The 57,671-nt window shown below is 49.0% G+C and carries 43 protein-coding genes, 2 pseudogenes and 1 riboswitch (2 of these 46 cut by a window edge); of the genes and pseudogenes, 18 read left to right on the forward strand and 27 right to left on the reverse strand.

Translation table 11 applies throughout. The features are described from left to right. The 9 genes from AC5YB1_RS04495 to sfsA all read right to left on the reverse strand — a co-directional run. A protein-coding gene (locus tag AC5YB1_RS04495) for an FAD-binding and (Fe-S)-binding domain-containing protein (protein ID WP_494520882.1) crosses the window boundary here: on the reverse strand, window positions 1-2,748 show its 5' portion. The gene continues 57 nt to the left of window position 1, outside the view; only the first 2,748 of its 2,805 coding nucleotides appear in the window; the start codon lies at window positions 2,746-2,748; its stop codon lies off the left edge, out of view. Between the two features lie 69 nt (window positions 2,749-2,817). Beyond that, on the reverse strand, window positions 2,818-4,461 hold the full coding sequence (locus AC5YB1_RS04500) for an L-lactate permease (protein ID WP_475514887.1): 1,644 nt from the start codon (window positions 4,459-4,461) through the stop codon (window positions 2,818-2,820). A gap of 801 nt (window positions 4,462-5,262) precedes the next feature. Next, complete coding sequence (gene panC, locus AC5YB1_RS04505) at window positions 5,263-6,111, reverse strand: pantoate--beta-alanine ligase (RefSeq protein ID WP_494520883.1); 849 nt, start codon at window positions 6,109-6,111, stop codon at window positions 5,263-5,265. Window positions 6,112-6,142: 31 nt separating this feature from the next. Beyond that, on the reverse strand, window positions 6,143-6,937 hold the full coding sequence (panB, locus tag AC5YB1_RS04510) for a 3-methyl-2-oxobutanoate hydroxymethyltransferase (protein WP_475514885.1): 795 nt from the start codon (window positions 6,935-6,937) through the stop codon (window positions 6,143-6,145). A 79-nt stretch (window positions 6,938-7,016) separates the two neighbouring features. After that, the gene (folK, locus tag AC5YB1_RS04515; RefSeq protein ID WP_475514884.1) at window positions 7,017-7,505 is read right to left on the reverse strand and encodes a 2-amino-4-hydroxy-6-hydroxymethyldihydropteridine diphosphokinase; all 489 of its coding nucleotides are present in this window, start codon (window positions 7,503-7,505) and stop codon (window positions 7,017-7,019) included. Next, window positions 7,505-8,908 (reverse strand): polynucleotide adenylyltransferase PcnB, encoded by a 1,404-nt coding sequence (gene pcnB / locus AC5YB1_RS04520; protein WP_475514883.1) that lies wholly within the window; start codon window positions 8,906-8,908, stop codon window positions 7,505-7,507. Before pcnB ends, folK begins: the two co-directional genes overlap by 1 nt. A gap of 111 nt (window positions 8,909-9,019) precedes the next feature. After that, window positions 9,020-9,907 carry a tRNA glutamyl-Q(34) synthetase GluQRS gene (gluQRS, locus tag AC5YB1_RS04525; protein ID WP_494521579.1) on the reverse strand — a complete coding sequence of 296 codons (888 nt, stop codon included), beginning with the start codon at window positions 9,905-9,907 and terminating at the stop codon, window positions 9,020-9,022. Window positions 9,908-9,985: 78 nt separating this feature from the next. Beyond that, window positions 9,986-10,429 carry an RNA polymerase-binding protein DksA gene (gene dksA, locus AC5YB1_RS04530; RefSeq protein WP_110455887.1) on the reverse strand — a complete coding sequence of 148 codons (444 nt, stop codon included), beginning with the start codon at window positions 10,427-10,429 and terminating at the stop codon, window positions 9,986-9,988. Window positions 10,430-10,590: 161 nt separating this feature from the next. Then, window positions 10,591-11,295: a DNA/RNA nuclease SfsA gene (sfsA, locus tag AC5YB1_RS04535; protein WP_494520884.1), complete on the reverse strand. Its 705-nt coding sequence runs from the start codon at window positions 11,293-11,295 to the stop codon at window positions 10,591-10,593. 239 nt (window positions 11,296-11,534) lie between these two features. Here sfsA and pepB point away from each other — a divergent pair, with 239 nt between their 5' ends. Then, window positions 11,535-12,812 (forward strand): aminopeptidase PepB, encoded by a 1,278-nt coding sequence (gene pepB, locus AC5YB1_RS04540; protein WP_494520885.1) that lies wholly within the window; start codon window positions 11,535-11,537, stop codon window positions 12,810-12,812. A gap of 68 nt (window positions 12,813-12,880) precedes the next feature. Here the strand turns inward: pepB and thpR are convergent, their stop codons facing one another. Next, complete coding sequence (gene thpR / locus AC5YB1_RS04545) at window positions 12,881-13,414, reverse strand: RNA 2',3'-cyclic phosphodiesterase (RefSeq protein WP_494520886.1); 534 nt, start codon at window positions 13,412-13,414, stop codon at window positions 12,881-12,883. A 360-nt stretch (window positions 13,415-13,774) separates the two neighbouring features. Between thpR and AC5YB1_RS04550 the strand changes: the two genes are divergently transcribed. Beyond that, on the forward strand, window positions 13,775-15,991 hold the full coding sequence (locus tag AC5YB1_RS04550) for a putative bifunctional diguanylate cyclase/phosphodiesterase (protein WP_494520887.1): 2,217 nt from the start codon (window positions 13,775-13,777) through the stop codon (window positions 15,989-15,991). A gap of 76 nt (window positions 15,992-16,067) precedes the next feature. Beyond that, window positions 16,068-18,572 (forward strand): ATP-dependent helicase HrpB, encoded by a 2,505-nt coding sequence (gene hrpB, locus AC5YB1_RS04555; protein WP_494520888.1) that lies wholly within the window; start codon window positions 16,068-16,070, stop codon window positions 18,570-18,572. Between the two features lie 21 nt (window positions 18,573-18,593). On the opposite strand, the gene AC5YB1_RS04560 is transcribed toward hrpB, so the two are convergent. Next, window positions 18,594-18,752 carry a hypothetical protein gene (locus AC5YB1_RS04560; protein ID WP_494520889.1) on the reverse strand — a complete coding sequence of 53 codons (159 nt, stop codon included), beginning with the start codon at window positions 18,750-18,752 and terminating at the stop codon, window positions 18,594-18,596. A gap of 1 nt (window position 18,753) precedes the next feature. Here AC5YB1_RS04560 and mrcB point away from each other — a divergent pair, with 1 nt between their 5' ends. Continuing rightward, window positions 18,754-20,976, forward strand: coding sequence for a penicillin-binding protein 1B (mrcB, locus tag AC5YB1_RS04565; RefSeq protein ID WP_494520890.1), 2,223 nt, complete (start codon window positions 18,754-18,756; stop codon window positions 20,974-20,976). A gap of 102 nt (window positions 20,977-21,078) precedes the next feature. Here the strand turns inward: mrcB and AC5YB1_RS04570 are convergent, their stop codons facing one another. From AC5YB1_RS04570 to AC5YB1_RS04585, 4 genes are all read right to left on the reverse strand, one after another. After that, window positions 21,079-22,260, reverse strand: a complete 1,182-nt coding sequence (locus tag AC5YB1_RS04570) for a flavohemoglobin expression-modulating QEGLA motif protein (protein WP_494520891.1) — start codon at window positions 22,258-22,260, stop codon at window positions 21,079-21,081. A 128-nt stretch (window positions 22,261-22,388) separates the two neighbouring features. Further along, complete coding sequence (locus tag AC5YB1_RS04575; protein ID WP_494520892.1) at window positions 22,389-23,201, reverse strand: PepSY-associated TM helix domain-containing protein; 813 nt, start codon at window positions 23,199-23,201, stop codon at window positions 22,389-22,391. 135 nt (window positions 23,202-23,336) lie between these two features. After that, window positions 23,337-23,864: an FMN-binding protein gene (locus AC5YB1_RS04580; protein WP_494520893.1), complete on the reverse strand. Its 528-nt coding sequence runs from the start codon at window positions 23,862-23,864 to the stop codon at window positions 23,337-23,339. Between the two features lie 124 nt (window positions 23,865-23,988). Beyond that, window positions 23,989-25,164, reverse strand: a complete 1,176-nt coding sequence (locus AC5YB1_RS04585) for a porin (RefSeq protein WP_494520894.1) — start codon at window positions 25,162-25,164, stop codon at window positions 23,989-23,991. A 305-nt stretch (window positions 25,165-25,469) separates the two neighbouring features. On the opposite strand from AC5YB1_RS04585, the gene AC5YB1_RS04590 reads away from it, so the two are divergent. The 5 genes from AC5YB1_RS04590 (at window position 25,470) to AC5YB1_RS04610 (ending at window position 33,873) form a co-directional block, all read left to right on the forward strand. Next, window positions 25,470-26,180, forward strand: coding sequence for a DUF3581 domain-containing protein (locus AC5YB1_RS04590; protein ID WP_475514874.1), 711 nt, complete (start codon window positions 25,470-25,472; stop codon window positions 26,178-26,180). A 295-nt stretch (window positions 26,181-26,475) separates the two neighbouring features. Continuing rightward, the gene (locus tag AC5YB1_RS04595; protein ID WP_475517046.1) at window positions 26,476-30,147 is read left to right on the forward strand and encodes an ATP-binding protein; all 3,672 of its coding nucleotides are present in this window, start codon (window positions 26,476-26,478) and stop codon (window positions 30,145-30,147) included. Next, window positions 30,148-30,801: a hypothetical protein gene (locus tag AC5YB1_RS04600; protein WP_475514873.1), complete on the forward strand. Its 654-nt coding sequence runs from the start codon at window positions 30,148-30,150 to the stop codon at window positions 30,799-30,801. It begins immediately after the preceding gene. Window position 30,802: 1 nt separating this feature from the next. Beyond that, on the forward strand, window positions 30,803-32,023 hold the full coding sequence (locus AC5YB1_RS04605) for a phosphoenolpyruvate carboxylase (protein ID WP_475514872.1): 1,221 nt from the start codon (window positions 30,803-30,805) through the stop codon (window positions 32,021-32,023). A gap of 581 nt (window positions 32,024-32,604) precedes the next feature. After that, a complete protein-coding gene (locus AC5YB1_RS04610) occupies window positions 32,605-33,873 on the forward strand; it encodes a dicarboxylate/amino acid:cation symporter (RefSeq protein WP_494520895.1) in 1,269 nt (422 codons plus the stop codon). Between the two features lie 65 nt (window positions 33,874-33,938). On the opposite strand, the gene AC5YB1_RS04615 is transcribed toward AC5YB1_RS04610, so the two are convergent. Both AC5YB1_RS04615 and AC5YB1_RS04620 read right to left on the reverse strand, forming a co-directional pair. Continuing rightward, window positions 33,939-35,318, reverse strand: coding sequence for a sigma-54-dependent transcriptional regulator (locus AC5YB1_RS04615; RefSeq protein ID WP_494520896.1), 1,380 nt, complete (start codon window positions 35,316-35,318; stop codon window positions 33,939-33,941). A 4-nt stretch (window positions 35,319-35,322) separates the two neighbouring features. After that, complete coding sequence (locus tag AC5YB1_RS04620; protein ID WP_494520897.1) at window positions 35,323-37,290, reverse strand: ATP-binding protein; 1,968 nt, start codon at window positions 37,288-37,290, stop codon at window positions 35,323-35,325. Window positions 37,291-37,677: 387 nt separating this feature from the next. Between AC5YB1_RS04620 and AC5YB1_RS04625 the strand changes: the two genes are divergently transcribed. Then, window positions 37,678-39,474, forward strand: coding sequence for a flavocytochrome c (locus AC5YB1_RS04625; protein WP_494520898.1), 1,797 nt, complete (start codon window positions 37,678-37,680; stop codon window positions 39,472-39,474). Window positions 39,475-40,365: 891 nt separating this feature from the next. Further along, window positions 40,366-40,656: a hypothetical protein gene (locus AC5YB1_RS04630; protein WP_494520899.1), complete on the forward strand. Its 291-nt coding sequence runs from the start codon at window positions 40,366-40,368 to the stop codon at window positions 40,654-40,656. 459 nt (window positions 40,657-41,115) lie between these two features. On the opposite strand, the gene AC5YB1_RS04635 is transcribed toward AC5YB1_RS04630, so the two are convergent. Then, window positions 41,116-41,928 (reverse strand): hypothetical protein, encoded by an 813-nt coding sequence (locus AC5YB1_RS04635; protein WP_494520900.1) that lies wholly within the window; start codon window positions 41,926-41,928, stop codon window positions 41,116-41,118. A gap of 647 nt (window positions 41,929-42,575) precedes the next feature. Beyond that, window positions 42,576-43,618: pseudogene (locus AC5YB1_RS04640) on the reverse strand (IS110 family RNA-guided transposase). A 151-nt stretch (window positions 43,619-43,769) separates the two neighbouring features. Here AC5YB1_RS04640 and AC5YB1_RS04645 point away from each other — a divergent pair. Next, window positions 43,770-44,014: pseudogene (locus AC5YB1_RS04645) on the forward strand (transposase); the annotation flags it as partial. A gap of 121 nt (window positions 44,015-44,135) precedes the next feature. On the opposite strand, the gene AC5YB1_RS04650 reads toward AC5YB1_RS04645, so the two are convergent. Next, window positions 44,136-45,125 (reverse strand): class 1 fructose-bisphosphatase, encoded by a 990-nt coding sequence (locus tag AC5YB1_RS04650; RefSeq protein WP_494520901.1) that lies wholly within the window; start codon window positions 45,123-45,125, stop codon window positions 44,136-44,138. A 215-nt stretch (window positions 45,126-45,340) separates the two neighbouring features. On the opposite strand from AC5YB1_RS04650, the gene AC5YB1_RS04655 reads away from it, so the two are divergent. After that, window positions 45,341-47,599, forward strand: a complete 2,259-nt coding sequence (locus tag AC5YB1_RS04655) for a S9 family peptidase (RefSeq protein ID WP_494520902.1) — start codon at window positions 45,341-45,343, stop codon at window positions 47,597-47,599. A gap of 108 nt (window positions 47,600-47,707) precedes the next feature. Here AC5YB1_RS04655 and AC5YB1_RS04660 read toward each other — a convergent pair whose 3' ends face one another. After that, complete coding sequence (locus AC5YB1_RS04660; RefSeq protein ID WP_494520903.1) at window positions 47,708-47,851, reverse strand: hypothetical protein; 144 nt, start codon at window positions 47,849-47,851, stop codon at window positions 47,708-47,710. A 77-nt stretch (window positions 47,852-47,928) separates the two neighbouring features. Here AC5YB1_RS04660 and AC5YB1_RS04665 point away from each other — a divergent pair, with 77 nt between their 5' ends. Beyond that, window positions 47,929-48,942 carry an alpha/beta hydrolase gene (locus AC5YB1_RS04665; RefSeq protein ID WP_494520904.1) on the forward strand — a complete coding sequence of 338 codons (1,014 nt, stop codon included), beginning with the start codon at window positions 47,929-47,931 and terminating at the stop codon, window positions 48,940-48,942. 312 nt (window positions 48,943-49,254) lie between these two features. Here AC5YB1_RS04665 and arcA read toward each other — a convergent pair whose 3' ends face one another. Continuing rightward, a complete protein-coding gene (gene arcA, locus AC5YB1_RS04670) occupies window positions 49,255-49,974 on the reverse strand; it encodes a two-component system response regulator ArcA (protein WP_110457217.1) in 720 nt (239 codons plus the stop codon). 782 nt (window positions 49,975-50,756) lie between these two features. Here arcA and AC5YB1_RS04675 point away from each other — a divergent pair. From AC5YB1_RS04675 to AC5YB1_RS04685, 3 genes are all read left to right on the forward strand, one after another. Next, a complete protein-coding gene (locus tag AC5YB1_RS04675; protein WP_494521580.1) occupies window positions 50,757-50,984 on the forward strand; it encodes a DUF3293 domain-containing protein in 228 nt (75 codons plus the stop codon). A 121-nt stretch (window positions 50,985-51,105) separates the two neighbouring features. Next, a riboswitch (Lysine riboswitch) is annotated at window positions 51,106-51,282 on the forward strand. Window positions 51,283-51,413: 131 nt separating this feature from the next. Next, on the forward strand, window positions 51,414-52,772 hold the full coding sequence (gene lysC / locus AC5YB1_RS04680) for a lysine-sensitive aspartokinase 3 (protein ID WP_494520905.1): 1,359 nt from the start codon (window positions 51,414-51,416) through the stop codon (window positions 52,770-52,772). After that, window positions 52,769-53,875 carry a succinylglutamate desuccinylase/aspartoacylase family protein gene (locus AC5YB1_RS04685; protein WP_494520906.1) on the forward strand — a complete coding sequence of 369 codons (1,107 nt, stop codon included), beginning with the start codon at window positions 52,769-52,771 and terminating at the stop codon, window positions 53,873-53,875. The genes lysC and AC5YB1_RS04685 overlap by 4 nt, the downstream gene beginning before the upstream one ends. 126 nt (window positions 53,876-54,001) lie before the next feature. On the opposite strand, the gene asnC is transcribed toward AC5YB1_RS04685, so the two are convergent. The 5 genes from asnC to AC5YB1_RS04710 all read right to left on the reverse strand — a co-directional run bounded on the left by asnC (window position 54,002) and on the right by AC5YB1_RS04710 (window position 56,598). Continuing rightward, window positions 54,002-54,463, reverse strand: a complete 462-nt coding sequence (gene asnC, locus AC5YB1_RS04690; protein ID WP_110457221.1) for a transcriptional regulator AsnC — start codon at window positions 54,461-54,463, stop codon at window positions 54,002-54,004. Window positions 54,464-54,593: 130 nt separating this feature from the next. Continuing rightward, on the reverse strand, window positions 54,594-55,271 hold the full coding sequence (rluA, locus tag AC5YB1_RS04695) for a bifunctional tRNA pseudouridine(32) synthase/23S rRNA pseudouridine(746) synthase RluA (RefSeq protein WP_494520907.1): 678 nt from the start codon (window positions 55,269-55,271) through the stop codon (window positions 54,594-54,596). A 95-nt stretch (window positions 55,272-55,366) separates the two neighbouring features. After that, window positions 55,367-55,654: a hypothetical protein gene (locus AC5YB1_RS04700; protein WP_494520908.1), complete on the reverse strand. Its 288-nt coding sequence runs from the start codon at window positions 55,652-55,654 to the stop codon at window positions 55,367-55,369. A 28-nt stretch (window positions 55,655-55,682) separates the two neighbouring features. Then, window positions 55,683-56,213, reverse strand: coding sequence for a class I SAM-dependent methyltransferase (locus AC5YB1_RS04705; RefSeq protein WP_494520909.1), 531 nt, complete (start codon window positions 56,211-56,213; stop codon window positions 55,683-55,685). Continuing rightward, a complete protein-coding gene (locus AC5YB1_RS04710; RefSeq protein ID WP_494520910.1) occupies window positions 56,188-56,598 on the reverse strand; it encodes a hypothetical protein in 411 nt (136 codons plus the stop codon). The genes AC5YB1_RS04705 and AC5YB1_RS04710 overlap by 26 nt, the downstream gene beginning before the upstream one ends. 360 nt (window positions 56,599-56,958) lie before the next feature. Between AC5YB1_RS04710 and AC5YB1_RS04715 the strand changes: the two genes are divergently transcribed. Beyond that, on the forward strand, window positions 56,959-57,671 hold the 5' portion of the coding sequence (locus AC5YB1_RS04715) for a 2-hydroxyacid dehydrogenase (RefSeq protein ID WP_494520911.1). The gene runs 277 nt beyond the window's last position; 713 of the gene's 990 nt are visible here — the first part of the coding sequence; it begins with the start codon at window positions 56,959-56,961; the stop codon falls past the right edge of the window.

The raw sequence follows: 57,671 nt of genomic DNA on the forward strand, positions 1-57,671 counted from the left end.
ATGTGACAGACCCACTTCACACATACGGTTGGCGTAGTAGCCCTCTTTAATATCGACAGGGATCAGCTTTTTGATGTTGCGCAGCGCACTGGCGTTCATCTCTGGCTTGTATAAGCCTTTCTCACCGGCATAACCACAACACTCGATACCTTCGGGCAACTTAACTCCCATGCTACAGGCGTCGGCCAAGGCTTGCATCTTAGGCTCAAGCTTCATCTTACGTGCGCTACAGCCAAAGTGCAGGGCGATGTTAACCTTCTTGGTGAAGGTGAGCTTAGGCAAGATCTTGTCGTGCATAAATTCGACGAGATCGGTGATCTCCACTTTTGGGTTACCCGTTAAGGTGCGGTAAGTACAAGAGAGTGCATCAACCACCACGGGCACTTTACCGTTATCACTCAATGCGCTCAGGGCATCGATCAGCTCATCGCGTTTGGCATCGGCATTTTTAAAGTCACCTTTTGACTCCCACATCTGGCCGCAGCACAGGTGACGGGTATTGTCTGGAGTGACCACGTTATAGCCGGCGCGCTCAAGCAGAGTGACGACGACATCCGGTAGGGTGCGATTGTCAGGATCGAGCGGCGTTGGGCCAAAGGTGCGACCGCCACAAGCGGGGAAGTAGACAATAGTTTCTTTATCTGGCGATGCCGGCGATGGCGTAGGCAGATTGGCGCCCTTAGCAAAGTCTGGGTTCCAGTAAGGTACCTCTTTAGACACCATACGACCCATCTTCATCAGGCCGTTGGTCACGTTGTCACCCGCCACTTTGTGGATGATGTTGAGTACATTGAAGCCGGTGCTGATCGCTTGGTTAACCACGCCAAAATGTTTGGCTTGGAAGTCCAGTACCTTCTGCTCGGTAGTGGTGATATAAGGCGTACGCAGCTTACGCACTAGGTTGCCCATACTGTTATCAACGGGGCAGGCAATGGTACACAGCTGACAAGCGGCGCAGGTATCAACTACGTCATACTTGGCCGCAGCACGCATCTCCTCGGCCGCTTGTTTATCGCCAGATTGTTCAAGGCGAGCAATTTCACGCAAGGTGGCGATACGCTGACGCGGCGTAAAGTTAAGTGCCGAGGTGGGGCAGGTTTTTTCACAGAAACCACACTCGATACACTTATCGACAAAATCATCGACCACAGGGCAAGGCTTGATGTTTTTAACGTGCACATTGGCATCATCATTGAGGATCACACCTGGGTTAAGTAGCCCTTGTGGATCGAAAATGTGCTTGATGCGCTTCATCAAGGTGTAAGCGTCGGCGCCCCATTCCATCTCAACAAAGGGGGCGACCGCACGACCTGTACCGTGCTCGGCTTTCATCGAACCGTCGTATTTGTCGATAACCATCTCGGCCACATCTTGCATAAAGGCGTGGAAGCGATTGATATCCTCTTGTGAAGCAAAGGTAGGCGTAATGATGAAGTGGAAGTTACCCGCTAGCGCGTGACCATAGATCACCCCTTCAGGGTAATTATGCTTGTGAAACAGCTCGGTCAGATCTTTAGCAACATTCGCGAGGTGCTCTACCTCAACAGCGATATCTTCGATGATAACCGACGTGCCTTTAGGACGTTCACCGCCAATAATGGGGAACAGTCCTGAACGCATCGCCCAGTATTGACCAAACACGGCAGGATCGTCGGTGAAGGTGATTGGGCGTTCAGTTTCAATGTGCGCCAGTTTGCCGATCACATCTTTGGTATAGTGCTCAAGGGTCTGTTTATCATTCGAGCGACACTCGATAAGCAAAATCGCCGCATTTTCTGGCAGATCGCTGAGCCATTCGGGCATACCGGTTTTTCCGGTGACCGCTTTAATCGATGCCCAGTCTAACAGTTCAGCCGCGGCAACGCTTTCGCCATTGATCGGTGGGATCGCACTGGCTGCATCTTCCATATTGAAGAAGACCGCCATGGCTGAGGCTTTAAACTTCGCTTCATCAACCGTGTTATAGGTGACCTCTTCAACGAACGCGAGTGTACCTTCAGAACCAACAATCAAGTGATTGATCAGATCGAATGGATCGCTAAAGTCGACTAAGGCATTGATGCTGTAACCGGTAGTGTTTTTAATTGAGAATTTTTTACGAATACGATTAGCGAGCACTTCGTTGCTGCGGGTCATGGTGCCCAGCTCAACGAGCGCATCAAGCAGCGCTTTATTGTTTTCACTAAAGGCGGCCTTGGACTTTTCACAACCGGTATCGAGCTCTGAGCCGTCGGCAAACAGCAGCTTGGCCGATGCAATCGTTTGGTAACTGTTCTGCGCAGTGCCGCAACACATACCAGAGGCATTATTTGCCACGATACCGCCAATTTTACATGAGGTCAGTGTCGCAGGATCTGGGCCAATCTTCTTGCTAAATGGCTTGAGCGCCAAGTTGGCATCGGCGCCGACAACGGCCACCCCAAGTGAAACCTGTTTACTGTCGGCACTGACTTCAATTTTGCGAAAACCATCGTGGCCCAAGATCAATAAAATACCTTCGCCGATAGCTTGGCCCGATAGGCTGGTGCCCGCGGCGCGAAAGGTGACTGGGGCTTGATGCTGGCGAGCAACTTCTAAAGTGAGTTTGGCATCTGCTAATGTTTCGGCATGAACAACCACTTCAGGCACAATACGGAAGTAACTCGCGTCTGTTGACCAAGCAAAACGACGCACTGCATCGTCGGTAACGGCATCTTGGCCAAGCTTGGCTCTTAAGTCTGCGACAACAGCTGAATAGTTAATCGACATAACATTACTCTTTATTTATAACGGGTAAAAGGCGAGCAATCACTTGCTCGCCCACCTGATAATTGATGTTTAGAAACCACCCCAAAGGGTCGCAATCGTACCAGCGACTAAGGCATAACCCAGTGCGATAGGCATGGTTTTACGAATGATTTCCGACTCTCTACCAGCCATACCAACAACGGTTGCTGCCGCGACCACGTTCATCACACACATCATGTTGCCTGCGTTAGCCCCTATGCCTTGTAGGGCCAGTACCATCGCATGGTTCATGCCAATGTTATCGGCGACGCTGTACTGCAAGCCAGAGAACATCATGTTAGAGAAGGTGGCAGAACCAGACAGGAAGGCACCAAAAATACCCACGATAGGTGACATCCAAGCCCATACCGCACCCATTGAGCCTGCTAGCATATCGGCCAGTGCTACTGGCATAGATTCTAGACCTGAGTCGTTGGCGCCAGAGTTAAGGAAGATTTTCACCATAGGCACAGAGGCGCCGAGTGAAATGATCGTCGGTAACATAGAGCTGCACGACACAGTGATCGATTGCTTAATGGCAGAGGACTTCATCTTAAACAGCACGAAGCCTAATAGGCACACCAAGATAAAAAACGCGCCAGGGGCGTATAAAGTGGCGAAGCCAGCTTTAAGCTCGGTGCCCATGAGACCCGTCCAGCTGATGTTATAGCTGACCAGCCAAGCTTTAACTGGTGCGACAGTACGCGATACAACCAGCAGAGCCGCCATAATGATGTACGGCGTCCAAGCTGCAACTTGTGAGAACTGCACCTTAGTTTCAACTTTGTTGGTGTCTTGACTGTCATTTTCAGCAAAGTCGTTCCATGGCGTTTTTGGCAGTAAGTAGCCTTTACGCGCCACCGGAATAACCAGTGCCATACCCACAAGCGCACCGATAACCGATGGGAACTCAGGACCAGCGAAGAAGTTAATTAACCAAGCTGGAATGGTAAACGCGAAGCCAGCAAATAGGGCAAACTTCCAAATCTGCAGCCCTTCTTTAAATGACTTGTTACGACCAAAGAAGCCAGTGAGTACCGAAACCAACACTAATGGGATGAGGGTACCAGTGATCAAATCGATAGTGATCATGTGCATGGCGATGAACTGGGCATAGTCTGCGAAGTGACCGCCATGTTCGGCAATCTGTTCAGCTGCCATACTGACGCCGCCTGACATTAAGCCTTGTTCCATACCAAACAGTACAGGTAAGCCGATAGCACCAAACGACACACTGGTGGAGTCGGCAATTAGCGCAACTACCGCCGAAGCAATCGGTGGCACGCCCAGTAATACTAGCAAGGGAGCACCGATAGCCGCAGGTGTACCGAAACCCGCTGAACCTTCAATAAACGAGCCAAATAGCCAGCAGATGATGATCACCTGTACTCGCGCATCGCCGCTGATATTAGTAAAACCGGCACGAATGGTATCCATCGCGCCGGAATATTTTAAGGTGTTAAGCAGGAACACCGCACCGAAAATAATACTCAGTGGGGTCAGCGCCGATAACAAGCCTTCGACGACTGATGCACCTAGAATGGTGGTATCCATTTGCCAAATAAAGACGGCGGCTAAACCTGTCATGACCATGGAGATGGGCATGGCGCGTGAAGCTGGCATCCGTAGAAGTACCAAAAATAGCATAACGCTGATCACAGGCGTTAAACTGGCGAGTAGCTGAAGTAGGGTCATGATTGCCTCTTACTGTCGTAACTGTGTTATTGCTAACTTTTATATTAGATATATTAGAGCTGACTTCTAAAGGTGCAGCGCTGCCTTGTGGATCATCAGTGATTTTAGCTCACTCGATTAATCTTAGGTGCGTACTAAACGCTAATTCAATAAAAGCCAATATGATCTAGATCATATTGTGTCGATTACTTTAGTCTAGGTTAGATGGCTGTGAGGTACATCCGACGCGCCTAAATTAGGCTGTGATTAATATCACATTTAGTGGGGGCTTGTTTATAACAAATTAGCGGTTAATGGCATTTTATTAGCGGTAAATAGTGTTTGAGCTGGTTTTTTAAGCGAAATGTGTCGTATAAATGCAAATATCTGATCCAATAATTTCATTTTTGGATGATTCGAGGAATAAAGCAACATCGGCGTGTGGTGATCTGGGTCACACTGTGGTTTTTTTGTTGTCAATTGTTTTTAGATTGTTGTATTTAATTTTATTTTAATTCAACACATTAGCCTATAAATCATCTGTAACTAGTGATGATGACATTATCAAAGCAGGCTCTACTGAAGACTGGCGTTAGCGATGAAAAGTGAGCAATCAGGTGATTTAATTTCTCAGCTTAGCCTGCAAGTGTCATCCGGTTATTTATGATGAGATGGTATTTTTTATCATATCAATCGGTAATAAAGCGATGTTCTATCGCTCTGTTTTGATGGTTTATTAGACGGTTGGACGTCAGGGTGACGTTAGGGTGAGGCGTTATCGCCGCACCCTAAGCTTTTGTTACCGGCGCAGGAGGCTGTGAATTAATTGCGCGTGAAACAGAGGTTGTCGATAAGGCGAGTGCTGCCCATATACGCCGCGGCTAAGATCACCAACTGCTTATCATCAGCGCCAATGGGATGTAGATTGGTTGCATTACGTACGCTTAAGTAATCGATCTTAAAGCCAGCTTGAGTCAGTTGCAGAGTCGCCTCATTCGCTGCCTGTTCCACAGCTTGTCCTTGGGATATGGCCTCAGCCATGGCGTCCATTGTCCGTTTTAATGCAGCGGCTTGCTGTTTTTGTTCAGCGCTTAAATAGCCATTGCGTGAGCTCATGGCCAATCCCGATGGCTCGCGTATGGTGTCGATACCGACGATCTCAATGGGCAGTGACAGATCTTCAACCATGGTTTTTATCACCATCAACTGTTGAAAGTCTTTATTGCCAAAGACGGCGATATCGGGCTGAACGATATTAAACAGCTTGCACACTATGGTGGCGACGCCGCGAAAATGGCCGGGACGACTGGCACCACACAGTTCATCAGAGATCTTGGGGACTTCGACAAAGGTCTGCAACTCCATTCCCTTGGGATAGATGATGGCAGGTGTGGGGGTAAACAACAGTTCGGCGCCAGCCTCTACTAAGGCAGCCTGATCGGCGGCTAAGGTGCGAGGATAGGCATCGAGATCTTCGTTTTGGCCAAATTGCAGCGGGTTAACAAAGATAGAGACCACAACATGGTCGGCGCGCTGAGCCGCTTCCTTTACTAAGGTCATATGACCTAAGTGCAAATTGCCCATGGTAGGCACAAAGGCCACGGTTTCGCCTTGGCGTTTCCAAAGACGAATTTGCTCTCTGACTTGAGCGATATCTTGGGTGGTAAACATCTAACGACTACCTGTATTAATGCCTTTAGAGTTAGCTAAAGGTATGTTCGCTGCTAGGGAAAGTGCCGTTAGCCACTTCGTCGATATAGGCGCGAATAGCGCTACGAATTTCGCCCGTTTGTGCCAAATAGTTCTTCGAAAAGCGTGGAATATAGCCGCTGGAGATCCCCAGTACATCGTGCATCACCAATATTTGTCCATCGGTGTCAGCACCTGCGCCAATACCAATAACGGGAATGGTCAGTGCTTCGGTAATCGTTTTCGCCAATGCAACAGGAATGCATTCTAATACCAGTAGCTGGGCACCAGCAGCTTGTAGTGCTTTGGCTTCATCTAAGATGCGCTGGGCGTTACTGGCATCGCGTCCTTGTACCTTAAAGCCGCCAAAGACGTGCACCGACTGTGGTGTAAGGCCTAAGTGAGCACAAACAGGAATACCGCGCTCGGTCAGCTTAGTCACGGTTTCTAGCAGCCAATGGCCACCCTCAACCTTGACCATGTTGGCACCTGCCTGCATCAGCGTCGTGGCGTTAGTCATGGCTTGTTCTGGAGTGGCATAGCTCATAAAAGGCATGTCGGCGATCAATAACGCGCGCTTAATACCGCGGCGCACACAGCGTGTGTGGTAGGCAATATCTTCAACACTCACGGGCAGGGTATCATCATGACCTTGCAACACCATTCCCATGGAGTCGCCGACCAGTAATACATCGATCCCTTCACTGTCGAAAGCCGCCGCAAAGCTGGCATCGTAGGCGGTTAATGCGGTGAATTTTTTTCCTTCTTGCTTAAATTTCAGCAAGGTAGCGCTCGTTATTTTGGACATAATGATGGTCTTAAATCTAATGAATAAAAGGATTCAATATCCACAGTAGTGTGCTTTATATGCTAACTGTGGCTTAAGTTCAATGATCTGGGCCGAGTTGTTGCACTTCAGCTAAGAGGGTGTCATCAATTAAGCTGGCCACGGCGGTACCACAAGGCAGCACCAACTCAGGCGCAAGATCGTGTAACGGGACTAACACAAAGCTGCGTTGTTTCATGCCGTAGTGGGGTACCGTCAGTCGTGGTAGGTCAATCTGTTGCTCGCCATAGAGCAGCAGATCTAAGTCTAAGGTGCGTGCGCCCCAGCGGATATGACGGACTCGCCCCTGCTGTTGTTCGATAGCCTGTAAGGCATCAAGAAGCGCGATAGGGCTCAAAGCGGTGTTGAAGCACGCTACGGCGTTAAGGTAATCGGGCTGGGGGATATCCCCCATGGCGGCGCTAGCGTAATAGGGCGAAACCGCCACTTGACCGTCACTTGCTAGGGCTTTAAGGGCGATGCAAGCTTGGTCAAGTTGAGCTTTAGGGGACGCTAAGTTGGCCCCCAAGGCGATATAGACGCGAGTCATTATTCTGCTGGTTTAACCGGTTTCTTTGGGCTACGGCGACGACGATTAGTGTTGCGATGCTTGCCACCTTTATGGGTGCTGCGCGCAATCACACTACGTTGTTCTTCGCTGCCTTCAACAAAGCTTTTCCACCAGGCTGCCGATTTAGCGATGCTGCCACCTTCGGCTTCAGCACGCAGCAGCAGTAAGTCATAAGCGGCGCGGAACTTAGGATGTTCGATAAACTTAAAGGCACGAGTGCCTTGATTACGATCGAAACGCAGTTGCAGCTGCCAAATGTCTTTCGCTGGGGTGCTAAAGCGGCGCGGAATACTAATGGTGCGGCATTGCTGCTCCATCACATCGCCCATGGCGGCATAAAAGGCATCATAGGTGGTGAGACCGCTTTCTAAAGCGATATCATCGGCGCGCTGACTCAGCGGATACCAGAGCATGGCCGCGTAGAAGAAGGCTGGGGTCACCGACTTGTCGGCGTTGACCCTATCATCTGTGTTTCGCATGATGGCTTCTATCATCTTAGTGGCAGGCCCTTGTGGATCTTCCACCAGAATCTGTTCAACTAAGGGGAATAACGGCTTAAATAAACCAAATTCGCGCATCATGTGATAGTTATCTTGGGCGTGACCGTGGAAGAAGAGTTTCAGTACTTCTTCATACATGCGCGCCGCGGGAATATCTTTCAGTAGCGGGGCCAATTCATAGATAGGGTCGGCTGCGGCGCTGTCGATCGTCATGCCCAGCTTGGTGGCAAAACGCACTGCGCGCAGCATGCGCACCGGATCTTCACGGTAGCGTTTTTGCGGGTCGCCAATCAGGCGTAGGGTGCGCGATTGCAAGTCTTGCAAGCCGCCGCCATAACTGTGAATAGAGAAGTCACTGATATCGTAATAGAGGGCGTTGACGGTAAAATCACGGCGCTCGGCATCTTCATCTATGCTGCCATAGACGTTATCACGCAGCAGACGACCTTCAGCATTGGTTTTGGAGATCTGTTCGGTACTGTCGACATGGTGGCCACGTAAGGTGGCGACTTCAATGACATCGCGGCCAAACACGATATGGGCTAGACGGAATCTGCGGCCGACTAAGCGGCAGTTACGAAACAGCTTTTTAATCTCTTCAGGGGTGGCATTGGTGACGACATCAAAGTCTTTCGGCTCTAAGCCTAATAAAATGTCGCGCACGCCGCCGCCCACCAAGTAGGCCTTAAAGCCTGCCTTGTGCAATCGGTAGAGTACCTTTATAGCGTTTTCGCTAATCTGCTTGCGTGAAATAGCGTGGTGCTTTCTCGCAACGATCTCCAAGCTTAGTCCCGCTTGTGTGGTTTCTGTGGTGTTTTGATTGTCGTCAAAAAGCTGTTTACAGAATTGACTAATACGGCGAAAAATAGGACACCTCAACATGCATCTGGATATCAGGGTTAAAATAAGGCCGCTATCATAACTTAATTATGGCTTAAAGAGTATACCCGCGGCGTTTGCGGCGTATTGCCGGTGTGATGTCGCGCGTCAGGTTTACCCACCTTGAGCGCCCGGCAGTAAAATCTCAGTTTGTTTGGGGATCCGTGTCATATCGAATTGGCTCACCGCTTGGGCGAGCATCTTATCCACATCGTCCACTTCACATTGCGCTTGGCCTAAAAACACCAGCGCCGCATTGATACTGGCCTGAGGCGCGCGGGTGTCGATGGCGGGGGCATGATTTTGCTTTGACAGTTTTCGCCCCGGTTCGGCGCAGGCCAGTGGCAGATGCAGCCAGTCGGGTGTGGGGTGATCTAATAAGCTGTACAGGGTACTTTGGCGCGCACTAGAGGTTAATAGATCGCTGCCGCGAACCACCTCGGTAATGCCTTGTAAGGCATCGTCCATCACTACGGCTAACTGATAGGCCATCAGGCCATCGCGGCGTTTAATAATAAAGTCTTCGCCAGCAAAGTCAGCGTCGACATGGATATCGCCAAGTAACTGATCATAAAACTGCGTCACGGGGTGAGTATTACAAATGCGGATAGCGCCTTGGTCATGACGCGGTGTGCGCCGCGCGCAGCGGCCATCATAGGCTGCACCCATGGCTTGAATTTGCTTGCGAGTACATTGACAGTAATAGGCTTTGTTGTGGCTCAACAGTTGCTGTAACTGCGCCTCGTAGGCGTCCAGTCGTGAACTTTGATACAGCACGCTGCCATCCCAGTGTAAGCCGTAAGCTTCAAGGGTATGTAAGATCTGTTGGCTCGCGCCGGGCACTTCTCGTGGGGGATCGATATCTTCAATGCGCACCAACCATTGACCCTGCTGAGTACGAGCGCGCAAATAACTGCCAAGTGCGGCAATCAGCGAGCCAAAATGAAGTGGACCAGAGGGGGAGGGGGCGAATCGACCTATGTAGGTGTTAAGATGCACTATGCAGCCTTTGCACTGAGTCAATTTAACTTAAGAAAGAGACAAAAAAGCGGGGATAATCCCCGCTCATCTTAAGTCAGATTAACCTGCCATCTGCTTTTCTTTGATCTCGGCGAGCGTCTTACAGTCGATGCACTGATCGGCTGTTGGACGCGCTTCGAGTCGGCGGATACCAATTTCGATACCGCAAGAGTCACAGAAACCGAAATCATCTTCTTCGATTTTTTGTAACGTCTTTTCAATCTTCTTAATCAGCTTGCGCTCTCTATCACGTGCACGAAGCTCTAAGCTGAACTCTTCTTCCTGAGCTGCACGATCGACAGGATCTGGGAAGTTCGCGGCTTCGTCTTGCATATGAGTCAGGGTGCGATCCACTTCTTCACGAAGTTGGCCACGCCACGCATCGAGAATTTTTTTGAAGTGATTCAGTTGAGCGTCATTCATGTACTCCTCACCGGGTTTCTCCTGGTAAGGATCGACTCCTGCGATAGCGAGTACGCCAAGTTTTTTAGTGCCTTCAGGCATAACGCATCTCCTGTTAATCATTTGCGTTGTAGGGCGGCTGTCATTTAAAGGCCGATATCTATATCAGAAACCTATTTGCCACGCAAATTTTTTGTGCCGTAAAGTTCGATATTTTTCGACTATGTCCTCTATTTGCTTTTTATTCAACTTTTAACGGTGATTTATACGCTAACAGGGCAGGATTTAGCCAAGTGCAGTCCTTCGGTGGACATCTCGGTGCAATAGGCCAAGATTTCAACCCCTGCCTGATGAGCCTGACTCAGCAGCTGGGCGTAATCGGGGTCGATATGCTGGGCCGCGCTGACCCTATCAATGCCGCTGTGTTGCACCACAAATAGCAGTACGGCGCGATGACCTAAACGAACCATCTCGATTAACTCGCGCAGGTGTTTTTGGCCACGAATACTGACGGCATCAGGAAAATAACCTTGTTGCTGCTCTAGTAATGTACAACTTTTGACTTCTATATAGCAGCGGCCTAAGTTGGTGTCCTCAAGCAGCAGATCGATGCGGCTGTTTTCACTGCCATATTTGACTTCACGGCGTAACTCGCCATAGCCTTGCAGCTCAGTGATAACCCCGTCATTTATCGCCTCGGCGGCCAGTGCGTTGGCACGGCCGGTGTTAATGCCAATAAGGTGGCCGGCATCGGTTTGCGCCAATTCCCAAGTATTAGGGTATTTACGTTTAGGGTTATCTGAGGTGGAAAACCACACCTTTTCGCCAGGAAACAGACAGTTGCGCATCGAGCCCGTGTTAGGACAATGGATGGTGATCTGTGAGCCATCGCACAGCTCAATGTCGGCCAAGAAGCGTTTATAACGTTTGATTAAGGTGCCCTGTTGAAGCGGGGGGCTAAAAAGCATTATCTGACCTTATCCATTAAGCATCGGGGCGCAAAGTCTATCAAAGCAGGTCGATGGCGACTATGGCTTTTATTTTTATCGTGGCTTGGCATTAACGTCAGAAATGTCACATATTGCATAATCGATGAAGGCCGATATCGGTATTAGAAACCCGATGCCATTTGTGGTTATACTGGGCGAAAATGACGGCGGTGAACATAACATCTCGTCGATAAACCCAGTCGTAACAAGGAATAATAATGAGCGATACGATGAAGATCTACCTGACCAACGATGCCCCAGCAGCCCATTGGGGCAGCGCCGATGTCACCTTTAGCCAAGGGCAAGCCCATATCCATCTGCAGGCGGGCGATCAGCTGCGCCAAGTACAGCAAGCGGCCCGAAAACTACGTGGCCAAGGGGTAGCGGCGGTGCAGTTGTGTGGCGACGACTGGGATCTCAATAGTCAGTGGGCGTTCGCGCAAGGGTTTGCCACCGCCAAAGGGGCGGGTGAGATCCTCTGGAGTGGCGATGCAACCATGCAAGCGGCGCTACATGATCGCCGTGATAGCGCTAGTTTTGCCCGCTATTTAATTAATGAAACCCCAGAAAACTTAGCACCAGTGACGCTAGCAACTGAAGCGGCTCAATGGTTAACCCAGGTAGGCGGCGATAAGGTGAGTTACCGCATCATCGAAGGTGAAGCACTTTTGCAACACAAGTGGATAGGTATTCATGCCGTGGGCCGGGGCAGTGAGCGCCCGCCCGCCTTACTTGAGCTGGACTTTAATCCCTTGGATGCCGATGCCCCAGTGTCGGCAGCATTAGTGGGTAAAGGGATCACCTTCGATTCAGGGGGCTACAGTATTAAAGCCTCAGAAGGGATGCTGGGCATGAAGTGCGATATGGGCGGCGCGGCCACGGTTACGGCAGCATTGGGGCTGGCGATTAAATCTGGGCTGAATAAGCGGGTAAAATTGTTTCTCTGCTGCGCCGAGAATTTGATCAGCGGTCACGCCTACAAGTTAGGCGATATTTTGACGTACAAAAATGGCGTCTCGGTAGAAGTGGTCAACACCGATGCCGAGGGGCGTTTGGTGCTGGCTGACGGCCTGCAAGCGGCCAGTGAAACCGGCGCGCCTCTAATTATCGATGCCGCCACGCTTACGGGCGCAGCGGTCATGGCGGTCGGCAGCAACTACAATGCGATTTTCTCCCCTAATAGTGATCTGTTGGCACAGACGCAAACTAAGGCATCGACAGTGGCGGAGCGAGTGTGGCCGCTACCGTTAGATCCCTGGCATAAAGAGATGTGTCCATCTGCCTATGCCGATACTGCTAACAGCCGTCCTATGAAAGGGGGGGGCGCTGGCGGTGCATCCAATGCGGCGGGTTTCTTGTGGCGATTTGTATCGCCAGAGGCCAAATGGTTGCATGTGGATTTGGCTGCGGCCTTTGCCGATAGCGCCAATGAGCTATGGGCGGCGGGCGCGACGACCCACGGCATGCTCACCATTGCAGCGTTATTAGAAGATTAATGTTCTGACTTGCTGATGAAATAACAACGCGCCCTATGGGCGCGTTTTTTTGTGCGCGTTTGTAGTCGTTAGGGTTGAGGCTCCACTAACGGCCATGATTGTATTATAGGGTAGTGCACGCCGGCGTTATCGCTCACCGACTGGTACAGATGCAGGGTATTGGCATTAAGTGTGATGGGCTCGACGGCCAGCGGGGTAAATTGTTTGGCTTTGCGAAACAAGGTGATGTGCGGCGTAAAGGGATGCTGTTGGTGATGCAGACCAAGGCTTGTGGCGACCTGTTGACACTCTTGTTGCAGCGCGGCTAAATGAGGGTCATCAAGCGGACCCACTAAGCACAGGGCTTTAGCTTTTTGCCATAAGGTGAGCGCATTCAGGCAGACGCTAAATGAGTGAAGTTTTTGCTGCGCACTTAACTGGTCGAGCTTATCAATTAATTGAGTGGTGGCCGCTGGGGGGACTTGGCCGAGAAAGGCCAAGGTCATATGCAGGTTGGCGCGAGGCACAGCTTGCCCATCGGTTAGCAGCTGTTGCTGCAGTGATGTTAATCGCTGAATGTCCTTAGGGGCCGGGCTTACGCCGATAAACAGTCTGCTGAGCATGATTTAGCTCCTTATGTATCAAAGAATCTTAATTCATCATCTTACCCAATACTGCTAGCCAATACATGGCACTGGTTTGAGCTGTGGTTTAACCATTGACGACCTGTCAATGCCAATGAAATACTCCAAGTTCAGCTGTCTTAAATTCTCTTTAAAATGCGGCTGTTCTTTTTTAAGCTCATGAATTTAAATTGTAATAGTTAATTTTGTTTTCTGTGATGCAGATATGCAAAACAATGAAGTCGAGTCAGTTGTAACATATCGGTTTGTGCTACGGTAAGCCTATTGTTTATGGCTCGGAGTATATTGATGTTCAAACTATGTGTGCTTACTAAACGGTCATAAGGAAGCGACCTTACTATGTTACAAAGTCAATCTCAGTTGAGTCTCACATCGTCAGACCGACTGCTGCAGCTGGTTGCTACAGCCCTGTCGGATTATGATCTACTCGATGAATTAGATGCGGCGCTGTTGGAGCTTGCCCATATCACTGGCTGCAACGGCTTATTGCTGCTGCGACTCACTCCGGCCCGTTTGAGCGTGCAGATTGAGGCGATGCATCAAGATGATGACACCTTATTTAGCCAACGTGATGCGCAAAAACTGCTAAACCGAGTCGCGAATCGCCGCCGCTTGCACTCCTGTGCATCCCTTTCTCAGCCGACCATTATCCAAGATGTATCCAGTGAAATTGAACAGCGCGATAGCCTGCAGTTTATCGCATCGCGCCTGGGGAGTGTGTTGCTGATCCCCGTGCTGGGTAATCACTATATTTTTGTGGCTTATCGCTACCATAGTGATGGTCACTGGTGTGAATCGAGTCTCGATGCGCTCACTATGGCGGGCAATATGCTGGGTTATGCCAAAGAGGCGTGCCGCTTACACCAAGCGGTAAAGAGCAGTGAGCTCCAATGCCTTGAGCACTTGTACCGTATGCCGATCTGTTGCGTGCATGTTGGTATTGATAACCGGGTGATCCGCTTTAATCGTTGCGCCGCCAATGAGCTCAAGGTTGAGATGCTGCAAGATATCACCAGCCTAATATTGCCCCAAGAAGTTAGCCAATGTTATGCCACCCTAGCCTTGGTGCGCGATGGCTTATTAGCCCAGGCTAGTTGTGAACTGCAGATGAAAAATAGTCACTGTCAGGGCAAAGCGCAGGTGACCTTTCTCTCCTTATCGGCAGAAGATGGCACCTTGTTGATGATGGTCGAACCCATTGACGTGTCGCAGACGTTAGCCCCGCAACAGGAGGCAGTATTCAATTTTGATGGCCTGACGGGGTTACCCAATCGCGCCTATTTTGAAACCCTCTATATCGAGTCTGAGCCATGTGCGCCCAAGCGCAGTACTTTTGTTGCATTCATCAATCTCGACCGTTTTCAAGTGGTCAATAATGTCAGTGGCTACCAGGCTGGCGACAGACTGCTGTGCGAGGTGTCGTCCAGACTGACCCGCCTCGTGCGCAAAGGCGATGTGGTTGCGCGGCTCAGTGGAGATGAGTTTGGCATCTTTATGCCTAATATCGATCGCAACATTGCCGAGCAAGTGGCCGAGCGGATCTGTCAGGCGTTAAACCAACATGAGTTTAGCTGGGAAGGGCGCAAACACAGCATCAGTGTCAGTATTGGTTTGGCACAAAGCCAAGATGCTCAAGCGAACATTTCAGACTTACTTCGCAGTGCCAATGCGGCGTGCCGGGTCGTGAAAGAGAGTGGCCGTAACGGGTGGTATGTGTATGCCAGCGATGATCCTATGGTGGAACGTCTCAATACCGACATGAGCGCCTCGGTCGATATTATTGGCGCACTGGCCAACGACAGATTTGAGCTATATTACCAACCCATTGAGATGCTACAGGCAAACAATAGCGGTTTACATTTTGAAATATTGCTGCGCATGCGCTGTGAAAACGGTGAGCTGATGTCACCGGCTATCTTTTTACCCGCCGCCGAACGATTTAGCCTCGCCGCCAAAGTTGACCGCTGGGTGATCGACAATGTGCTGCGTTGGGGGGCGAACCATCTAGCCTTATGGCATGAATTATCTATGGTATCGGTTAACCTGTCGGCCCTCTCCATTGGCGATCGCGAGTTTATGCATTGGCTAGAGATGCGCTTGTTAGCCGAGCCTGAATTAGCCCGTAAACTCTGTTTTGAAATTACCGAAACCGCCGCGGTAAAGCAGCTCGATTTGGCTACCGAATTAATTAACCTACTCAAACCCATGGGCTGTAAATTGGCACTGGATGATTTCGGCTCAGGCTTTTCCAGTTTCGCCTACCTCAAATTACTCGATGTTGATTACGTTAAAATTGATGGCCAGTTTGTCCGTCATCTGTGTCAGGATAAAGCCGACCAAGCCATTGTGGCGGCCATATGCCAGTTGGGGCGCGACATGCAGTTTGAGGTGATCGCCGAATTTGTCGAGTCCATCGAGATAGGCAAGCATTTAGCCAAGCTGGGGGTCGATTATGGCCAAGGGTATGCCATTGGTAAGCCAACGCCCTTAATGAAGCTGACCTCAGGTGAAGCTCTGGGCTGGCACCGAGCGTTGCACTATGGTGACCTAGCCTGATCTTGGGCTAGTACATTTTGTTTTTTTGCCCATAACGGGTACACTTGCCGCAGTTTTTGCCGACAGATAGCCCCTTGTGAACTCACTACCCATTCAACATCTTTTTCCTGCCTTGCAAAGCGCATTGGCCAGCTCATCGCAGCTGATTTTACAAGCGCCCACGGGCGCGGGTAAGTCGACGGCCTTGCCGTTGGCACTGCTCGATTGGCCGCAAATTAGCGGTAAGATATTGATGTTAGAGCCAAGACGAATGGCGGCGCGTAATGTGGCCCATTTTATTGCCCAGCAGCGCGGTGAAACCATAGGCAATACCGTCGGCTTTCGGGTGCGCGGCGAATCTAAGTTGAGCACCAATACTCGGCTTGAGGTGGTGACCGAAGGGGTGCTCACTCGCATGATCCAGCAGGATCCTGAGCTGAGTGGCTATGAACTGATTATTTTTGATGAGATCCATGAGCGGCACCTCACCACAGATTTAGGCTTAGCCTTGGCGTTAGAGTTACAATCCTCGTTTCGTGACGATCTTAAGATCATGGCAATGTCGGCCACCTTAGCGGGTTTGCCATTGCATGAGTTGATGCCCAATGCGGTGACCCTCGAAAGTGAAGGGCGCAGCTACCCTGTGAGCATCGAATACCGCGCGGTGGGGGCTCAGCAAGAGTGGTTGGTGCATATAGCACAAGTGATAGTGACCGCCTTGCAGCAACACCCACAAGGATCGCTGCTGGCATTTTTACCCGGCCAAGGTGAAATTAATCGCTTAGCCCAGCAGCTGGCGACCCGCCTCGACTCTAAGGCGTATCATATCGCGCCGCTCTACGGCAGTTTGCCTGCAGCGCAGCAAGATAGCGCCATCGCTCCGGCTACGGATGGGCGGCGTAAAGTGGTGCTGTCGACCAATGTGGCCGAATCGAGTTTAACTATCGAGGGCATCACCGTGGTGGTGGATAGCGGTTATAAACGCCAAGCCAGTTTTAATCCTAAGACTGGCGTGACTCGGCTGTCATTAAAGCGGATCAGCCAGTCGTCATCGGCCCAGCGCGCCGGTCGTGCTGGGCGATTGTGCCCCGGTCATTGTATTCGGCTATGGGGCCAAGAGGAGCAAGGGCGCTTGCTGCAAGCCGATGAACCTGAAATCGTACTCGGCGATTTGACCTCCATGGTGCTCGACGGTGCTTATTGGGGAGTGAGTGCGTTAACGCAATTGCCATTACTCAGCCCGCCATCGGCTGCCAATGAAGCGGTCGCTTGGTCGCTATTAACACAACTGCAGCTGGTGGATGAAAAACGTAAAATCACCGCTCATGGCCGCGCCGCGTATCAGTTAGGTTGCCATCCGCGTTTGGCGCATATGTTGTTAACAGCGCAGCAGTGGCAGCAGGCCAATAGCGGTACACCTTTGCTGGCCTTAGCGGCAGTGCTGGCGGGCGTGATTGAGTCACGCAGCCGCGCTCGTCGCGGCGCCGATATCAGTGGCTATCTGGGCGATGCGCGTCATGGTGAGAGTGCGCAGTTAGCCCGCAGTTATTTGGCGCGTATTGATGGGCAAGGGCGGGGGAAAGTGGATCTTGCTCAGGCCATCAGCCAGGCTCATCCCGATGATATTAGCGTGTTGCTGGCCTTGGCGTTTCCAGACCGAATCGCCAAAGCCAGAGGCGTTAGCGGCTATCAATTAGCCGCAGGCGTTGGGGTGACGCTCAATACTGATGACAGCCTCAGTGGTGCGCCTTGGCTGGTGGTGGCCGATTTTCAAGAGTCACAAGGCCAAAGTAGTGGCCGGGTATATCTGGCCAGCCGGCTCGATCCTGCCAGCTTTAACGACAGCCTAAAGTCGCTCGTCACAGAGCATATTGATTGTGGCTGGGATGATAACCAAGCGCGCTTTTATGCACTTCGCCAGCGCCGAGTTGGGGCGATTGTGGTTGAGCAGCAGCCGATAGCGCAGTTGGACGCGGCGCAGATTAAACAGGCCATTTATGGTTTAATCCGCGCCAAAGGGCTAGCAGTGCTTAACTTGGATGCCAAAGTCACTCAGCTGCGTCAGCGGGTGGCCTTGGCACGCCAGTATCAGCTTGCTGGCGACTGGCCCGCGATGGATGATGAGGCATTGTTAGCCGACTTACCCACTTGGCTAGGGCCTTATCTGGATAATGTGCGCCGCTTGACGCAGCTGCAAGCGCTCGACTTTTATAGCCTGTTGCATAACCTCTTACCTTGGGAGCTGCAGCAAACCTTGGCGCAGCACTTACCGACACACTGGCCCATGGCTACGGGCACCCGTGCCAATATAGAATATGAGCCGTCGGGGCGCGCGCTACTGAGCGTACGTCTACAAGAGGCGCTAGGCATGGCGCAAAGCCCGACCTTGGCGCAAGGTAAATTGGTGGTGACCATGGCGTTGTTATCACCTGCTCAGCGGCCGTTGGCGCTGACTGCCGATTTAGCCAATTTTTGGGCTGGCCCCTATCTTGAGGTGAAAAAAGAGATGAAGGGGCGTTACCCTAAGCACCTGTGGCCTGACGATCCGGCCAATACGGTGCCGACCAAATTCACCAAGAAAAAAACATTAAGTAACGGTTAATGACCCACCGTTAGCTATTTTTTATGGGATTAAGATGACAAGCAAAGAGACACCCAAGAAACCGCGCGCCGCCAAGCCTGCTCGATCTTCGACCAAGGCGAGCCCCAAAACTAAGGCGCGCAATACGTCAAAGTCAGCCCCGCGCACCACGTCCGGTTGGGGACGAAAAATCTGGTCCATCGTGTGGAAGCTATCCTTGGCACTGCTGGCGGCGTTGATTATTTACAGTATCTATTTAGATCAAATTATCGCGCGTAAATTTGAAGGGCAAAAATGGCATCTGCCAGCGCAGGTGTTTAGTCGCTCTATGGCGATCTACCCTGGGGCGGCGGTGAGCCATAGCCAATTGATCGCCGAGCTCAAGTTACTCGGTTACCGCAAGGTGGCTAATCCGCGCCAGGTGGGGGAGTTTTCCGCCTCTAGCACGCGGGTCGATCTGTGGCGCCGGCCTTTCCTGCACCCACAAGGCTCGCAGGCCGAGCAGCGAGTGATGATAACGTTTGATAGCCTAGGGGTCGAATCGGTCGCGCGTCAAAGCGATAATCGTCAACTGGCGGTGTTCCACCTTGAACCTGTGTTACTGGACAGAATGATCGCCGGAGACGGCGAAGATCGCCTCTTTGTTGATGCAGAGCAGATGCCTAAGGCGATTGTCGATGCGTTAATTTTGGTGGAAGATCGCAGTTTTTATGAGCACCACGGCGTCAATCCCTTTGCGATTGTACGTGCCGCATTAGTTAACCTGAGCGCGGGACGCACGGTACAAGGCGGCTCGACCTTAACCCAGCAGCTGGCGAAAAATTTCTTTCTGTCAAGCGAGCGCTCAATTGTGCGTAAGCTGCGCGAGGCGTTAATGGCGATCATTATCGACTTTCGGTATGACAAGGATGAGATCTTAGAAGCCTACCTTAACGAAGTGTATATGGGGCAAGATAAGGCCCGAGCCGTGCATGGCATGGGGCTGGCGTCGCAGTTCTATTTTGGTCGGCCCATCGCCGAGCTGACTCTGCCGCAGCAAGCCTTTTTAGTGGCGGTGATCAAAGGGCCATCTTATTACAATCCGTGGCGCTATCCTGAGCGGGCGCAAGCTCGGCGCGATCTGGTGCTGCGGCTGTTGATGGAGGCGCAGCAGTTGTCTGTGGCGCAATATAAGGTCGCGGTCGACTCGCCGCTGGGATTACGCCAGTTTGATAAATCGGTGCAACAAAAGTTACCGGCATTTTTTGCCGTGGTGCGCCATGAGTTGAGCGAGCGTTATGGCGATGCTCTGTTGCAGCAATCGGGCATTAAGGTGTACACCACGTTAGATCCTATGGCGCAAGAAGCCGCCGAAACGGCGGTGGAGTCGACCATGAAGCAGCTGGCTAAACGCGACAAAGCCTTGCAAGTGGGCATGGTGGTCACCGATAAGTATTCGGCAGGTATTGCTGCCATGGTAGGTGATAAAGTGCCAAGTTATTATGGCTTTAACCGTGCGGTCGAGATACGTCGCCCCATAGGCTCATTGATTAAGCCTTTCGTATACGCCAGCGCCTTGACTCAAGCTGATAAGTACACCTTGGCGACGCCGTTAAAAGATGAGCCGATCACCCTAACAAACCAGCATGGCCAAACCTGGTCACCGCAAAACGTCGATAAACAGTTTTCGGGTCAGGTGCCTTTGTTAACGGCTTTTAAAAAGTCGATGAATGTGCCCACGGTTAACTTGGGTATGGCTATCGGTACCGATGCGGTGGCCACCACCTTAGATAAGGCGGGCTGGCCAGATAAAATATCTGAGTATCCCTCAATGTTATTGGGCGCGGTTAATGGCTCGCCCTTGATGGTGGCGCAGGTGTATCAAACCTTGGCCGATAATGGGCGTTACCGTCAGCTCAGTGCGGTGACCCATGTGCTCGATATGGACAATCAGGCCTTAGCGGGCAGCCCCATTAAGACCCATCAAGCTATCCCGGTGGCCAGCGATTTCTTGGTGCAACACGCCATGACACAAGTGGTGCAGTCGGGGACGGCCAGCCGCTTAGGGCGTGCATTTCCTGGGGTGACACTGGCGGGTAAAACCGGTACCAGTAATGATTCTCGTGACTCTTGGTTTGCCGGTTTCGATGAGCGAAATGTCGCCTCTGTTTGGGTTGGGCGTGACGATAATGGTAAAACTGGACTCTATGGCAGCAGCGGTGCTATGGCGGTGTATCAGGAGTTTTTACGCCAGCGTGCGCCCATCAGTTTAAGGCGCACCCCCGTTGAGGGCGTGGTACAAGGCTATTTCGATCGTGATACCGGGGTGGCACAAGAGGCCGATTGCGCCAATGTGGTTGGCTTACCTGCGCTGCGTGAGAGTTATCGCCCCATACGTAACTGTGGTCAGCCCTTGTCTTGGTGGCAAAAATTGACTGGCAGATAAGGGTTACAGCGTGTATCGATGATAAAAAAGGAGGACTCGCGTCCTCCTTTTTTATGGGCCTTACTCTTGTATGGGCATGAGCTGCATGGCACGCGGCAAATATTAGCGAATGGCGTGGGTGATAAAGGTGTTCACGGCGCTGTTTGCCACCGGATTTTTATAGGCGGGGGTAATGTACTTTGGCGCCGATAAAATGCCTTTTGCAATTAAACGCGACAACATGGGCAGATAAGCCAATGAGGTTTTGCCCATCAATAGGTGATTAAACTGCGGCTCATTTTCATAGGCGTTTAAGATCATGCTAAAGCCTTTGAGATAGAGGTGATCTTTGGTATAGCCGCCGCCTCGATACACTCGCGCGGTAATGGTGTAAGCCAAGTTGGGCTCGACACCGTAATCTTCTTTAAGCATTAAGAAGGTGGTGCGAAAGTTTTTATCTTCGATCATCGACCGCACCGCAATCACTCTGAGCGCCAAGGTTTTTAAGCGCTTAACGCTAAGATTGCCTGACAGGTATTCGCTTAAAATCGCCAAGCCTTCCTGAGTCATGGTATTGAGTGGACAGCCCAGCGACAAAATTTTCAGTGGCTGATGTTTACCATTGAGGGAGGTGACTAAATGCACCCCTAACTCATGATGCGCTAAGGCTCGTGCATCGGTTTTACTCAAGCGGGCATGGCTGTTAATGCGCACTGTGGTGCCAGACACTAAGGCGTTGGCTACCATGGTCTCGTCAAACTGCAGCTGCCATTGGTAGTCTTCTTGCTGCGCCATCTGTTGCAACAACTCGCCGATTGCCTGCGCGTCGAGCTGCGGCTCATCGCCATCTTGTTGAAGATCGGGCAGATGCAAAATGAACTGGGCATTGCGCAAGTCTTTTTCGCTGGGCTCGCCATAGTAACGCAGCGAGTCATACAAAAACTCACTGCTGCCGATAGATTTAAACTGATCGATTTTATCCACATACGAGTCAACAATGTCCAGATATAAGGTGTAGATATCGGGATCATCGAGTGACTCTAATGGCAGGTTAAACAGATCGCGTTTGAGTTTAAACGGATCGATTGAGGTGTCGGCGTAGATAAAGCGAGGCTCAATGGAGAAGTGGTTATCAAAGAAGGCCTGTTTTTGTTGCAGGTAGTTAAGCGGCTTAACGGCTTCTAAAATATCAATATCTTTAACAAGCTGATGCAACTGAGTGTCGATAGCCGACAGGGTAGGCGCCACATTAGACATAGAATGTTCAATCTCATAAAGAGGGTGATAGATGCCGATAATCGGCATCGCCTAGACCTAGAGTGCAGGCCAAGAGGATCCTATTGCCGTGCAGAATTTGTCTGCCGCTAAAGCTAACTCAGCTTAGGGATTTTAGCTACCAAATCATGAGCGAAAAATGAAAGATTATTGGTGCATTAGTGCGAGCGATGTGACTGACGTTTTTTGGGTTTGGCTTGTTGCCAGAGGTAAAGGCCCGAGAGGGTCATAAAAATTAAGCTAAGTGCCACCAAATCCATTAACCATGGCCCAGATATACCAATAATGCGACCACTGTGGATATCGAGCAGTACCCTCTCCCAAGAGAGGTGGCTGGCGCGGGCGCGCAGTGTGAGGGTCTCAATGAGCTTGTGGCTCTGTGCTGTATTAAGGGTGTTTGACCAAGCCAGGGGCTGCGTTGGCGTCGCCGATTGCCATGAGATAAGCTCGGCATCAGCCACAAATTGACCGTGACTGCTGTTAAGCCATAGTTGGCTATGTTCTGTACCTGGGGAGATAGCCAAGGCAGATAGATTGGCAGGCAAGCCCGTTGCGCTGCCTTGTTTTTCTAACAGCTCACCCTGCATTGATACTAGGTAGAGAGTATCGCTATCGATGGCGACGAGCATGCCTTGGTATGCAAGGGCGCTGATAATGGGGCCGTTAGCTTCTAACACTTGTTCACCTGCGAGCCATAAGAGGTTATCGGTACTGGCAAGTGATGGCGAGAGTGAAAAAACCTCGCTGTTTGATGGCGCTTTTATGCCGTAATGATCGAGTAGCCACTGTTGTTCAACCCCGTGCTTGTCGAGTGAGAGTTGATGGCTATGGTTGATTAATATGCCAGTTAATGACACTAAGATAACCAGTAGCGCGCTAACACAGCCTAAGCGTCGATGCCAAGGACGACAAAATTTGACTAACCGGTGAAGTCTTGAGGTGTGGCGGCGCTTAGGGGGCTTATGAGTCATTAAGGAGTATCTTTATCTAACTTAGCGGTAAATGGCTATAGGTGATGTCATTGAGGCAGCATAATACACAATGGCGCTACAAAAATATCGCTGTAAATGAGCTCGGGGCCTACGATTTGCCAGATGCATGTCAAATTAGCTGTTGATCTTGCTATCGAGATACAGGGCGATACGGGATAATTTAGTTAATGCCCTGACCGATAGGGTTGCGCCAGTAATACCATCGATATGACGGTCAAGTTGATGATCTGCATTGAGCGTGGCTTGGGTAAATTGATTCGTAAAAAAGTCGTGCCTTACTTCGTCACCGCGACTTTCACGGTATACCAACACCTTTGTTTTGGCGATAGCCTGCTGCTTAATATGGATACCCACAGTAATGGGAGACTCTTTGCCTATTTCATCTAAAATCCAGACTGTTTCATCGGCTTGCTGCCAGTAGCGTACCCGCATTTTATTGTATCTGTGGGCTAAGATCTGCTCGATAACCTGTTTATCGTCATCTTGTAACCAATAGACTTTTGCTTTTGGCGTCGGTGTATTAAGGGCTTGGCTGATAAATTCATCATTACTTTGGTAGACACTATTCGCTAGTACGCCATGGCTTGCCGTCAGTAATAGCGCGGTAAATAGTAGTGTGACGATAATGCGAAAAGTGATCATGTGGTGCCCTGATGTAACATCGCTTATGACAAATGTCTTACTCGCTGAGCTCAGCAAGTGACGACCTTAATGGAAAGCGGTGCGCAAACCCAGCATGCGCACCGTTTTATGACGTAGGTGTAGCTTAGAACTGGTAGCCAACGCCTAAGTTAAAGCCGTCAGCGTCTTTAGCGCCGCCCACTTTTTCATAGTCAGCCTTGAATACCACGTTCTCGTGTAACCAATAGTTCACACCGATATTGGTTTGGGTGATTTCAGTATCATCACCGTTACCCGCATTGTTGTCCCATGCATTGTAGCGAGCAAACACACCAAAGCTTTCGTTGATACGGTATGAAGGCTCGATGTAGTAACCCTTCTGCTCGTCACGTCCTAGCAGTTTGGCTTCTTGTCCGTCAATATCCCACTGAGCGTACAGTGCTTTAACGGTGAATTTGTCGATGCTGTAGATCGCATGAGCGGTAAGCAAAGTGGCTGATGCTGTATCGACATCCGCTTTACCTTGGGTTAGATCGGATTGATATTGCACCGTCGCCGCCAGTTCAAGACCAGGAATAGCGGTGTATTTCACGCGACCCGTATAAGCCAGATCTTCTGCTTTGGCTTTCGACACCTTTTGGCGTCCACCACGGATCTTATAGTCGTCACCCACATTAAGGCCCGAAGTCACGGCTGCATCAAATGCGAGGCCCGGTGCGGCTTTAATGTTGAGATTTAGACCCGCTTCCCACCACGTGGCGGGTAAAATGTCTTTTTCTACCGGATTGCGCTCAACACCGTAGAAGGCTGGTGGCTCATGGGTTTCGTTGATGATACCAACAGGCATCAAGAATAAACCCGCTTTACCCGTAAGCGTGTCACTGAAATCGTGTTCGATATAGGCTTGCTCTAGCTCAACTTCACCCTTTTGGCCGTCACCTGAGATAGAGTGCTCCACTTCTAGCTCAGAGAAAAAGCGAGTGCTTGCATTAAATTCATGGCCGACAAACAGTACGAAGCGGTGAAAGTCGAACTCTTTTTTATCTTTGCCCGACTGATTGTCAGTGATGTTGTTGTAATGCAGCTCACCGTAACCCCCAATGGTGGTCGCGCTTTTAGCTGAGCTTGATTCTTCAACGACATCAGCAGTTTGCTCTACACGCTTTTCTGTCTGCTCTAAGCGGCTTTCTAATTCTTGTAGCACTTTTTGTTGCTGCTCGATAATCTTGCGTAGCTCTTGAGTGTCCTGCGATGCATTAGCACCTTGGCTTGCAAAAATACCAAATAAGGTTGCTGCGATTAGTGTTTTCTTCATCATCATTTTCCCAGTTGTTGTATTGGGGTTGTTTTAATGCGGGCAATTTTACATATCAATCATGATAATGCAAATAGTTATCATTAAGATTTTGATCCGAGTCAATAAATTACGCACTCGAAAAGGCTGACGCAAAGCATTTTTTTAAATAGGGGGTATTTATTTTTATTTAATAACAGTCGGTTAGTTTGTTTGAGAGCTTCGGTGTTGACTCGTGTTTATCACCGCTCAAGTCATCGGGTGAGTGTTTTTTGTAAACAGGTATATACTAGCGCCCCCCATTTTGGATAACCCTGATTGAACGAGCCCATATGTTTCTAAGCCCTTATTTTAAAAAAGAACAGCAAAGTGTTTCAGTATCGGCCCAGCAAGCCAGTGATTTTGCCAAAGAGGTCGCACAAGACTTTAACCCCATCCATGATGTGGCAGCCAAACGCTTTTGCGTGCCTGGCGATCTCTTGTTTGCCTTAGTACTTGGTCAATATGGCTTGAGCCAAAAGATGCGTTTTCAGTTCGAAGGCATGGTGGGCGATGGGGTGTCCTTGGTGTTTCCACCTCAGGTGGGCGAGCGTTTTGCTATTCGTGACCATAAAGATAAACAATATCTAAGCGTCGAGCGTAGCGGCGACAGCACCTTGTGTGATGTGCAAACCGAATCTTTTATTCGCAGCTATGTGGCCTTCTCAGGGCTGAACTTTACCCATGTATTAGTGCCGTTAATGCGCGAGCAAGGGGTGATGATCAATCCCGCTCGTCCATTAGTGATCTACGAAAGCATGGCCTTTGACTTAGTCACATTGGACTTTAACCATATTGAACTGTCGCTGGTGGAGCAAACCTTAGTGATAGACGGTAAGCGCGGCGATGTTACCCTTAAATTTGAGCTGCGCTGCGGTGATAAGTTAGTGGGCACCGGCGTTAAAACTTTAGTGCTGAGTGGCCTGCGCGCCATTGAAGAGCAAGATATGGACGCCATGGTGGCGCGTTATGAAGCGCGGCGCATCGATTACCAAGGTGCTTAACGGTTAAGTAACCCGCTTTAGCTTTATATTAAGGGCTCGCCAAGTGCGAGCTTTTTTGTGGGCGCGGTTAAGTCGTCTCACTGCATCTTATTGACGCATTATTAAGCTGGTTTTGCGATGTAAGCGTGCTTTTTAAACGTCCAAAAGCGCCTCGAGCGCCGCTCGATTGCCAAGCCTGTCGCTTTGATTTACTTTAGTGACCATTAGATTGTTGCTGCCTGCCGTTACGCCTTGGCGTGGGGAGGTTTTTATGCGCGCTATGACCGCCCTAGCGCCGTTTGCATTAAGGAAAAAGATGCCTAGTTTGAATCGAATAGTGCTGATAAACACGCACCTACCTGGCGTTGTTGAACTCGCCCTCGACGGACACACCAATATTTGTGGGACCAACGCCTCGGGTAAAACCACCTTGCAGCGTTTGGTGCCAGTATTTTATGGCGAATATCCGAGCCGAGTCGTGCCCTCAACCCGTGATAGTTTCGAGCGTTGGTATCTGCCGCACGATTCCAGTTACATCATCTATGAATATGTGCGTGACGATGGCCTTTACAGCCAAGCAGTGCTGGCATCGGCGGGTGATGGCAAAGGGGTTAATTACCGTTTTATCGCCAAAGCATTTGAACTGGCAGACTATGTGAAGTCCCAGCAAGGCGACTCGATTTTGTGCCACAACATGGCAGAGCTGGGCCGCGAGATGAAACGCAGCGGCGTGTCGGTGAGTAATTTACTCAACACCCGAGAATATCGCGCCATCATACAAAACGATCGCACCTTATTGAGCACGGGCAGTAACCGCAGTGAGCTGCGCGCCTATGCGCGGCAGTTTTCCTTATGTCAGCAGGAACACTCGCTGCGCCATATCGAAAAACTGGCCAAAGCGGTGCACTCGAAAGAAGGCAAGATGGAGACCATCAAATCGATGATCGCCGCCATCTTAGAGGAAGATGGGGTCAATCCGCCCAGCTCGCGCCTCAATCCACAGCGCGTGGAAGCCTGGATCCGTGAAAGCCAGTTGATCCAAGGATTTGAGCAGATCCGCCCCGAGTACGACAAGCTCGAACAGGAGTTTAATCAGTTACTCAGCGCCGAGCAGCGCCTGAGCGGCCTTAAGCGTGGTTACAGTAAAGATGAAACCGCCGAGGTTGAGCGCCAAGAGCTTAATCAGCAACGCTCCAAGGCGTTAGGGGAGCAGCTGCGCCAACTCGACGAGGAGTGGCGCGAGCAGCGCGACGAGCTCAATCAAGACTTGTCCGCCGCCAAGGGCGATGTGACTAAGTTTGAAGCCGAGCTAGACGCAATCGAAGATCAGCACGGTGCCTTTCTCGATGCCGATATAGAGCAGGCTAAATTGGATCTCGACCAGCTGCCAAGCTGGCGCGCCAGTTTAGATAACTTAACCGAGCGCCATAAGCTGCAAACCGAAAAACACCAAGATGTCGAGGCGGCTTACAATGCCCGTCGCAGTAAAATTGGTGACAACCTTAACCGCGAATTAGAGCAGCTCGATAAAGAGCAAGATAAGCATCGCGAAGCCCGCGACAAGCAGCAAGAGCAGGGCCGTAACGAGTTAGCGGCACTAGAGCAACAATGGCGCGAGCAGCTGGAAGCGGGGCGCGCGAAACACAGCGAACAAGCCTATCAGTTAAAGCTCTCGGCCGCCGAGTTGACCATGCAGGTTAACAATGTCACCTACAGCGAAGCGGAAAAGCTCAGCTTGGCCGTGTTCGATGAGCGGATCGCCCAAGCTGACGAAGAACAAGAGGTGTGCAATGCCAAGGTCGAACGCCTAAGCAGCCATGAGCGCAAGCTCAGAGCCAAACGCGATCAAGCCAACGAAGCCCTGCGCCAAGCGGGACTGAGGGTCATTGAGCGTCAAACTGCCCTCGACGAGTTGCACCATGTGTTGTTTCCCCAATCTCACACCCTGCTTGAATACCTGCGCAAAGAGGTCAACGGGTGGGAAGCCAATATTGGTAAGCTGATTAACCCTGAGTTACTGCATCGCAGCGACTTACACCCAACCATAACCGAGCCGCAAGAGAGCTTTTGTGGTATCGCTCTAGATCTTAAAGCCATTGATATTCCTGACTATGCCGCGTCAGAGCAGGAGCTGCGTAGCCGCTACAGTGAGGCCGAAGAGACCTTGGCGGCGGCCAAGGCGCTGCAAACCGAGGCCGAAGCGCATCTGGTGGCGTGTAACGCCGAACTCGATGAGCTCAACCGGGAGCTGACCTTTGCCAAGACTGCCTATAAGAATAGCCGTGACGATCTGCGTCGCCTGTTTGATGATAAACGCAGCGAGCAAGAGAAAATCAATCAAGCGTTGAGCGGCCGTAAAGCCGAGGCACAAAAACGCCTTAGCCGTATCGACAGCGAGATTAAGCAGCTCAATGCCCGGCATCAAGAGTGGATAGCGGCGCAAAAAGAGCTAGAGCTCGAAGCCCGCATGGAGAAAAACGCCTACTGGCAAGAGGTGGTCGGCGTTTTAGACAACCAGTTAGCCCAGGTGAAAAACAATATCGCCCAGCGCCGTCAAGACGCCAAAGCAGAGCAAAAAGCCTGTGAGCAGTGGTACAAAGATGAGCTTAAATCTCGCGGCGTCGATGAAGGCAAAATTGTTAAGCTCAAGCAGGAGATACGTCAGCTTGAAAGTGACATCAGCAAAGCCGAACAGCGTCGCAGTGAAGTGCTGCGCTTCGATGACTGGTACCAGCACACCTGGTTGTCACGTAAGCCTAAGCTGCAAACTGAGCTGAGTAAGGTCAAGATGGCGGTCGCTGAGCTAGAGCAGCAGTTGACTCGCAAAGCCAACGAGATCAAGCAGCGACGTCAGGAGCTCGACAGCCAGCGTAAGCAATCGGATGCGATTCAAGTGGAAGCGTCTGAAAACCTCACTAAATTGCGCAGCGTGATGCGTAAACTGGCCGAGCTAAAATTGCCCGCAAGCAATGATGAACTGCAAGGCAGCTTGGCTGAGCGCCTGCGTCAAGGTGAAGATCAGTTACTGCGCCGCGATCAATTGCTGGGATCGGTGAAGCAATATATTGAACATTTTGATTCGGTGATCGCCAGTAAGTCCGGGTCGAGCCTGTCGGAGATCTGGGATCGTGCGCGCGAAGAGTCGAGCTTTATTAACGATAAAGGCATTCGCCTACTCGATTATCGTAAGCTCGTGCCACAACTTGAGCAGCTGCTCAATGTGATGGTGCCCCAAGCCGTGATGGGCCTGCGTGAGCAAGGGCGTAATTTTGGTATCGATTTGACCGCCTTTTACGATGTGTTAGCCGATATCGACCGCCGTATTGCCTCGCAAAGTGCGCGTATTACCCGCGAAGTGGGTGAAGAGCTGTTCCTCGATGGGGTGAGCGAGTCGGCGGTGCGTATCCGCTCGCGCATCAGCGAGCTGGAGTTTTGGCCAGAGCTTGAGGTGTTTGTTAAGGCGTTCCGTCAATGGAAAGCCGACGGCTTTGCCGAATTGCCCGACGAGCACTACACCAACAGCATGCGCCGCGCCTTAGACATTATTGGCCGCGCGGCATTAACGGGTGGCATCGCCAAGTTATTAGAGATTGAGCTGCGCCTAAAAGAGGGTAACAGCGACCTCATCATCCGCACCGACCGACAGCTTAATGAGTCGTCGAGCCATGGTATGGCCTACCTGATTTTATGTAAGTTCTTGCTGGCTTTTACCCGCTTACTGCGTGGCCGTGCCGATGTGACCATCCATTGGCCTATCGATGAGTTAGGCACCTTACACCACGGTAACGTGAAAAAGATTTTTGATGCCTGTGAAAACAACAATATCAGCGTGTTAGGGGCATTTCCTAACCCTGAGTCAGAGGTGCTAAATCTATTTGTTAACCGCTATATCATCAATAAACAGACCAAGAAATTACAGGTCGTGAAGCCGCAATTAAATCCTATTGCCGACAAGTTAAGCCAGCGTTTTGCCAAGGAGACGGGATAAATGAGTAATAGCACACAAACCGTATTAGTCGGCCAAGGCGCATTGATTGAAAGTTTGCTGCGCGGTGAATTTATCTGCCGCACCAGTAACGAAGAAGCGTGGCGTGCGTTAAAGTCATCGACAACCCGCGACAGTGTCGAGCAGTACCTTAACCGCATTAACCGTACAGTGGCATCGGCCGGTGAAGGCGAGGTGTTTTTCTGTGGTTACTTGCAGCTCGGTGACACTGAGCGCAAGGTGATATCGTCTCAGTTTCGCGATATCTGTAATGCATTGATCCCTTTGGTCGAATGGCTGGTGCTGGTGCAAGAAGCCAGTGGTCAAGATGCGCCGCTTTGCGAAGGGGCGGCGGTGCGTTTAAGCGAACTGCAGATGCGCATCGAAGATACCCCCGCGTTTCGTGAGCAGCTGGCTAAGATCAGCCACTACCGTTTATTTGGCTCTAGCAGTACTCAGGTGGATGCACAAATTAAGTTGGTATTTAAACGCTTGGTGGAGCTGGGGTATCTGCTGCGTCCTAACGTGGAAAAGCAGATCTACATCGCCACGGGTAAACTAGATTATCTCTATGAAGTTATTCGTTTTATCGACGAGACTGAAGGCTTAAGCCTTGAAGCTCAGGCCGAAACTGCCACCCAAAGGGACTTAATCTGATATGAGTAGTAACTTACACCAATCCGGGGTAACGCTACTTAAGCTACTGGGGCGGCATAGCGAACTTATCATGGACGTGTACCTATCGGGCTCAGTGGCCGAAGGGGGCGATAACGCGGCAGCAATCGATAAGCTACGTAAAGCCGAGATCCTGTGGCGACCAGAACCCGGGCAAGATTTACGCCTCAAACGGTCAGTGCGCGCGCTATTAGAAGAGACTTTAAGTGATGAGCGTAATCGGCAAATCGATGCCAATGTCGGCTCGGGTCTTGCCACCATCAAAACCTTGGCGAGCCACTATAAAGAGGCGCGCCATGCGGTAGATTATAGCGCCAGTGAAGCCTATTTAGCCGATCTGAGTGAGCACGTTTACAGCTTTGCCGAAGGGTTGCGTTATTCGATACGGGTATTGTGGAGCCGGATTAATAATGAGTTTGGTTATGTCGGCACCATCAATGCCAAAATTCGTGAAAACGAATTGGCCCAAAGCCAAGTCAGTGAGCTGCTCAATGGCTTAGAGATGTTCCAATTTAGCGAGCTTGGCGAGCTGGCCGGTGATATTCGTGAGCTGCGTAAATTGCTGGTCACCACCTTGCAAGAAACCTTGAGTGATTGCACCCAAGAACTCAGTGTGGTGCAGGGGCGGTTATTGGAGTTGCTTGGACGTTTTAGGCAGATCCAAGGGCGTACACGCTTACTTAAGGGCTGGTTGTTATACACAGATCAACATCCCGATTATCAGGTGGCAGATCATGTCAGCCACAAGCAGTTGCCAGTTCTGTTTAATCGCGCCGAAGCACTCTTAGCCCCCGCAGCGGTTGATGTGAGTAATACCGGCTATGAGGCTGAGCTGTTACAGCTGGTGGCGCAAGTGAAAGCCATTAGCCGTGTCGAGCGTGACACCTTAGTGCGCGAGCATGATGTGGCGTTTGCCTTGGTTGATGCTGAAGATTTTGAAATTGCCGCTAACCCCCTCAAGTTGGCGGTCGATGATTATTTTTGTGCGGTGATCGACTCAGGCTTAAGGCAATCGGCATTGCAATACCATCAACAGCAAACGCTGGAGTGGGATCCTGAGAGCTGGCTGTATCAGGTGATCTGCGGTTACGAAGGATTGCCAGAAGAGCACAGACGCTATTTTGAATTAGAGCCCATTGGTGAGCCGCACCCCACTTACAGTGGTAACTTTATTATTCGTGATGTGGAGCTTTGGTTGGCCTAGCCTGCTGAGGATAACGCCTTGGGTCTAAGCCGCTATTGACCAAAAAAGTTATAACCTTTAAGTAAAGTAATCGTCCTTAAAACCATTAAATCAAGTGTTTACACTTTGATTTAATGGTTTTTTTATTGCTTATTATCAGCACGGGGCGGCGCTTTTTTCAGCGACGTTGGCTAGTGTATTTCACTAGTGACGCTGTGCCAGTAGTGGTTTAGTTTGCCTGGTGTTGCTTTTGTAGATATATACGCCTTTTCGGTTTTATTTTTTAGTGGTAAAAACTGGTGTTGCCAGTTGTAAATCAAGTGGTTAGGTTTATTTTTATGGGTCAATGTAAAAGTTTGGGTTGCGCGTGTCGGTGCTGAGTCTCTATATCTCTTTGTTAATATTGGGCTAAGTATTTATATTTTATCTTGTTATGCGCTTGTTGTTTTTGAGGTTTTTTTCCAAGCCCATTGAAAAGCTTGCTAGCATGATCCACTATCTCTGCACAAGCAGGGGAGTACCCGCCTCACATCTTAATCTCCATCGATGAGATACACAGATAAAAGCGTGCAGTAGATACGCTAAATTTAATAGGCAAACAGATGACAAAATCACTTTCTACCCGCATCTTTATCGGGCTCTTTTCGGGTGTCATACTCGGCACTATTTTGCAATACGGTTTGGCTGATGCCAGCCAATTAACCGCATGGGTGGTCAACATCGCCAGCGGTGTCGGTACCATGTTTGTCAATATGATCATGTTGATGGTTGTGCCTTTGGTGTTTGTCAGCATTGTTTGTGGTGTACTGGAGCTAGACGACCTGAAGAGTTTTGGCCGCCTCGGTGGTAAAACCTTTGGGTTTTATATTATTAATACGCTGCTCGCCATCTCTACTGCACTGGCGGTGGCCTTGATTGTTGAGCCCGGTGCCGGCATCGATATGACCTCAGGCACTGAGGCTGTGATAGCCACGACTGAGCTGCCTAACTTGATGCAACTGATTGTCGATATCGTCCCCAGTAATCCCGTTAGCGCGTTTTCCTCGGGCAATATGCTACAGGTGATCTTTATGGCGCTATTAGTCGGTGGGGTGATTAAGTCGATGGGCGATGGCGTTCCCTTGTTAAACCAAGGGTTTCAAGAGGGCAACAAGTTGATGATGAAGCTGATTAGCGTCGTGATGAAGCTGGCACCTTATGGGGTGTTTGCCTTGATGCTGAAGTTAGGCGCCACGTTAGAGGCCAGCTTATTTGTCAGCGTGATGGAATATATGGTGGTGATCATTACCCTGCTCTTGATCTGGATTTTTGCCGTCTATCCTATTGCCGTTAGTCTGTTTACCTCGGTGTCGGCCAAGGCGTTTCGGGCTAAGACACAAGAGCAAATTTTGTTTTCCTTATCTACCGCAAGCTCTAATGCCACCATTCCGGTGACCATGCGCACCTTAACAGAAAAGCTGGGGGTTAAGCCCGCAGTCGCTGGTTTTGGCGTGCCCCTGGGGGCGACCATGAATATGACCGGTGTGTCGATTTATGTCACCATTGCGATTTTCTTTGTCGCTAATGCCTTTGGTGCCCCCATCATGATGGAGCAGTTGCCATCATTGTTATTCAGTATCTTTTTGTTATCGGTCGGCGCTGGCGGTGTACCTGGTGGTGGCATGGTGATGATTGGCGTGTTGATCCATCAGATGGGATTACCACTCGAAGCCTTTGTGATAGTAGCGGCGCTCGACAGGGTGATCGATATGGTGTTGACCTCGTGCAATGTAGTGGGTGATGCGGCGGTGTTAACCATAGTCGATGCCACAGAGAAAGAACATCAAGCCGAGGAGCTTAAGGCGCAAGAGGCGCAGCTCAAGCCTGCTTAAGTCAGTCCGCTTAAGTCGCGATACATCATCATGAGTGGTGCCAAGCCACTCATGATGATGGAGACTTAATGGCCTTTTAAGCGCCGACTGAGGGCGCTTTGGCTAATGCCCAGTAACTGCGCCGCCGCGGTTTGATTATTGGCGGTGCGGCTCATGGCTTCATCAATTAACGCCTGATTCATCTGGGCTAAACTAGGCAACACCTTAGGAAAAACCAGCGTATCTAATGGCGCTTGTGTCAGCGATTTATGCTCGTTAATCGCCTCCATAAAGGGGGAGATATTCAGCGCGACGCCATCACTGCGGCTGACCGCATCAAATACCATCCCCTTAAGTTCATGCAAATTGCCCGGAAAGTTGTAATTCGCCAGTTTAGCGGCCAAGTCGGCCGGTTGTTGCGGCATTGGCAGCGCCATTTCACTGGCCGCCTGAGCAATAAAGTGGTTGATCAGCATCGAAATATCCAGCGGCCTGTTGGCCAGTGGCGGCAGCTTGATTTTATGGGCGCGTAAACGATACAGCAGATCGCTACGAAATTGCCCAGCTTGGTGTAATTTCAGTAAATCATCTTGGGTCGAGGCGACAAACTTGCATCGCACCGGATAGGCACTGTCGCTGCCCAATGGATAATATTGCTTGGTTTCAAGCAGATCCAATAAGGTGATTTGTGCCGCCAGTGGCAGGGCGCCCACCTCGTTAAGGTAGAGTACGCCATCGCCCACTTGATGCAGCAAACCGGCTACGGCATCGATTTGGCCATCGCTATTGTGGTGCAGTTGACCACACATCTTTTGAGCGAATACCTCACCGCTGATCCCCGCCAGATTAATGGTTAAAAATGGCGCTTGTGGGCTGTAGAGGCTGTGGCAGGCGCGGGCAAATTCACACTTGCCGGTACCGCTTTGACCAAAGATAAGTAAAGGCTCAGGACTAAACGCGACCGCCTCTAAATAGCGAAATTGATCGAGCATCTGCGGCTCGCAGGTCAAAATATTATTAAACGCCTGTGGATTGTCTAAGGTGCGACTTAAGAAACGCTCTTTAATGTGCAGGTAGTTACGCTCCAGCCCCACCACTTCTAGCGCGCGGCGCACCGATTGAGCCAACTCTTCCACCTTATCGGTTTTGATAAAGTAATCGTAAGCGCCATTTTTAATGCAGCGCACCGCAGTATCGACCTCATTGACGCCGGTGACGATGATCACCCGGGTGTTAGGAAACTCGCTGCGGATCATCGCCAGTAGCGTTTCGCCACAATCGAAAGGCATGGTTAAGTCCAGTAAGACTAAGGCGTAATCGCCCACCTGTAGGCGATTGATCACCTGACGACTATCGACACAGGTGTCGATTTCAGCTTCGGGCACTAAGCGGTTAAGGGTGACGGCTAAGGTGCGTAGCCATGAGGCTTCATCGTCGACTAAGAGTATGTTTCTGGCCAATTTCATGGGGTTAATCCTGTTGTACTAACGCAAACGTTAAGCGGATGCTTGTGCCTTGGTCGACACTCGATTGGATCTGCATTTGCGCATGATGTTGTTTGATTATCCTGCTGCTGACCGACAAGCCTAGGCCGCAACCGCCGTTATTTCTGCGCGTGGTAAAGAAAGGTTCTGTGATGCGTTTTAAGGTGGCGCGGTCCATGCCGCAGCCGTTATCGCTCACGGTGAGCAGCACTTGGTCTGCATCAACCTCGGTGGCGATACTGATAGCGCCAGTGTAAGGGTCGCAGGCGTGACAGGCATTTTGAATAAGGTTAATCAACACTTGGTGCAGCTGCTGGGCATCGCCGTTAATGAGTGGATCTGCTGGACAAAGGTTGGTGGTGATTTGATAGCTCTTACACTGATTATTGGTTAAGCGCAGCGCCACCTGCACCACATCGTTAAGGGCGATAGGCAGATGTGCTTGGGCTAAGTTTGGCAGGGCGTAGCATTTAAGATCGTTAACAATACGGCTGATGCGCGTAGCGGCCTCTTCAACCGTTTGACAGCTATGGCCCAACTCGGCCATGGCATCGCTTGGTGCCAGTCCGGCAATGCGCCAAAACGGGTTGTGTTTTTGGTAGTGGCTTGCAGCAGGTGTTAGATCCTTTATTGCCGCGCTCAGCAGTGAAATTGCATGCACAATCAGCCCTGTGGGGTTATTGATTTCGTGGGCAATGCCGGCTGAAAGCTCACCTAGGGAGGCTAGGCGGCTGGCCTCTTCGTTGGCCTGACGCAACCGATGTTGCTCGGTGGACTCTTCGAGCAATATCACCACCTGATCGCTGGCGATCGGGTGGATCTGCAATTGCCAAAACTCTTGCTGGTACTGCATGTCAGCCGTTTGTGACCGCTGCTGGGTCAGCACGCTATTGATCGCCTGTTTAAGGTCAAAGGGTTGGCCATCGAGGTAGTGAAATTGCTGATTAACCAGCAGCTCGATATTGTTATCGTTACTCCACAGGCGCTTAAGGTGTTGATCTATGATGGTGACGCCATGGGGAATGCCATCGAGCACCGACTGAAACTGAGTTGAAATAACCGATATCTCGGCTTCGGCGCGCCGGCGCTGTTCTAACTCTTCTTTAAGCGCCCTCTTTTGGCGGCGTAGGCTCGCGCTGATAAACCCGGTGTAAACCATTCCGATTGCCGAGATAAGCGCCACTAAAATGGCCACAGAAAACATGCGTTTTTGGGTCGAGGTTAAATCGACCTTTTCCCGCCCGGTGCCAAACCATTTGTTGACTAATGTGTCATATTCTCCCGAGAGTTTAAGCTGACGCAGAGCGTCATTTATCTGCTGCATTAACGCGGTTTTTTTGCCATTACAGACAAAGTTAAAGGCGCCGTAGATCAGTGCATCGCTGGAGCTTCTCACCGAGGGGTAAAAGGGCAGTAGTCGGCGGGCGACAAAGTTTTCGGCTAACACCACATCGACTTGATCATCCATCAATTGTTGAAAACCGGTTTCATACAGATCGACATCAATACGCTCAAACTGTTGCAGGTGATCTGACAGATACACATCGATAAAAGCGCCTTTTTTAATGGCGACTCGCTTGCCAGCAAGATCGCTCCAGTTATTGATAAACGCTTTGCCTTGCAAGGTATAAGCCTTGGCGTGGGTGGAATAGATAGGATCCGATTGATTTAGCTCACGGCTAAAGTTCACCGGACTGACCACGGCTATCACATCGATATCACTATCTGGGTTGTGCACATCCGCGACCAACTGCTGGAAGCTTTTGCGCCGCACTATGATGCGCTTGCCTGTAAGCTGGCCAATTCTGTCCATGAGCTCAAGGTTAAACCCTTGGTCAACGCCATTGTTACGCCATTCTAAAGGGGCGGTATTAGAGTGTACGCCAAACACTATGCTCTCTTGGGAGAGCACCGGCAGCGAGGCGCATATTAGGCAAAGTAGTATCAGTCTCATGGGCTTGAGTGTAGAGAATAACGCCTTAATAAACTGTGCTGCACTGCGCGAATTAGTAAACGGTGAACTATTAGCGTTAGCCGCCTTTTACTGGCGGCAATCGCCCGAGTGATCTCGCTCTGTATGAGTTATGCAAAATTGCATATCTCACTTGCAAGTTATGCAACTTTGCATAGTGCATTTTAGGTGTTGTGATTAAGGCGGCATTTCTTGTGGAGACCTGAGTGTCTACCTTGCTGTCGCTGGATTTATCGACAAAGATGATTAGGAGCAACATAAGTGTCGGCCACCACGCAATGCGATTGGGCGACACGTGGATCATTATTATAATGAAAGGTTTCTGGACTGACTGCGTCACCGCTGTTGAGTGTGGAAAGGAGAGTAAAGATGAAAAAACTACAACTTGCAGCCTGTTTGGCTACCATTATGGGCACTGCTGGATTTATGGGTAATGCGCTTGCCGCAGATAACCTAGCTGAGTTCCATGTTCAAAACCAAGAGTGTGACAGCTGCCATACCCCAGATGGTGAGCTTTCAAATGATAGCTTAACCTATGAAAACCAACAGTGTGTCGCGTGTCACGGCACCATGGCTGAAGTGGCTGAAACCACTAAGCATGAGCACTATAATGCTCACGACTCTCATTTCCCTGGCGATGTTGCTTGTACCTCTTGTCACAGCGCGCATGAAAAATCTATGGTCTACTGTGACTCTTGCCACAGCTTCGACTTTGACATGCCTTATGCGAAAAAATGGCAACGTGATGAACCGACTATTGCCGAACTCGCTAAAGATAAATCTGATCGTCAAGCGGCACTTGCTAGCGCACCTCGCGATACCGTTGACGTAGTGGTTGTGGGGACTGGTGGTGCAGGTTTCTCTGCGGCGGTATCGGCGCACGACAATGGCGCGAAAGTCATTCTTATCGAAAAAGAGCCCGTTATTGGTGGTAATGCCAAATTGGCCGCCGGTGGTATGAACGCCGCATGGACGGATCAACAAAAAGCCAAAGACATTGTTGACAGCCCTGAGCTGATGTACAAAGACACCATGAAAGGCGGTCGTGATATTAACGATCCCGCGTTGGTGGAAATCTTAAGTTCACACTCTAAAGGCTCTGTCGATTGGATGACCGCCATGGGCGCTGATCTTAGCGATGTTGGCCGTATGGGCGGCGCATCGGTTAACCGTTCACATCGTCCTACTGGCGGTGCTGGCGTGGGCGCTCACGTGGTACAAGTGCTTTATGATAACGCCGTTGAGCGTAATATCGACTTACGCATGAACACCCGTGGTATCGAAATTCTTAAAGATGATAGCGGTAAGGTCAAAGGCATCTTAGTTAAAGGGATGTACAAGGGTTACTACTGGGTGAAAGCCGATGCGGTGATTTTAGCAACCGGTGGTTTTGCCAAAAATAACGATCGCGTATCTAAGCTAGATCCTAAGCTAAAAGGCTTTATCTCGACTAACCAACCGGGCGCTACCGGTGACGGTATCGATGTTGCCGGTAATGCTGGCGCAGCGATGAAAGATCTCGAATATATCCAAGCTCACCCAACATTGTCAGTCAAAGGCGGCGTGATGGTGACTGAAGCGGTACGTGGTAATGGCGCGATTTTAGTTAACCGTGAAGGTAAACGTTTCGTCAACGAAATCACCACTCGTGATAAAGCATCGGCGGCTATCTTAGCTCAAACCGGTAAATCAGCGTTCTTGATTTTCGATGACTCTGTACGTAAGTCACTGAGCAAAATCGATAAGTATATTGGTTTAGGTGTCGCACCAACGGCAGATACCTTAGTGAAACTTGGCGATATCAAAGGTGTCGGCATCGATGGTAAAGCCTTGACCGAAACCGTTGCGCGCTACAACAGCTTTGTCACTAGCGGCAAAGATGCTGATTTCGAGCGTCCAAACCTACCTCGTGCGCTTAACGAAGGTAACTACTACGCTATCGAAGTGACCCCTGGTGTTCACCACACCATGGGCGGCGTGATGATTGATACTAAAGCGGAAGTGATGAACGCTAAAAAGCAAGTGATCCCAGGCCTATACGGTGCGGGTGAAGTGACTGGCGGCGTACATGGTGCTAACCGTTTAGGTGGTAACGCCATCTCTGACATCATCACCTTTGGTCGTCTAGCAGGTGAAGAAGCTGCGAAATACTCAAAGAAAAATTAACCGTTAAACATTAACTTATAGTTAAAACTATAGTTAAACTTATCGTTAATAACGTCGTTCCAGTTTGACCTAAAGGTGGTATGGATATCACCGCTAAAAGCCACAGCCCTCCCGCTGTGGCTTTTTTATACCCATCCTTGATGGAGCAGGGCTGCTCAAGGTGGGATTTCCACCAAAGTTTGGTGGCCTTTAAATGAAGGTTTAGCATTTTTTTAGTTTGCTTGAGTAGCGGTTGGCTGCATTTTTATTTATTGAAAGTGATGAAGGTCGAACCTTCACTGTTTGAAATTGCTTGCAACAGGTGCAGTGCATGGATGCGCAAATGTCGTGATCACATGGATGTGACGGAACGACCTAATGTGTAAACACTTCTGCGGCACGCTGTGCGCCATCCATGGCCGCTCTACGGTTTCATCCCTGAAACCGAAGGCCGCAGCCGTGTTTACACTTATCTCTAGCGCCTCTTCGATTTAACTTCATTTGATATGAGTTGCAAATTAACAAGCTTTTGCTGCGTCCAATGTTTGCGAGAGAACAGAACGAAAACACAAATTTAAAGCACGATCAATCTCCGTAGATTCAGTAAGACCTTGCTATGAAAATCAATGAGGCAAAGACCTGTGGCCTGAGTGGCATGAATGGTTTAAAAAGCACGGTGAATCACGAGTATTTGCCGTGAAGAGGCGTTAATGAAATATAAAAATACTAAAGAAGACCAATTGATTACCTTACCTAAGCTCAAAAAAACGACTACCACAGAAAAGCAAACTCCTATAGCATCATGCATACCAAATACATGGATGTGGCAGCGGCCAAGTCCAACAAGCTATTTATGCCTTGCAGACAGCGCAACGTATAAATACTAAGACGTTATACATAAAAGGATGTAATATGAGTTCTTATCGTACTTTTGTAATCCAAACTCATAAACGAGTTGGTGGTGGTTCATCCAAGTCAGTCCGTGCAAACCCGATAGAAGGTCAAGGCTTGGACACGAATATGATGGTTTCATGTTCATCTAGTATGCGTAAAAATACCCCGATCGGCTCATTTATTAAAATTGAAGCTAAATTGACTACTCGGGAAGATGGACCGCAGTTCTTATATGCTCATCCTAATAGCCCTTATGAAGTTATTACAAAAGAAGAAGCGTTAACATTGATTAAGAAAGAGCGTATATAACAAGAGTAATCAGGCTGCTCGTTTCACTCGCCGGAACGGCCTACGGTTACTGGCGTTAATAATGGCTGGCACATATTTTCAGCGAGTGGGCTGCTTGTTTTCACGGGCTTGATGTCGTCATATCTCGATATTCCGGCCATATCGTATTGACCTAGAATAACCAAATCACAGCACGGCGATTGAACCTGAACCCAAAGCGTATTATGTTGTTGTTTTATAATGGGGGGCTCGTTTTCACGATATTCCAAGTGGAGATGGCTTCCTCATCAATCCAGAAGGTCAGCGAGCTACGGTTAATCAATGCTTGATTGTACTAGGTAATGAGAGTTGGAAAGAGATAGAGCAATGCTCTTTCGTGGTCGCATCTGGATGAATTTCAAACCAGTTACCCTGAAGGAAAATGCCAGTCAGTTAAATTGACTGGCATTTGGCCAGAGCTTTTTGTTAATGTTTAAATTATTAACCGCAATTCATGGTAGCTGATATTACATAACATACTCTATCGCTAGGTGCTCCAGCTGGGCAGGGTACCTCACTAGACTCTGAAGATACTGTGCAGCTCGGACCTGCAAGTTTCAGAATTGAAGACATAATTTCTTTTCGTGCTTCTTCACCGATAACTAAAAAAGGCTCATTTGATGAATAAGGAGATGACTCAGTAATTACTTTTGTTGGTTCTCCATCTGATGTTTCAACGACTAAAAAACATTCCCTGTCATTATTATCACATGCTATGGCGATATAAGTGGGAGAGTCAGCGAATAAACCAAACTCAGGTAAAAACGTTGATAATGTTGTAAGGTCAGAGGCTAACCCAATTAAATCAAGTACTATTTTACTAGCACCAAACGATGTCATGGTTTTTGGGGTAAAAGAGATTCCGCTGCTATTGAAAACGTTATTGTCATTTAGAGCGTTTAGTAACGATATTATATTTTCATAGGCTTCTTTTTCAATGATGTCGGTCGAAGAACCGGAGTAATTTCTATTTGAAATAGTAATCGATTCAATTCCCAAGCTTTTTAGTACTACACCAATTCCAACATTTTGGGTGACTGATTTTAATGTTACGGAGTTTTTTTTGTTTTGGCCGAAATAAATACTTTCTTTTTTATAATTAAAGTATTTATAACATAATGTGTTACTCGGCTTGAAAGTTGATGTGCACCGCTCAATAAATTCATCTGTAATATCTGGATTTGTGACGGGTGGTGATATTGCGCTAATAGCATTAAAAGATGTCAACATCAAAATAATAGCTAACCATTTCATATATACTCTCCCTTATAATCTGTTTTGGGTTAACGTAAAATTATCATTGCGACATTTTTATGTTGCCGAGATGTTGGTTTCACGTTAACACTTGAGGGTGAGCCAAGTAAATAGTAAAGTAAATAAAGATTATTACTCCCGATTTCAGATAATAACTGCGACACTCTTAATTGAGGCGTAGAAGAAGCCAACTGCTGAAAGTGGTAGGCTTTATCTCACCAAAGGTAGGGTAAGTAAATAGCCATATATGGACGCTCCCGGTGAGTCAAGACAAGACTCTGCTCACCGAAGGCTTTTTGGCCTTAGTTTTTTGTACAACATTCTCACTTTTATCGTTGTTTTTGATGCGACTCATTTACTGCTAGAAGCGGTTGTACTGCCATATATACGGGCTGTGCATGCATCCTTTTGAATGTGCCGCCCCTAATGAAATCCGTACCACTGCGCCTAAAAATGTGAAACACCCATGCGGATTAGGTTTATCCTATCCTTGGCCTGTTCGGGCTTACACTGGTTGGACTGAGCCATTTCTTCATCGTTAACAACAACCTTGGTGAGTGTTTAATGTGCTACCTTGCGGCTCTTATCACCCAGTCGGGTTAACTACCCTTGGCCAGACCGAGCTTTGCAAGATAGCGACAACGGGATTAATTTTCATCATGGCTTATGCCTTGATAAGTGCCGTATTGCGGCGCATAGGCACTTGCTTGTGCAATAAAATCCATATCAGCCTGGCAAGTCTGTGAGCAGTAGCCACTACGGTTGTACAAATGCTCTTACGGCTTCTTAATTGGGTTATCCACTGATTTAAATCATCACTTTTCTTGCTGGCATGGCTGACTACGGTTCTGGCGCCATGAATAAGTTGTTTGCGTAAGTAGCCGTCGCCGCGCTTGGTGATGCTGCCATTGACGCTCTTATTTCCTGAGGCGAATTGTGTTGGGGTTAACCCTAGCCAGACCGCTAATTCTTTAGGGCTATTAAAGGCTTGGCCTGCGCCAATGGCAGCAGCAAATGCTGAAGCGATAATCGGGCCAACACCTGGAATACTCAATAGGATTTTACCATTAGGGTCTTGCTCGACCAGCTGCTTTAATAATGAGTTAATTCGTTCAAGGCGCTTAGTGAGTGCTTGATATTCTTCCCAAAAATCATTGGCCATTAATTTTATCAGTGGTCGTTGCGCTTCGTCACAGATGATATCCCACATGGCTCGCTCAAAAGCACTGTGACCTTGCGAAAAACAAATACCGAAATCGACTAACACGCCACGAATGTGATTGGTACAGGCGGTTCTTTGTTTTACTAAGCGCTCTCTGACGCGGTGCAGCATCAGTACCTCTTGCTGCGCTTCGGTTTTAATCGGCACAAAGCGAATGTTAGGCCTGAGGCTTGCCTCATAAATCGTCATGGCATCGTTCTTGTCATTCTTGCTACCGCGTACAAACGGGGTGACATGCTGCGCTGGGATGAGCTTAACGTTATGCCCCATGGCAAGAAACTTACGCCCCCAGTAATGGGAAGAAAAACACGCCTCAAAGACCACATCGCAGGCAGGTTGCTGTGACATAAACTCGCTCAGCTGTTTTCGATTTAAGCGCTTACTGAACACTTGCTTGGCGTGTTTATCCATCCCCAATAGTTGAAATACATTCTTTGCCAAATCAATCGAAATAGTGCTAACTTTCATGGTGGACGCTCCTTAAGTAACTGTATGGTTCAAAATCAGTTTGGCGCATTGACGCCGTATTAGGGAGCGTCCATCTCATCACCCATAGTTAATGTGCATCAGAAACGACCTTCTACTAAGCTTTGAAGGAGCATTAGACAAGGAGGTTGTTATGCCACGCCCTCGCCGTACCCAAATTAGTCTTGAAGACACACCCTATTATCATTGTTGTAGCCGTGTAGTGAGGCGCGCCTTTTATGTGGTGATGATGCCTATTCGGGGAAAAATTATGATCATCGCCGCAGTTGGATTGAATCGCTGTTGTTTGAGCTTGCAGCGGCTTTTGCCATTGATGTGGCAGCATTTGCCGTAATGTCGAATCACCTTTATGTGGTGCTACGTATTGATACCGAGACTGATTAATAATGGCTGGCACATATTTTCAGCAAGTCATCGTTACATCAAAAGGTCATGGTTAGAAGCAATAAAAAAGTCGCCCTTGGCGACTTTTTTGTTGCGAGTGCTGCTAGCTGATTGGCTACAGGCTTGGCTCTTGGCTGTAATCGACGCCATGATATTCGAGGCAGGCATCGACCTCGTTAGCCGAGCCTAAAATCACTGCGACACGTTGATGAATGTCGCTGGGCTCAATATCCATGATGTTTTCATAGCCGGTTGAGGCTTTACCGCCTGCCTGTTCGACCAAAAACGACATGGGGTTGGCTTCATACATCAAGCGCAGTTTATAAGGTTTGTCTGGGTTTTTATTGTCCGTTGGGTAGGTAAAGAGTCCGCCGCGACACAATACGCGGTGCACATCGCCCACCATGGCGGCAATCCAGCGCATGTTGAATGACTTTTCACGTGGGCCAATTTCCCCTAGCAGTAGATCGCTAATATAGGTTTGCATTGGCGCTTCCCAGAAGCGTTGGTTTGACATATTAATGGCAAACTCGCCAGTACCTTTGCTAATGGCCATTGCCGCATTGGTGAGCACGTATTCGTTGGTATCTGGGTTGAGGGTAAACAGCTGCACCCCTTTACCTGTGGTTAAGGCCAGCATGGTCGATGGGCCATACAATACATAACCTGCGGCCACTTGATGGCGACCACTTTGTAAAAAACTCTGCTGACTCAGTTCACATTTTGGCGCGGGTAGCACCGAAAAAATGGTGCCGACCAGTGAGTTAATATCGATATTCGATGAGCCATCTAGTGGGTCGAAACACACTAAAAAATCGCCACTTTGGCCGACCTCAACAATATGATCTTCCTCTTCTGATGCTAAGCCGCGTACCGTGCTATCGGCTTTTAGCGCGTCTTTAAGCATGTCATTGGTGATCACATCGAGCTTCTTTTGGGTTTCGCCTTGGACGTTTTCTTGCTCGGTGGCACCGAGTACACCGGCCAGTGCGCCATGACGCACTGCATGGCTTATCGCTTTAGAGGTGTCAGCTAGGGTCAGAATGAGTTGAGACAAAGGAGCTTCAATCCCTTGTGAACTGAGGTGTTGCGCCAGAGTTTGCATGTTATTTCCTATGACATAGCGAGCTAGGCTCACATTTGAGGTCAGCATGTTTTTATAGGGTTTAATTCTGGCGGCTATTCTACCGTAGATGAATCGTTTTTTCAGCGGCTAATTACGCCGAAGGCCAAGTGGCAGCGTTTTTATTTTGTGCAACTTTGAGGCACAATGCATCACAGCTTAGTTAATCAAACTCGTTTTATATCCAGGACATAATAATGACAAAAAAATGGATTAGTTCTGCGCTAATGGTGGTGCCTATGCTTTTATCTCACTGTGTATCTGCGGCGCAAGCCGAGCTTAATCAACCCCAAGGTGGTAAGGCAGCATTAACGGTCGAGCGCTTGTATGCCTCGCCGGCATTGGCTGGCAGTAGTCCGCGGGGATTAACCTTGTCTCCCGACGGTCAACGGGTGACTTACCTTGCAGGGCGGGTCGACGACCAATATTTATATGACCTATGGCAGATGGATGTGGCCACCGGCGAGCAAGATATCTTGCTCAATGCCGATCGCCTTAAAAGTGGCGAACTGTCGGACGAAGAAAAGGCCCGCCGCGAGCGTCAACGCATTTATGGTCAAGGGATCATGGAGTATTTCTGGGCCGATGACAGCCAAGCCATATTGATCCCAGCGTCTGGTGCCTTGTATTACTACTCGCTTGCCGATGCCAAGGTGGAAGTGTTGCCAACCGGTGAGGGCTTTATTACCGACGCCAGATTGTCGCCCAAGGGGCATTTTGTGTCGTTTGTGCGCGAGCAAAACTTGTATGTGCTTAACCTCGAGACTCGCCAATTAACCGCATTAACCCAAGATGGTGGTGGCGCAATTAAAAATGCGATGGCCGAGTTTGTCGCGCAAGAAGAGATGGACCGCATGACTGGTTATTGGTGGGCGCCGGATGAGTCGGCTATTGCCTTTACCCGTATCGACGAGTCGGCTGTCGAGTTGGTGACTCGCAACGAAATTTATGCCGATGGCATCAAGCTTACCGAGCAACGCTACCCTTATGCGGGCAAAAATAATGTCAGTATCGAACTGGGTGTGGTCAATATTGAAGATAACAAGGTACGCTGGATTGATATCGGCCAAACCCCAGATAGCTACCTGCCTCGGGTTAAGTGGCTGCCAGATAGTCAGCATGTGTCATTTCAGTGGCAAAGCCGCGATCAACAGACCTTAGACCTACGCATTGCCGCTTTAAACGGTACCGCGGCACCCACAACGGTTATCAAAGAGCGCAGTAAGGCTTGGGTGAATTTAAACAACGACCTGCATTTCTTGAAACAGCAGCCACAACTGGTTTGGGCCTCGGAGCGTGATGGTTTTAATCATCTGTACCTATTTGATCTGCAAGGTAAGCTTATTAAGCAACTTACCAAAGGAGCTTGGGTGGTCGATGAGGTGGAATATGTCGATGAGCAGGCTGGCTGGGTCTACTTTACTGGCCGCAAAAGCTGTGTCATCGAAAAGCACCTATACCGCGTGCCCTTAACCGGAGGCGAAATAGAGCAAATTAGCCGCCGAGCGGGTATGCATGGGCCGGTATTTGCCGACAATCAGCCTATTTATCTCGATTACTTTAATAGCCTAGTGCAGCCGCCGCAGGTGAGTCTGCATGGTGCTAAAGGGGATCGCTTGGCTTGGGTCGAGCAAAATAACGTCGATGAATCTCATCCCTTATATCCCTTCTTCGGTCAATGGCAATTACCTGAATTTGGTCAGATAAAAGCGCAAGATGGTCAAGCCTTGCAGTATCGTCTCTTTAAACCCACAGGCTTTGATGCCACCCAGCAGTATCCGGTTGTGGTGCGTGTGTACGGTGGCCCTCATGCTCAGTTGGTAGTCAATAGTTGGAGTGAACAAGACTACTTTACCCAGTACCTGCTGCAACAAGGCTTTATCGTGTTTCAGCTCGATAATCGTGGCTCGGCCCATCGAGGCACTCAGTTTGAACATGTGATCTATAAGCAACTTGGGCAAGCGGAAGTTGACGATCAAAAGGCGGGCGTCGATTATTTGCGTAGCTTAAATTATGTCGATGATGACAATATTGCGATTTATGGTCATAGCTACGGCGGTTATATGGCCTTAATGAGCCTATTTAAAGCGCCCACACATTTTAAAGCCGCGATTGCGGGAGCGCCGGTAACTGACTGGGCCTTGTATGATACCCACTATACCGAGCGTTATTTGTCGCACCCAGGCAGCAATGCCAAAGGTTATGAAGCCAGCAGTGTACTGCCTTATGTCAAAGATTATCAGTCGGGATTATTGATGTATCATGGCATGGCCGATGACAATGTGTTGTTTGAAAACAGCACGCGGGTTTATAAGGCGCTGCAAGATGAGGGCAAGCTGTTTCAGATGATCGACTACCCCGGCTCTAAGCACTCGATGCGCGGCGAGAAAGTGAGAACGCATCTATACCGCTCGCTGGCCGATTTCTTAGATAAACAACTGAAACAGAAAAGTTAACGATAAGTTCTAAGCGGCAAGCTGGAATTTTTAGCGCTGCGTTAGAACAACAAGCCCTGTGGTTTGATATAAGTCACAGGGCTATTTGGGGAAAGGAATCACTAATTCTTATTTACTGCAGATGCCCTTTTTAGCCAGTTTTAGCTTTTTAATTTCTTGTTTTCCTTTTTCTTCTTCTATGAGCTCAAGCCCTGCGCCACCAACAAAGGCGCCAAATTCGATATATTGGTTGAGTCGAGGCCATAACCACATTATGTTATTGTTTTGTAATGGTTGGTTTGATTATTCACTTATTCCAGCCGATATTCACCTTACTCGCGGAAAACAGGATGTTTTATATCAAAGCCACAGTGTTACTATGTTTAGCACTGTTACAAGGATGTGCCACTTTGGCAGAGTCAAAAATAAACAATGCGTTAGATAAACAATATTCTCTACGTGAAAATGGGACGGACAACTTCGTAAGTGCACTTGATTTTGCCATCGATAATTTTTGTTTACCTCAGCACTCCTTTTGCACCGAGTACCTTATTGCAGATCCGATATTTGTTGAGGGCGATCCTACGACAGAGCCACCGGGGGTTAACCTCTATAGTAAAGCTTATTTTAATCTTCATGTTGTCTCATCAAAACGAGAAGAGGTCAGACTAGACCTAAACCCTCCACAGCAACGTTTCAAAGGCACTTGGGTATTACTGCATGGTTTTTCTGCTGACAAAAGTGCAATGATCATCAATGCTTTTGCTCTACGCAGTTTAGGTTTTCAGGTGATAGTACCAGACTTACAGGGTCATGGTGCAGCGACAGGACCGGTCGCTATTGATGGTAAGCTTGACGCAAAAATTATTAGCCAGTTAATCGAACTACTGCTTGCTGAGCAGCAAATAATTGGGCCTGTGTATTTATTGGGGCATTCACTTGGCGCCAATGTCGCTGCGCAAATTAGCGCAAGACGACAGAACATTACTGGACAAGTATTAATTGCGCCTATGCATGACTTTAGTACCGGGTTAAAGAATTACGTCGCACAGGAATATTCATGGTATTACCGAATATTGAGCGAACAGCAATTACGCCAGATCACAGATACCGTTTTGCAGCAACGCAATATAACTCTTCAAGATACGGCAATAGCCCCTTTATTGACCCGTTCAAATACACCCACTTTATTGATAGCATCAGAGCAAGATTCGATAGCTCCAGCAAGTTACTTTAGCCATTTACAATCGCCAAACCTGCAGTTACATTTTTCCCAGAGGAGGACACATGCTGGTCTAGTGATGTTTAATAATCAAGAATTACAGCAGCTACAGGACTGGTTGCAAACCGTAGTTACGGAGTAACTTGGTCTGCAATATGACGCTAATCGCAAATATTGGGACAGGGTCAACCGTACTCATAATCCCTGTTTTTCGTCTATAAATACTAAGTTAGATTTCGCTGATCTAACCAAAAATGTGCTGCAGATATCGCAGGGCAGGCGATGGATAACCATGAAGTTTTAGCTTCAAATCAGCATATCCAAAAGCCACTCGGCCGGATTGAAATGATATCGAGCTGGATTCGAAGTCTAGCCCACAGCGGCATAAGTGTTCCGAGCACAAAAAAAGCCAGTCGTGAGACTGGCTTTTTCATTGAATAACATAAGCGTAGGCTTATGCGTCTTCTAAATTACCACAGAAGCGGTAACCTTCACCGTGGATTGTCGCGATGATTTCTGGCGTATCTGGTAAGCTCTCAAAGTGCTTACGGATACGACGAATCGTGACGTCAACCGTACGGTCATGTGGCTTAAGCTCACGGCCGGTCATCTTCATCAGTAAGTCTGCACGAGTCAGGATCTTACCTGGGTTTTCAACGAAGTGAAGCATCGCACGGAATTCACTGCGTGGAAGCTTGTATGACTCGCCCTGTGGGCTAACCAATGAACGGCTGTTAATTTCTAAGCTCCAGCCGTTGAAACGGTAATATTCTACCGCGCTCTTTTCTTCTGTTTCTACACCTGTGCTATTCACACGGGTTAACAAATTACGTGCACGAATTGTTAGCTCACGTGGGTTGAATGGCTTAGTGATATAATCATCTGCACCAATTTCAAGTCCCAAGATCTTGTCAACTTCGTTATCACGGCCCGTTAGGAAGATTAAGCCGATATTGTTTATTTCACGAAGTTCACGAGCCAACAAAAGACCATTCTTGCCAGGAAGATTAATATCCATAACGACGAGATTGATCTTGTTTTCTTGCATTGCTTTATGCATTTCTGCGCCGTCATTGGCTTCAGTTACCACATATCCTTCAGCCTCGAAAATACTTCTTAGCGTGTTCCGGGTAACGGCTTCATCTTCTACGATCAGAATGTGCGGATTTTGCATATTTATCTACCTAATATTTGTTTACATCTGTGCTAACCATAGGCGCGCTGTGCGGGTTGCGCCCTGACTTGTCGTGTTGAAAATTACCGAGTCACGTAGGTGCTTTCACTAAAACGACTGAAACCGCAACGCACTTCATGATTAGTAAAGTATGCGTATCTCTTTATTGAAAAAGATGCGCTAATTGTATCCACTACGATTAACAATAGTAGGAAATAGTTCCTTTAACTATTGAAATTTTCAAGTTTCAATATTAAAAGCGACAAAATCGCTCATATCTATAGGAAATTGACAACTTTTCATTACAGTGATTTAGACATGGCGTAACAAAAGTTGTTCATGCTTGACGAGTGGAAGTGAATCAACCGACGTATTGTACTCGTTTTAGTCATTTGTTAACAAATGAAATGTTAACAAATTTACGCTTAGATTTGATGTTAATCAATTTTTTATGGCTAATCTTTTGATTTTATGGTCATTAATTATAATTTAACAGAGATATAATCTGTTTGTTCTAGGCAGATAAGATGATTTAGCTATAATTATCGTACGCTAATTTAGGAATGCTCGGCGAATGAGTAGTATAGATGACCATTTTTGGCACAGTTATCAGCATACCCAATTTCTATTGACCCAAGGGTTTTCTCCGGCTTTATCCTTTGCCATTCTTACGGCGTACAACCCCAGGGGCGAACTGTTGTCAGCGCCTCAAAATCGTCTGTTAGTTAGATAGTCAATTACAGCGACATATCATCGAACTTAAGCGTCCTTATCGCGCCATCATCGGGGCCTCTTATGATCGCCGTCATATGGAAAAAAGCTGGGCTGTCCCGATAGAAAAGCCATTAGCGGTGGCATTGGGCACACAGTTTAACCAAAATGCGATCTATTTTGTCGAGGGCGACCAGTTACAATTGGTGCCTTGCCTGCTTAGTTATCCCGAGCTGACCATAGGCGCTTTTTCAGCACGGGTGCGTCTAGTCAATGAGTTACCCGATATTCAATCTTAATCTTGTTTTACTAAGGTGGTAGTGACCTTGAAATAATATTTACTCATATTGAATAAATATCGTTGACTTATTAGGCGGGTATTTGCTAATTTTCAACCATCTTACTGCGTCAATACGCTTGAGATACAGAAGAGGAGCGTTAACTAGGTAGTAAGCATGAAGAGGCCAAACTCTGACGATTGCTTATGATGGAGATTAACGCCGAGATAGACAAGTGTTTGGTTTCGTTTGTTTATCGGTCGATATGGCTGAATCCTGTCGATTGTCACCTGTTTTTTGGTGGAGAGCTTCTGGTGGTGATCGCTATTTCCCATCTTGGGGTGCGTAATCTTTGCACCAGGCTCTTCGAACGAAGTCAGTTCGGAGGTTTATCATGTTATCTATTCTTGTCGTGTCTTGTAACCGCTTCAATCTCGTTGAGGTGGGCTAATGTCGATTGTTGTCGCTAAATTCGGTGGTACATCCGTTGCTGATTATCCAGCAATGAGTCGTTGTGCCGACATCATTATTGCCAATCCTAATACACGTATTGTGGTCGTGAGTGCCTCAAGCGGCGTCACCAACCTATTGGTGGCGTTGACTCAAGCGCAACTCGATGATGAGCAGCGTCAACAACTGCTCAAGCAGATTGCCTCAATCCAATATCAAATCCTTGACCGACTCGGTCGTCCAGCTGAGGTTGCCGCTCACCTCGATAGCGTGCTCAGTCGTATTGATATGTTAAGTGAGTCACTGAGCCGTGAACGTTGCAAAGCGACCATGGACGAGTTGTTAGCGCAAGGAGAGCAATGTTCTGCGGCGCTATTTGCTGCTGTGCTGCGTGAAAAAGGTGAGGTGGCGTCAGCCTTTGATGTGCGCCAAGTGATGCGCACCGACAGTCATTTTGGCCGTGCCGAGCCTCAAATTGAGCAGGTTGAAGCCTTATGTGCGGCGCATTTAGCCCCGCTGCTGGCCGAGCAGCGTATTGTGACTCAAGGTTTTATTGGTGCCGATGCGCAGGGTGCCACTACGACCTTAGGGCGCGGCGGTAGCGATTACTCGGCGGCGTTATTGGCCGAGGCGCTTAGGGCATCAGCGGTCGAAATTTGGACCGATGTGGCCGGGATTTACACTACCGATCCGCGCTTGGCCCCCAATGCACAGCCCATCGCTGAAATTAGTTTTAATGAAGCTGCTGAAATGGCGACGTTTGGCGCTAAGGTGCTACATCCTGCGACCATTTTACCTGCGGTAAGGCAAAAAATTCAGGTGTTTGTGGGTTCGAGCAAAGCGCCTGAACGTGGCGGTACTTGGATACGTCATCAAGTGAGTGATGAGCCTATTTACCGCGCCGTGGCCGTGCGCCGCGATCAAACCTTACTGAATCTACACAGTTTGCAGATGCTGCATGCGCAAGGTTTCTTGGCGGAGACCTTTGCTACGCTAGCAAGGCACAAAATAAGTGTCGATTTGATCACAACATCGGAAGTTAACGTATCGCTGACCTTAGATAAAACGGGCTCAGATTCGGCTGGCAATCATTTGCTCAGCGAAGCGCTATTACAAGAACTGTCGCAGCATTGCCGGGTGCGTGTGGAAGATAATTTAGCCTTAGTGGCGATAGTGGGTAATAAAATTGCCTCTACACCAGGGGTGTGCCGCCGAGTGTTTGAGGTGCTAGAGCCACATAATGTGCGCATGATCTGCCAAGGGGCCAGCCCACACAACTTATGTGTATTGGTCGCCGAAAGTGAGGCGGCGCAGGTGGTACGTTCGCTACATGAAAATCTGTTTGAAGGCGAACGATGAAACCGAGCCGTAGCACGTTGAAAATTGGCGAATTGGCGACAGGGCAAGATCTCGAGTTGCCCATTTTTCAGTTTACGCCAGCCGTTATTCGTGGGCCGAGTGTCTATATTCAGGCGAATGTGCATGGCGCCGAGGTGCAGGGCAATGCAGTTATTTACCAGTTAATGCAGCAACTGGAAAACTGCGAGTTGCTTGGCAGTGTCACCTTGGTGCCACTCGCCAATCCTTTGGGGATTAACCAAAAAAGTGGTGAGTTTACCCTTGGGCGTTTTGACCCGATAACCGGGGTGAATTGGAATCGCGAATACTTACATCATCATATCGATATGGCCGCTTGGTATCGACAGCATGCCGAGTTAGACGATAGCGCCTTGGTGGCGGCTTATCGCGCCATGTTGATTGATAGCTGTCAGCAGCGTCTACAGCATGAGTGGGGCGTGACGACGGGGCATCGCCAAGCGGTCACTCTGCAACATTTAGGGCATCAAGCGGATATCGTGTTGGATCTGCACACTGGGCCCAAGGCCTGCAAACATCTGTATTGTCCCGAATATGATAGTGAGGCCGCGAGGCTATTTTCGATAGCCCACACGCTATTTATGCCTAATGAGTTTGGTGGGGCAATGGATGAATCAATATTTTATCCATGGTGGCAATTGTGTCAGTACCTAGCAGCGCAGGGGCGAGAATTAGCGGTACCTGTCTCTGCGTTTACCTTGGAGCTGGGCTCGCAAGAGCATATCGATCTTGCCGATGCACGCCTCGATGCCGACGGGATCATGGCGTATTTGAGTCATCGCGGTGTGGTTGCCGACCCCATTATGCCCGCTAAAATGGCGCGATATGGCTGTTATCTTCGTGACTATAAAAAATACCATTCCCCCATGGGTGGCATGGTGGAGTATACGGCCAAGTTAGGCGAGCCATTAGCCGCAGGTTCGCCTTTAGCGACTATTTTGCGGGTGGATCAGTATGGCAATAGCTCTGCATTAACCCCTTTATGCTTATCGCAAGCCTGCGTGCCGATTTTGCATTTTGCTTCGGCCTCGGTTTATCAAGGCACCGAGCTGTATAAAGTGATGACCCATGTATTTGAGCTGTAACGCATAGGTCTTAGGCTTTTGAATCATAGGAATTTGAGGTATAAAGCGTCATGGGTTTTAGGCGCTAGCGATGCCAGATGTTGGTACTAGGTATCGTGGGCATCGCTGCTACGTTGTTGGTAAGCCTTATGGCTTAACGGCGCGAATAATCGGGTTTTGTAGGCTAATTAAGGTTTCGGTGGATTGGATTTCATCAATAGATTGAATGCGGTTAATCAGCACATGCTGCAAACCATCGATAGACTGACACATCACTTTGACAAAAATACTGTAGTTGCCTGTGGTGTAATAGGCTTCGGTCACCTCTTCTAACGCATTAAGCTTAGCGATGGCGGCAGGGTAGTCACCGGCGCTCTTTAGGTTAATGCCGATAAAACAGCACACATCGTAGCCGAGCGCCTTAGGGTTGACGGTGATCTGTGCGCCAGTGATGATGCCCGCTTGCTTCATCTTCTCTACTCGCACATGAATGGTGCCAGCACTGACACCAAATCGCTTAGCAAGCTCGGCAAAAGGGGTGCGAGCCTCTTGCATTAATGCCGACAGAATTTGATTATCTAATTGATCACGTTGAAATGAACTATCCACTAGTCAATACCGCTCTATGATTAATATTGTTTGCTAATCTACGATATTTTTTGCGTAACGGCTAACTTTTTAGCTCAATTAATGCCAATTTCAATAGTTAACAACAGCCTAGTTAGGGTGCCATGAGTCACTATTGCTGTTCGCTAGGCGTTGCAAAAGGGATGTCAGTGCTAAAGGTCATCGGCTCACCGCTGTAAGGGTGGTTAATGGTTAGCGATTGGGCATGCAGCAGTAATCTGGGAGCGAGTCGTTTGGCTAATGCATCGGCATAAAAATTGTCGCCAAGAATGGGGTGTCCCAAGGCCATCATATGTACTCGCAATTGGTGAGAGCGGCCAGTAATAGGAGTGAGCTTAACCAAGGTTGAGCGTTTCGCGCGGCTTATCACTTCGAAATGGGTGGTCGAGGGCTTACCTAATCGGTGATCGACTTTCTGCTTGGGGCGATTTGGCCAATCGCAGATCAGTGGCAGTTCAACGGTGCCGCTTTGGGCTTTAACATGGCCTGCGACGCGCGCGTAGTAGATTTTATGAGTTTCTCTGTCCCTAAATTGGCGTTTCAATTCACGCTCGGCGCTGCGGCGCAGGGCAACGACGATAATGCCAGAGGTCGCCATATCGAGTCGATGTACTATCTGGGCGTTAGGGTGTTGGCTGAGTACGCGGGCAAAGATGCTGTCATGATAGGCGGGATCGCGCCCCGGGACTGAGAGCAGCCCAGAGGGTTTATTGATCACGATGATGTCTTTATCTTGATGCACCACATCTAGCCAAGGTGTGGTGGGCGGAGCGTACACAAAATCTTTCATAGTCGGTTCGGTATTTTTAAGCGGCAGTCAAGATACCGTTTAGCGTCATGGCTCGCAAGCAAAACTCACCAGCAGCGGTACAAATTGGACGTTGCTTAAAGGCTATGACCATTAACATGCATGATGGCAAAGGTCCAAACCACAAAAGCCAGCGACAGATGAATAAAGGCGTACAGGGCTTGATCGAGTCGCTCCATCCCTTTGGCCTGCCAAAGCAGTTGAGCATGCAGCAGGATATTGAGCGGAAACAGCATAAACAGTGGGTAGAAGCCCACTGGGCTAGCGTCTCCCAGTAATGCCCTAGACAATAACGACCAAACAACCATAAGCATGGTGATGAGCGGCGGCGCCGCTAGGCGGTATTGCTGGGGATAGGGAAACATGTAACGTCCTTATGCTATGTTGATGAGGCTAAGCGCGTTTTCGCCCGATAAATTGGGCTTTATAGATGGGCTCATCCTCACAGCCTACATTACCTTCAAAATAGTGCAATATCTCAAACTTATTGAATTGAGTGAGTAGCTCATTGGTTTGCAGTAAAAAAGCCGGATTTTTAGGCCGACCTACCTTGGCTTGCTCTGTGGTAAAGGTCTCGTAAATTAACAGTCCCTCTGGTTTAATACTGTGTTTTATTTGTTCAAACAGCGGTCTGTGTAGGTAGTTAAACACCAGTACCAGATCAAACTCGCCTTCAGGTAAAGCGGGCGCCGAGCCATCTTCAAGATCATATGCTAAGGCGTGGCAGTGTGGAGGCAGCTTGGGTAAGCTGCTGATATCCTTGTCGATGAAGGTGACATTTGCCCCTTGCTGCGCGAACCATAACCCATTACGGCCACTACCGCAGGCCAGATCTAATACCTGCAGCTGTGCAGGCTGAGCTAAGTTTGGTAAATAGTGGCTGATTAAGGGCGCTACCTTAGCCTTTAATTTCTTTTTTTCCATCGATACGTCGCCTGTGAATAATAGAGTAGTGGCGTAATCCTGCTGGCCCATGGGAGACCACAACCGACAATAATACAATGATGATGAGCAGTTCGGGTTTATAATCGGCCAGCGGAATAAATAAACTTAATAATCCTAGTTTTACTAGAGTGAGAACACCCTTTAGTTGGATAAGCCAGCGCCAGTCACGAATGATCTCCCACAGCATTAATAGGCTGCCCGATCCCATCGCAAGTAGCCAGTATAGGCTCCAGTCGGCTTTGGCTACCCCTAATAAAATCCCCCCACCGGCCCCCGTAATGCCTAAAATATGTAAGGCGCGTAAACTGGTTTTACTCAGGCGTTGTAACCAAAACTGTTTTTCAGAAATCGATTGTCGTCCCATAAGATCAATGGCATCAATAAGTTTGTCTTGAGCTTATCAGGAAATCATCGCAAAGCACATTGGCGCCCTGTTGCGAGAGAGTTTTCGTGATGAGGCTTGCGGTTTTATCATGGGGTTGGGTAATTATATTGACTTGCCATGGTCAGTGTTCATGATCCAAGTGTAACGGCTAGGTTATAATGATGTCTTACATTGACTTATCTCGAATAGGTTGTGGACATAAGGCTATATGGTTACAGCCTTAAATGGGCAGGGAGCTGCCCGAGTATCCAGAGCGTAACAGTTTGCTAGGGTTAGCATTAACGCTGTGAACGGTATTTTTCTGTGACCTATGGTCACGCACACAATTGGGAATCAAATATGAAAATCGGTTTTTTCAGTGCTAAGCACTACGACATGGAGCATTTCAATCGCACCAACAAAGCTTTTGGCGCCCGCATCGAGTATTTTGATTCTCGTCTGTGCATGAAAACAGTAAAGCTGGCCTTTGGATTTGAGGTGATTTGCGCCTTTGTTAACGACTCTCTATGCGAAGAGGTGTTGGTTGAACTGGCTAAAAACGGCACCAAGATTATCGCCATGCGCTGCGCTGGTTTTAACAACGTTGATTTAGTGGCAGCACAGCGGTTAGGGTTAAAAGTGGTTAACGTACCTGCCTACTCGCCAGAATCGGTGGCCGAGCATACGGTTGCGCTGATGCTGACGCTTAACCGCAAGGTGCATAAAGCCTATCAACGTACTCGAGATGCAAACTTCTCGCTCGAAGGGTTAGTGGGCTTTAATATGCATGGCCGCACCGTGGGCGTTATTGGCACGGGTAACATCGGCTTAGCCACCATTAAGGTGCTGTTAGGCTTTGGTTGTAAGGTGGTCGCGTACGACCCATACCCTAATCAAGCTGTTATCGATTTAGGCGTGCCCTATCTATCTCTCGATGAGCTCTACCCCCAATGCGATATTATCAGCTTGCATTGCCCCCTGACTCAAGATAATCACCATCTGTTAAACCAAGAGAGTTTTGCCAAGATGAAACCCAAAGTCATGGTGATCAACACCAGCCGTGGCGGCCTGCT

The sequence above is a fragment of the Shewanella sp. 433 genome, assembly GCF_059338565.1.

What these genes read in the sequence shown, in the direction of transcription:
- AC5YB1_RS04500 (WP_475514887.1), bottom strand. Translation starts at nt 4,461, where the DNA reads ATGACCCTACTTCAGCTACTCGCCAGTTTAACGCCTGTGATCAGCGTT.
- panC (WP_494520883.1), bottom strand. Translation starts at nt 6,111, where the DNA reads ATGTTTACCACCCAAGATATCGCTCAAGTCAGAGAGCAAATTCGTCTT.
- panB (WP_475514885.1), bottom strand. Translation starts at nt 6,937, where the DNA reads ATGTCCAAAATAACGAGCGCTACCTTGCTGAAATTTAAGCAAGAAGGA.
- folK (WP_475514884.1), bottom strand. Translation starts at nt 7,505, where the DNA reads ATGACTCGCGTCTATATCGCCTTGGGGGCCAACTTAGCGTCCCCTAAA.
- pcnB (WP_475514883.1), bottom strand. Translation starts at nt 8,908, where the DNA reads ATGTTGAGGTGTCCTATTTTTCGCCGTATTAGTCAATTCTGTAAACAG.
- dksA (WP_110455887.1), bottom strand. Translation starts at nt 10,429, where the DNA reads ATGCCTGAAGGCACTAAAAAACTTGGCGTACTCGCTATCGCAGGAGTC.
- sfsA (WP_494520884.1), bottom strand. Translation starts at nt 11,295, where the DNA reads ATGCTTTTTAGCCCCCCGCTTCAACAGGGCACCTTAATCAAACGTTAT.
- pepB (WP_494520885.1), top strand. Translation starts at nt 11,535, where the DNA reads ATGAGCGATACGATGAAGATCTACCTGACCAACGATGCCCCAGCAGCC.
- thpR (WP_494520886.1), bottom strand. Translation starts at nt 13,414, where the DNA reads ATGCTCAGCAGACTGTTTATCGGCGTAAGCCCGGCCCCTAAGGACATT.
- AC5YB1_RS04550 (WP_494520887.1), top strand. Translation starts at nt 13,775, where the DNA reads ATGTTACAAAGTCAATCTCAGTTGAGTCTCACATCGTCAGACCGACTG.
- AC5YB1_RS04560 (WP_494520889.1), bottom strand. Translation starts at nt 18,752, where the DNA reads ATGGACCAGATTTTTCGTCCCCAACCGGACGTGGTGCGCGGGGCTGAC.
- AC5YB1_RS04570 (WP_494520891.1), bottom strand. Translation starts at nt 22,260, where the DNA reads ATGCCGATTATCGGCATCTATCACCCTCTTTATGAGATTGAACATTCT.
- AC5YB1_RS04575 (WP_494520892.1), bottom strand. Translation starts at nt 23,201, where the DNA reads ATGACTCATAAGCCCCCTAAGCGCCGCCACACCTCAAGACTTCACCGG.
- AC5YB1_RS04580 (WP_494520893.1), bottom strand. Translation starts at nt 23,864, where the DNA reads ATGATCACTTTTCGCATTATCGTCACACTACTATTTACCGCGCTATTA.
- AC5YB1_RS04585 (WP_494520894.1), bottom strand. Translation starts at nt 25,164, where the DNA reads ATGATGATGAAGAAAACACTAATCGCAGCAACCTTATTTGGTATTTTT.
- AC5YB1_RS04590 (WP_475514874.1), top strand. Translation starts at nt 25,470, where the DNA reads ATGTTTCTAAGCCCTTATTTTAAAAAAGAACAGCAAAGTGTTTCAGTA.
- AC5YB1_RS04595 (WP_475517046.1), top strand. Translation starts at nt 26,476, where the DNA reads ATGCCTAGTTTGAATCGAATAGTGCTGATAAACACGCACCTACCTGGC.
- AC5YB1_RS04600 (WP_475514873.1), top strand. Translation starts at nt 30,148, where the DNA reads ATGAGTAATAGCACACAAACCGTATTAGTCGGCCAAGGCGCATTGATT.
- AC5YB1_RS04605 (WP_475514872.1), top strand. Translation starts at nt 30,803, where the DNA reads ATGAGTAGTAACTTACACCAATCCGGGGTAACGCTACTTAAGCTACTG.
- AC5YB1_RS04610 (WP_494520895.1), top strand. Translation starts at nt 32,605, where the DNA reads ATGACAAAATCACTTTCTACCCGCATCTTTATCGGGCTCTTTTCGGGT.
- AC5YB1_RS04615 (WP_494520896.1), bottom strand. Translation starts at nt 35,318, where the DNA reads ATGAAATTGGCCAGAAACATACTCTTAGTCGACGATGAAGCCTCATGG.
- AC5YB1_RS04620 (WP_494520897.1), bottom strand. Translation starts at nt 37,290, where the DNA reads ATGAGACTGATACTACTTTGCCTAATATGCGCCTCGCTGCCGGTGCTC.
- AC5YB1_RS04625 (WP_494520898.1), top strand. Translation starts at nt 37,678, where the DNA reads ATGAAAAAACTACAACTTGCAGCCTGTTTGGCTACCATTATGGGCACT.
- AC5YB1_RS04630 (WP_494520899.1), top strand. Translation starts at nt 40,366, where the DNA reads ATGAGTTCTTATCGTACTTTTGTAATCCAAACTCATAAACGAGTTGGT.
- AC5YB1_RS04635 (WP_494520900.1), bottom strand. Translation starts at nt 41,928, where the DNA reads ATGAAATGGTTAGCTATTATTTTGATGTTGACATCTTTTAATGCTATT.
- AC5YB1_RS04650 (WP_494520901.1), bottom strand. Translation starts at nt 45,125, where the DNA reads ATGCAAACTCTGGCGCAACACCTCAGTTCACAAGGGATTGAAGCTCCT.
- AC5YB1_RS04655 (WP_494520902.1), top strand. Translation starts at nt 45,341, where the DNA reads ATGACAAAAAAATGGATTAGTTCTGCGCTAATGGTGGTGCCTATGCTT.
- AC5YB1_RS04660 (WP_494520903.1), bottom strand. Translation starts at nt 47,851, where the DNA reads ATGTGGTTATGGCCTCGACTCAACCAATATATCGAATTTGGCGCCTTT.
- AC5YB1_RS04665 (WP_494520904.1), top strand. Translation starts at nt 47,929, where the DNA reads ATGTTTTATATCAAAGCCACAGTGTTACTATGTTTAGCACTGTTACAA.
- arcA (WP_110457217.1), bottom strand. Translation starts at nt 49,974, where the DNA reads ATGCAAAATCCGCACATTCTGATCGTAGAAGATGAAGCCGTTACCCGG.
- lysC (WP_494520905.1), top strand. Translation starts at nt 51,414, where the DNA reads ATGTCGATTGTTGTCGCTAAATTCGGTGGTACATCCGTTGCTGATTAT.
- AC5YB1_RS04685 (WP_494520906.1), top strand. Translation starts at nt 52,769, where the DNA reads ATGAAACCGAGCCGTAGCACGTTGAAAATTGGCGAATTGGCGACAGGG.
- rluA (WP_494520907.1), bottom strand. Translation starts at nt 55,271, where the DNA reads ATGAAAGATTTTGTGTACGCTCCGCCCACCACACCTTGGCTAGATGTG.
- AC5YB1_RS04700 (WP_494520908.1), bottom strand. Translation starts at nt 55,654, where the DNA reads ATGTTTCCCTATCCCCAGCAATACCGCCTAGCGGCGCCGCCGCTCATC.
- AC5YB1_RS04705 (WP_494520909.1), bottom strand. Translation starts at nt 56,213, where the DNA reads ATGGAAAAAAAGAAATTAAAGGCTAAGGTAGCGCCCTTAATCAGCCAC.
- AC5YB1_RS04710 (WP_494520910.1), bottom strand. Translation starts at nt 56,598, where the DNA reads ATGGGACGACAATCGATTTCTGAAAAACAGTTTTGGTTACAACGCCTG.